General features: G+C 49.7%; 48 protein-coding genes. 4 read left to right on the top strand and 44 right to left on the bottom strand.

The genetic code is table 11. The features are described from left to right. Positions 1–857: 857 nt before the first annotated feature. The 35 genes from lysS to metG all read right to left on the bottom strand — a co-directional run bounded on the left by lysS (position 858) and on the right by metG (position 37,284). A complete protein-coding gene (gene lysS, locus EDD67_RS13560; protein WP_186805948.1) occupies positions 858–2,363 on the bottom strand; it encodes a lysine--tRNA ligase in 1,506 nt (501 codons plus the stop codon). Positions 2,364–2,522: 159 nt separating this feature from the next. Further along, a complete protein-coding gene (dusB, locus tag EDD67_RS13555; RefSeq protein ID WP_121438659.1) occupies positions 2,523–3,515 on the bottom strand; it encodes a tRNA dihydrouridine synthase DusB in 993 nt (330 codons plus the stop codon). A gap of 34 nt (positions 3,516–3,549) precedes the next feature. Further along, positions 3,550–4,080, bottom strand: coding sequence for a 2-amino-4-hydroxy-6-hydroxymethyldihydropteridine diphosphokinase (gene folK, locus EDD67_RS13550; protein ID WP_121438660.1), 531 nt, complete (start codon positions 4,078–4,080; stop codon positions 3,550–3,552). Next, positions 4,077–4,445 (bottom strand): dihydroneopterin aldolase, encoded by a 369-nt coding sequence (gene folB / locus EDD67_RS13545; RefSeq protein ID WP_121438661.1) that lies wholly within the window; start codon positions 4,443–4,445, stop codon positions 4,077–4,079. Before folB ends, folK begins: the two co-directional genes overlap by 4 nt. Before the next feature lie 46 nt (positions 4,446–4,491). Beyond that, positions 4,492–5,349, bottom strand: a complete 858-nt coding sequence (folP, locus tag EDD67_RS13540; RefSeq protein WP_121438662.1) for a dihydropteroate synthase — start codon at positions 5,347–5,349, stop codon at positions 4,492–4,494. A gap of 34 nt (positions 5,350–5,383) precedes the next feature. Beyond that, entirely contained in the window at positions 5,384–6,253 is an 870-nt protein-coding gene (gene pabC / locus EDD67_RS13535; RefSeq protein WP_121438663.1) for an aminodeoxychorismate lyase, read from the bottom strand. Next, entirely contained in the window at positions 6,238–6,834 is a 597-nt protein-coding gene (gene pabA, locus EDD67_RS13530; RefSeq protein WP_121438664.1) for an aminodeoxychorismate/anthranilate synthase component II, read from the bottom strand. The genes pabC and pabA overlap by 16 nt, the downstream gene beginning before the upstream one ends. After that, positions 6,831–8,285 carry an anthranilate synthase component I family protein gene (locus EDD67_RS13525; RefSeq protein WP_242005908.1) on the bottom strand — a complete coding sequence of 485 codons (1,455 nt, stop codon included), beginning with the start codon at positions 8,283–8,285 and terminating at the stop codon, positions 6,831–6,833. The genes pabA and EDD67_RS13525 overlap by 4 nt, the downstream gene beginning before the upstream one ends. Before the next feature lie 150 nt (positions 8,286–8,435). Then, complete coding sequence (gene cysK / locus EDD67_RS13520; protein ID WP_093074060.1) at positions 8,436–9,365, bottom strand: cysteine synthase A; 930 nt, start codon at positions 9,363–9,365, stop codon at positions 8,436–8,438. A gap of 87 nt (positions 9,366–9,452) precedes the next feature. Then, positions 9,453–10,349, bottom strand: a complete 897-nt coding sequence (gene hslO / locus EDD67_RS13515) for an Hsp33 family molecular chaperone HslO (RefSeq protein ID WP_093074058.1) — start codon at positions 10,347–10,349, stop codon at positions 9,453–9,455. After that, positions 10,342–11,130 carry a type III pantothenate kinase gene (locus tag EDD67_RS13510; RefSeq protein ID WP_121438666.1) on the bottom strand — a complete coding sequence of 263 codons (789 nt, stop codon included), beginning with the start codon at positions 11,128–11,130 and terminating at the stop codon, positions 10,342–10,344. The genes hslO and EDD67_RS13510 overlap by 8 nt, the downstream gene beginning before the upstream one ends. A gap of 67 nt (positions 11,131–11,197) precedes the next feature. After that, on the bottom strand, positions 11,198–13,252 hold the full coding sequence (gene ftsH / locus EDD67_RS13505; protein ID WP_093074054.1) for an ATP-dependent zinc metalloprotease FtsH: 2,055 nt from the start codon (positions 13,250–13,252) through the stop codon (positions 11,198–11,200). A 66-nt stretch (positions 13,253–13,318) separates the two neighbouring features. After that, complete coding sequence (gene hpt / locus EDD67_RS13500; protein WP_093074052.1) at positions 13,319–13,861, bottom strand: hypoxanthine phosphoribosyltransferase; 543 nt, start codon at positions 13,859–13,861, stop codon at positions 13,319–13,321. Between the two features lie 50 nt (positions 13,862–13,911). Beyond that, positions 13,912–15,312: a tRNA lysidine(34) synthetase TilS gene (gene tilS / locus EDD67_RS13495; protein ID WP_121438667.1), complete on the bottom strand. Its 1,401-nt coding sequence runs from the start codon at positions 15,310–15,312 to the stop codon at positions 13,912–13,914. Then, the gene (locus tag EDD67_RS13490; RefSeq protein ID WP_277872099.1) at positions 15,296–15,802 is read right to left on the bottom strand and encodes a threonine/serine exporter family protein; all 507 of its coding nucleotides are present in this window, start codon (positions 15,800–15,802) and stop codon (positions 15,296–15,298) included. Before EDD67_RS13490 ends, tilS begins: the two co-directional genes overlap by 17 nt. Continuing rightward, the gene (locus tag EDD67_RS13485) at positions 15,762–16,523 is read right to left on the bottom strand and encodes a threonine/serine exporter family protein (RefSeq protein ID WP_121438668.1); all 762 of its coding nucleotides are present in this window, start codon (positions 16,521–16,523) and stop codon (positions 15,762–15,764) included. Before EDD67_RS13485 ends, EDD67_RS13490 begins: the two co-directional genes overlap by 41 nt. Before the next feature lie 139 nt (positions 16,524–16,662). Next, entirely contained in the window at positions 16,663–17,073 is a 411-nt protein-coding gene (locus EDD67_RS13480; RefSeq protein WP_093074044.1) for a S1 domain-containing RNA-binding protein, read from the bottom strand. A 68-nt stretch (positions 17,074–17,141) separates the two neighbouring features. Next, positions 17,142–17,528 carry an FtsB family cell division protein gene (locus tag EDD67_RS13475; RefSeq protein ID WP_121438669.1) on the bottom strand — a complete coding sequence of 129 codons (387 nt, stop codon included), beginning with the start codon at positions 17,526–17,528 and terminating at the stop codon, positions 17,142–17,144. Between the two features lie 109 nt (positions 17,529–17,637). Next, positions 17,638–17,901: an RNA-binding S4 domain-containing protein gene (locus tag EDD67_RS13470; RefSeq protein WP_093074040.1), complete on the bottom strand. Its 264-nt coding sequence runs from the start codon at positions 17,899–17,901 to the stop codon at positions 17,638–17,640. Further along, positions 17,888–19,381 carry a bifunctional methyltransferase/pyrophosphohydrolase YabN gene (gene yabN / locus EDD67_RS13465; RefSeq protein ID WP_121438670.1) on the bottom strand — a complete coding sequence of 498 codons (1,494 nt, stop codon included), beginning with the start codon at positions 19,379–19,381 and terminating at the stop codon, positions 17,888–17,890. The genes EDD67_RS13470 and yabN overlap by 14 nt, the downstream gene beginning before the upstream one ends. A 21-nt stretch (positions 19,382–19,402) precedes the next feature. Beyond that, positions 19,403–21,016, bottom strand: coding sequence for a polysaccharide biosynthesis protein (locus EDD67_RS13460; RefSeq protein ID WP_121438671.1), 1,614 nt, complete (start codon positions 21,014–21,016; stop codon positions 19,403–19,405). A 30-nt stretch (positions 21,017–21,046) separates the two neighbouring features. Beyond that, positions 21,047–24,607, bottom strand: coding sequence for a transcription-repair coupling factor (gene mfd, locus EDD67_RS13455; protein ID WP_121438672.1), 3,561 nt, complete (start codon positions 24,605–24,607; stop codon positions 21,047–21,049). Between the two features lie 162 nt (positions 24,608–24,769). Beyond that, the gene (gene pth, locus EDD67_RS13450) at positions 24,770–25,330 is read right to left on the bottom strand and encodes an aminoacyl-tRNA hydrolase (RefSeq protein ID WP_093074080.1); all 561 of its coding nucleotides are present in this window, start codon (positions 25,328–25,330) and stop codon (positions 24,770–24,772) included. Positions 25,331–25,483: 153 nt separating this feature from the next. Further along, positions 25,484–26,131 (bottom strand): 50S ribosomal protein L25/general stress protein Ctc, encoded by a 648-nt coding sequence (locus EDD67_RS13445; protein WP_121438673.1) that lies wholly within the window; start codon positions 26,129–26,131, stop codon positions 25,484–25,486. Positions 26,132–26,206: 75 nt separating this feature from the next. After that, a complete protein-coding gene (locus EDD67_RS13440) occupies positions 26,207–27,157 on the bottom strand; it encodes a ribose-phosphate diphosphokinase (RefSeq protein WP_121438674.1) in 951 nt (316 codons plus the stop codon). A 21-nt stretch (positions 27,158–27,178) separates the two neighbouring features. Next, positions 27,179–28,552, bottom strand: a complete 1,374-nt coding sequence (glmU, locus tag EDD67_RS13435; protein ID WP_121438675.1) for a bifunctional UDP-N-acetylglucosamine diphosphorylase/glucosamine-1-phosphate N-acetyltransferase GlmU — start codon at positions 28,550–28,552, stop codon at positions 27,179–27,181. 141 nt (positions 28,553–28,693) lie between these two features. Continuing rightward, positions 28,694–28,996 carry a septation regulator SpoVG gene (gene spoVG, locus EDD67_RS13430; protein WP_121438676.1) on the bottom strand — a complete coding sequence of 101 codons (303 nt, stop codon included), beginning with the start codon at positions 28,994–28,996 and terminating at the stop codon, positions 28,694–28,696. Between the two features lie 145 nt (positions 28,997–29,141). Further along, positions 29,142–29,960 carry a pur operon repressor gene (gene purR / locus EDD67_RS13425; protein WP_121438677.1) on the bottom strand — a complete coding sequence of 273 codons (819 nt, stop codon included), beginning with the start codon at positions 29,958–29,960 and terminating at the stop codon, positions 29,142–29,144. Between the two features lie 104 nt (positions 29,961–30,064). Continuing rightward, positions 30,065–30,916 carry a 4-(cytidine 5'-diphospho)-2-C-methyl-D-erythritol kinase gene (ispE, locus tag EDD67_RS13420; protein ID WP_093074022.1) on the bottom strand — a complete coding sequence of 284 codons (852 nt, stop codon included), beginning with the start codon at positions 30,914–30,916 and terminating at the stop codon, positions 30,065–30,067. A 193-nt stretch (positions 30,917–31,109) separates the two neighbouring features. Further along, positions 31,110–31,352 (bottom strand): Veg family protein, encoded by a 243-nt coding sequence (locus EDD67_RS13415; protein WP_093074020.1) that lies wholly within the window; start codon positions 31,350–31,352, stop codon positions 31,110–31,112. Between the two features lie 132 nt (positions 31,353–31,484). After that, positions 31,485–32,360, bottom strand: coding sequence for a 16S rRNA (adenine(1518)-N(6)/adenine(1519)-N(6))-dimethyltransferase RsmA (gene rsmA, locus EDD67_RS13410; RefSeq protein WP_186805950.1), 876 nt, complete (start codon positions 32,358–32,360; stop codon positions 31,485–31,487). Continuing rightward, positions 32,353–32,934 (bottom strand): ribonuclease M5, encoded by a 582-nt coding sequence (gene rnmV, locus EDD67_RS13405; protein WP_121438679.1) that lies wholly within the window; start codon positions 32,932–32,934, stop codon positions 32,353–32,355. The genes rsmA and rnmV overlap by 8 nt, the downstream gene beginning before the upstream one ends. A gap of 103 nt (positions 32,935–33,037) precedes the next feature. Beyond that, entirely contained in the window at positions 33,038–34,279 is a 1,242-nt protein-coding gene (locus EDD67_RS13400) for a resuscitation-promoting factor (RefSeq protein ID WP_093074014.1), read from the bottom strand. A gap of 194 nt (positions 34,280–34,473) precedes the next feature. Further along, the gene (locus EDD67_RS13395) at positions 34,474–35,244 is read right to left on the bottom strand and encodes a TatD family hydrolase (RefSeq protein ID WP_121438680.1); all 771 of its coding nucleotides are present in this window, start codon (positions 35,242–35,244) and stop codon (positions 34,474–34,476) included. Between the two features lie 27 nt (positions 35,245–35,271). Next, positions 35,272–37,284 carry a methionine--tRNA ligase gene (gene metG, locus EDD67_RS13390; protein ID WP_121438681.1) on the bottom strand — a complete coding sequence of 671 codons (2,013 nt, stop codon included), beginning with the start codon at positions 37,282–37,284 and terminating at the stop codon, positions 35,272–35,274. Positions 37,285–38,009: 725 nt separating this feature from the next. Here metG and EDD67_RS13385 point away from each other — a divergent pair. Further along, positions 38,010–38,297, top strand: coding sequence for a transition state genes transcriptional regulator AbrB (locus tag EDD67_RS13385; RefSeq protein ID WP_093074008.1), 288 nt, complete (start codon positions 38,010–38,012; stop codon positions 38,295–38,297). 63 nt (positions 38,298–38,360) lie between these two features. Here the strand turns inward: EDD67_RS13385 and rsmI are convergent, their stop codons facing one another. The 9 genes from rsmI to EDD67_RS13340 form a co-directional block, all read right to left on the bottom strand. Then, a complete protein-coding gene (rsmI, locus tag EDD67_RS13380) occupies positions 38,361–39,248 on the bottom strand; it encodes a 16S rRNA (cytidine(1402)-2'-O)-methyltransferase (protein WP_121438682.1) in 888 nt (295 codons plus the stop codon). Further along, complete coding sequence (locus EDD67_RS13375) at positions 39,245–39,520, bottom strand: GIY-YIG nuclease family protein (protein WP_121438683.1); 276 nt, start codon at positions 39,518–39,520, stop codon at positions 39,245–39,247. Before EDD67_RS13375 ends, rsmI begins: the two co-directional genes overlap by 4 nt. Beyond that, on the bottom strand, positions 39,510–40,238 hold the full coding sequence (locus EDD67_RS13370; protein WP_121438684.1) for a tRNA1(Val) (adenine(37)-N6)-methyltransferase: 729 nt from the start codon (positions 40,236–40,238) through the stop codon (positions 39,510–39,512). The genes EDD67_RS13375 and EDD67_RS13370 overlap by 11 nt, the downstream gene beginning before the upstream one ends. 62 nt (positions 40,239–40,300) lie before the next feature. Next, complete coding sequence (gene yabA / locus EDD67_RS13365; protein ID WP_371859233.1) at positions 40,301–40,636, bottom strand: DNA replication initiation control protein YabA; 336 nt, start codon at positions 40,634–40,636, stop codon at positions 40,301–40,303. Positions 40,637–40,687: 51 nt separating this feature from the next. Next, on the bottom strand, positions 40,688–41,515 hold the full coding sequence (locus tag EDD67_RS13360) for a PSP1 domain-containing protein (RefSeq protein WP_093073998.1): 828 nt from the start codon (positions 41,513–41,515) through the stop codon (positions 40,688–40,690). 5 nt (positions 41,516–41,520) lie between these two features. Beyond that, positions 41,521–42,510, bottom strand: coding sequence for a DNA polymerase III subunit delta' (gene holB, locus EDD67_RS13355; protein WP_093074078.1), 990 nt, complete (start codon positions 42,508–42,510; stop codon positions 41,521–41,523). 21 nt (positions 42,511–42,531) lie between these two features. Beyond that, complete coding sequence (locus EDD67_RS13350) at positions 42,532–42,861, bottom strand: cyclic-di-AMP receptor (protein ID WP_093073996.1); 330 nt, start codon at positions 42,859–42,861, stop codon at positions 42,532–42,534. A gap of 70 nt (positions 42,862–42,931) precedes the next feature. Beyond that, on the bottom strand, positions 42,932–43,579 hold the full coding sequence (tmk, locus tag EDD67_RS13345) for a dTMP kinase (RefSeq protein WP_121438686.1): 648 nt from the start codon (positions 43,577–43,579) through the stop codon (positions 42,932–42,934). A 2-nt stretch (positions 43,580–43,581) separates the two neighbouring features. Beyond that, positions 43,582–45,015, bottom strand: coding sequence for an aminotransferase class I/II-fold pyridoxal phosphate-dependent enzyme (locus tag EDD67_RS13340; RefSeq protein WP_121438687.1), 1,434 nt, complete (start codon positions 45,013–45,015; stop codon positions 43,582–43,584). Positions 45,016–45,129: 114 nt separating this feature from the next. Between EDD67_RS13340 and EDD67_RS13335 the strand changes: the two genes are divergently transcribed. From EDD67_RS13335 to EDD67_RS13325, 3 genes are all read left to right on the top strand, one after another. Then, the gene (locus EDD67_RS13335; RefSeq protein ID WP_093073990.1) at positions 45,130–45,759 is read left to right on the top strand and encodes a hypothetical protein; all 630 of its coding nucleotides are present in this window, start codon (positions 45,130–45,132) and stop codon (positions 45,757–45,759) included. Positions 45,760–45,841: 82 nt separating this feature from the next. After that, on the top strand, positions 45,842–47,053 hold the full coding sequence (locus tag EDD67_RS13330) for an MFS transporter (RefSeq protein ID WP_093073988.1): 1,212 nt from the start codon (positions 45,842–45,844) through the stop codon (positions 47,051–47,053). 509 nt (positions 47,054–47,562) lie between these two features. Further along, a complete protein-coding gene (locus EDD67_RS13325; RefSeq protein ID WP_121438688.1) occupies positions 47,563–48,285 on the top strand; it encodes a PhnD/SsuA/transferrin family substrate-binding protein in 723 nt (240 codons plus the stop codon). The last annotated feature ends 153 nt before the right edge of the window (positions 48,286–48,438 follow it).

The raw sequence follows: 48,438 nt of genomic DNA, 5'->3' as shown, positions 1-48,438 counted from the left end.
TTGCCGGAATGTCTTCCGGACTTGTCTTGCTAAATTGACGGGATATCTTCTTACTATATCCCACTTTACGCTTGGCTTTTGTTTAGTTTTCAAAGATCAATACGGCCGCTTTTTCCTTACGGCGACTTTATTAATATACCATGCCGTCAAAGTTACGTCAATTCTTTTTTTAAAAAGAATTTTTGCGGCTTTCGCTTTCGAAATATCATCAAAGCGACAAGAAAAAATATACCATGAGAAATGAAATGAATGCAATAGGTTTTTTAAAAAGTTTTTATAAAAAATACGCACTTGGGACAAAACGTTTCATTCAGCGAAGCCGGCAGTATTTATGATTAAAGATTAAAAAACAGCCCTCATGGATGTGAGAGCCGCAGAGTCTAGACAAAGTCATGATATCGATCGATGTCCTATTAAAAGGAACGGCTGACTGCGCATCATCCGGCTTCTTTCACCTGAAGGTATCACTGCGACATCGGCTCAAAAGACTTCGCCGTCTCTTACTAGTCCGCGGGCGAGCGCCTAGCCGCTTCGAGCTGATGCCCTGCAGAGTCTCGCCTGTCTCGCTATTCCGCAGGAGAATGCCGGGATGCCGGGTCATCCTCTTTTTTGAATCGAGTGTATTCATAATAAAGAAAGCCACGCATCCACTTCTCCGACGCCTCTGGGAAAGCAAGCGACGAAGATCCGGATTCGGCGATCCAAGGCCTCCGAATACTAGCTGAGTCCTTGCCCGGGGCAAGCGGAGGTTAGCGGCTGCATGGCTTAGTTTGTATACAATCTGACGGCCCCCACGGATGTGAGAGCCGTCTTTATCCACCGGTTTTGTCCTGGTTTCGTACGATTTAACGCTGTGTTTATTCCGACTTCTCTTCTGTCCGCGCACGCATTTGCGGGAAAAGGAGCACATCCCGAATCGATTTGGAGTTGGTCAAAAGCATCACTAACCTGTCAATGCCGATGCCCAGCCCGCCGGTCGGCGGCAAACCATATTCGAGCGATTCAATGAAATCTTCATCCATCATATGCGCTTCGTCGTCCCCTTGCTCGCGTTCGACTATCTGCGCTTCAAACCTTGCACGCTGATCAATCGGATCGTTTAATTCGCTGAACGCATTTGCGTGTTCGCGCCCGACAATGAACAATTCAAAGCGATCGGTAAACCGAGGATCTTCGCTGCTCTTTTTCGCTAACGGCGAGATTTCAATCGGGTGACCGTAAACAAATGTCGGCTGAATCAGTTTTTCTTCAACGAAGTACTCGAAGAACTCATTGACGATATGGCCGAATTTCATCGTTTCTTTATATGGGACCCCGTGTTTTTTCGCGAGATTCTGCGCTTCTTCATCAGACATCTCTTGCCAAAAGTCCACTCCGGTATATTCTTTAATAATATCGGCAATGTGTACTTTTTTCCATTCCGGTGTCAAATCGAGTTTGTATTCGTCATATTCAACAACGGTCGTGCCGAGCACATCTTCGGCAACATGAGCAATGACATTTTCCGTCAGTGTCATGATATCTTTGTAGTCGGCATAAGCTTCATATAATTCAATCATAGTAAACTCCGGGTTGTGGCGGGTGGAGATCCCTTCGTTGCGAAAGACGCGGCCGATTTCATAAACCTTTTCCATTCCGCCGACAATCAGCCTTTTTAAATGGAGTTCGATAGCGATACGCATAAACAGCGTCATATCCAATGCATTGTGATGTGTCTCAAACGGCCGGGCTGAAGCCCCGCCGGCGATCGAATGCATCATTGGCGTTTCCACTTCAAGAAATCCTTGCTCGTCCAAGTAACGGCGCATTGATTGCAAAATTTTACTGCGGAGAACGAATGTATCGCGAACTTCCGGATTCATAATCAAATCCAAATAACGCTGACGATAGCGCTGTTCAACATCTTTTAAGCCGTGATATTTATCCGGCAGCGGCCGGAGCGATTTTGTCAGAATTTGAAATTCATCCGCCTTAACGGACAGTTCGCCTACTTTCGTTTTAAAAACTGTGCCGGTCACGCCGATGATATCGCCAATATCAGCACGGCCGAACAAATCGTAAGCTTCTTCACCGACTTCATCTTTCCGGACATAAATTTGAATTTGTGCGGAAATATCCTGTAAATGAGCAAAACCGGCTTTTCCTTTGCCGCGCTTCGTCATCATTCTTCCGGCAATCACGACGCGGTCATTTTTTTCTTCGAGTTCTTCTTTAGCAAATTGGTCATAATCCTGGATGATCGTCTGAGCATAATGAGTGCGCTCAAATTTGCTGCCGAACGGATCAATGCCAAGGTCGATCATGTTGTTTAACTTTTCGCGGCGGACTTGCAGCTGATCAGTGGTATTGTATTCCTCGGTCACGTTCACCATCTCCTGTACGTGTAAAATCTTAATGTCAGTCATCGCAGTAATGAACAGTATACGCAGAAACTGCCGGGATTAACCGGCAGTCTCTTAATCTCAACGTATTATAGAAAAGTTCACGATGCTTGTCAACTCATTGAAAAGCGCGTTCATTCGTTACGTTGACACCGCTTGCCGCTCTTGCATTTCCTCGCCCAACTGATCGAAAGCGGCGGCCATCTCGTCACGCGTCGCCATTTGATTGATCTTATCGCGCATTTTTGCCGCGCCGCGGATACCTTTAATATACCACGATGCGTGCTTGCGCATTTCACGGACAGCGACTTCTTCGCCTTTTAGATCGATCAGTCTGTCCATATGAAGCTTGCAGACATCCATCTTCTCTTGCGGAGACGGTTCCGAAATATTCTCACCGGTTTCCAAGTAATGAATGGTGCGGTAAAGCATCCACGGATTCCCGAGAGCGGCGCGTCCGACCATCACGCCGTCAACACCTGTTTCATCAAGCATGCGCCGGGCATCCTCCGGCGTTTTTACATCCCCGTTGCCGATAATCGGAATATTTACCGCATTTTTTACTTCGCGCAAGATATTCCAATCGGCTTCTCCTTCGTACATTTGCACGCGGGTACGGCCGTGAAGCGATATCGCCTGACCGCCTGCGCGTTCAACGGCTTTTGCATTCTCGACGGCATAAATCGAGTCGTCGTCCCAGCCTTTGCGCATTTTTACAGTAACAGGTTTGTCGACGGCGTCGACCGTCGCGGCAACCATTTCATAAATTTTATCCGGATTCAAAAGCCAGCGGGCCCCCGCATCGCAGGATGTAATTTTCGGTACGGGACAGCCCATATTAATGTCGATAATATCAGCATTCGTCTGTTTGTCGACAACTTTGGCTGCTTCTGTCAATGTTTCCCGCGTGCCGCCGAAAATTTGCAAACTCAGCGGCTTTTCCCGTTCATCCACATAAAGCATGTCGAGCGAACGTTCGTTTTTATGCAGGATCGCTTTGTCACTGACCATTTCTGCACATACAAGTCCCGTGCCGAATTCTTTGGCAATCAGGCGGAACGCCGGGTTGCATACGCCGGCCATCGGGGCAAGAACGACGCGGTTTTTCATCGTGATGTCACTTATTTTCAACATGTTGTTTCACCTCTGGAAATAATGTAGTTCGTGTTCAGTTCCCCCTGAGTTCTTCTCCCCATGCCAACACGCTCTTTTTGACAACACTATCTTTATCAGCAGAGCGCTCAATCAGTTCAGAAATCGATCCTAAACTGTCAATCGTCAAATCCGGTTCGACTTCCGCCAGCGGGATCAGCACAAAAGCCCGCTCGCTTAAGCGCGGATGAGGAATGCTCAGCCTGTTTGTTGCTTTTCTTTCCGTGCCGAAAAGTAAAATATCAAGGTCAATCGTCCGCGGCCCCCAAAGTTCCTCGCGCATCCGTCCGCCTTCACTCTCAATCCGCTGTGTTTCATCCAGGAGCTCTTCAGGGCTTAATGCCGTACAACCTTTAACGGCCATATTTAAAAACACAGGTTGATCGGTTTTGCCGACCGGAGCTGTTTCATAAACAGACGAAACTTTCACCAGCCGTACCCCCGGCGCTGCATGCAATTGCTTTAACGCTCGTTCTAAGTGGCTTTCCCGATCACCCTGATTAGAACCGAGCGCAAGATAAAACACCGTTTCTGTTACATCCGTCATATATCGCTTCGATCCCGCGAAACCTGAACAGCGACATGGTCATAGTGTCCCGGAATCGGCGGATCGGGTTTAATGATTTTCACAGTGCAGCCGGTCACCTCGGGAAATTGCCGGAGAAGCACATCCGCCAGTTTGTTTGACAATGTCTCGACTAAGCTGACCGGCTCGCCTTCGATGACATGCTTCGCCATTTCATAAACTTTCGCGTAATTCACCGTATCGTCGAGATGATCGCTGGCTGCTGCCTTGCGCGTATCCATCTCTAAAACAACGTCCGCCGTAAAGCGCTGGCCGAGTTTATTTTCTTCCGGAAAAGCTCCGTGATAGCCGTAAAACTGCATTCCTTCGACGAACACCTTGTCCATCGTCTCACCCTTTCACATTTGAACATTTAAAGCTGGCGCCAGTGAATTACGAACCGCTCGGAGCCAGCGGTTCATTGCCTTTTCCCAGCATAACATCCATCATTTTCGCCATTCTGCTCATTTCTAACACGTCATGAACGCGGATGATATCGCTCCCTTTTTCAATCCCGAGGCAAACCGTTGCGCCGGTTCCTTCCACACGCTGGTCGACCGGCAGATCAAGCGTTTTTGAAATCAGCGATTTTCGCGATGTACCAAGGAGCAGCGGGTAGCCTAATGCTTTAAATTCTTCGAGCCGGCGCATAATATGAATATTGTCCTCATACGTCTTCGCAAAACCGATCCCGGGATCGAGAATAATCCGCTCCTTCTTCACGCCGTGCGCTAAACAAATCTCGATGCTCTCATTTAAATCGTTTTTTACATCTTCAACTAAATTAACATAATCCATATTATTGCGGTTGTGCATTAACACAATCGGCACATCATAGGCTGCTGCTACAGCCGCCATATCAACGTCTTTTTTCGCTCCCCAAACATCGTTAATCATATCCGCCCCGGCATCGAGAGCCTGCTTCGCCACTTCTGCTTTGTACGTATCGACAGACAGCGGCACATCAACAGCTTGGCGCACAGCTTGAACTGCCGGAATAACGCGGCGCAGTTCCTCTGCCGCTGTGATCGGCACCGCTCCCGGACGGGTCGATTCACCGCCGATATCTAAAATATCAGCTCCCTGCCTGACGAGAAGTTTAGCGCGTTCGGCAACCTCTTCGGGAGTGTTGTATGATCCGCCGTCCGAAAACGAATCGGGCGTTATATTCAAAATCCCCATGACCGCAGTAGACAAGGAAAAATCCAATTCATAGCGGCCCCATGCGATGACTTGCCGTTTCTCATTCATCTACATCACCTTTTTCTGCGTGGTTAACTGCTTTTCAGCTTTCATATTGCCAGTCTGCCAGCGAAAATAATTGCCTGCAGTGCTGATGATACACAGAACGAAGCTTTCGGTAAACTTCCCCGCTCTGACCGCTGAAAATGGCTTCATCCCATACGGAGACCGGTACGATTTCCTGAATTGCATTCGTCAACCAGACTTCATCCGCCGCTTGAGCATGGGCCAGGCTGAACCGGCCGGATTCAACTTGCAACCCCGCTTTGCGGGCAGCCGTGATTATATAGGAACGCGCCGTCCCGGGCAGGCAGCCGCATGACAAATCCGGGGTAAAGACAGTTTGGCCTTTGCGCCAAAAAATATTCGAGACAATCCCTTCGCTGACAAAGCCGTCTTCGGTCAAAAAAATGCCTTCAACACCGGCAGCATTGCCTAATTCCTGCCTTCCGGCAATATTATTAAAATAATGGTGCGATTTCATCCTGACCGCTGTTTCAGGAGTGTTGCGCCGTTGGTTTAAAGTGACGGCCTGCTTTTCTGCCGGAAACGATGCCGGAAGTTGTTTGACAAAAACGAACTCATTCGGTGCATCGTAAGGTGCGGAGGGCAGACCGATGCCGCGTTCTCCGGCCGTAATGTTCCAGCGGAAATAAGCGTCGGCCGTGTTATTTTTTTTGAGCAAATCATAAATAACAGCGAGCGTCCGCTCCCGGTCATAAGCGGGCAGTTTGATTTGCATCTGCTCGGCACTCGCATGCAAACGGTGAAAATGATCATCGAGCAAAAACGGATGCCCGCTGTACGTGCGGAACGTTTCAAATAAACCCATGCCGTACAAAAAACCGTGATCAAACGGCGACACCTGCAATGATGCTTCGTCTGTCAATTCACCGTTTACACAGTGGAACATCGGCGCTCATACTCCCGGTAAGCTGCCAGAAAGTTGCGCAACAGCTGTTTGCCCGTGTCGGTCATAATCGATTCAGGGTGAAATTGCACGCCTTCTACCGGGAATTCGCGGTGACGAAGCCCCATAATTTCACCGCGGCTCGTCTCGGCCGAAATTTCCAATACATCCGGAAGCGTCTCCCGTTTTACAATCAACGAATGATAACGCGTCGCGGTAAACGGGTGAGACAAGCCGGCAAACACCGTGCGACCGTCGTGGTCAATCGCGGACGTTTTGCCGTGCATAAGCCGCTCAGCCCGGACAACCTCGGCGCCGAAAACTTGAGCAAGCGACTGATGACCGAGGCAAACCCCCAAAATGGGAATCTTCCCGGAAAAATGATCGATAATTGCCATGCTCATGCCCGCTTCATTCGGCGAGCACGGTCCGGGGGAAATCATCACATAATCCGGCGCGAGCTCTTCGATATCTTTTAGCGTCACTTCATCGTTGCGGCGGACGGCTAAGTCTTCCCCCATTTCCCCTAAATACTGCACTAAGTTGTACGTAAATGAATCATAATTATCAATCATTAAAATCATTTAACTTCCTCCTCTGCTCGTCTTTTCATCATTAACAGCTCCTCTTCGCTCTTCTCTTTTGCATACCAAAGCGCCTTCGCCTTTTTTAACGATTCTTTATATTCCGCTTCTGGGTTCGAATCAACGACAATGCCTGCTCCGGCCTGAACATGCACTTCTTCGTCTTTAATAACCATCGTGCGGATCGTGATGTTCAGTTCCATATCACCGTTAAAACCGAGCCAGCCGAACGCACCGGTATAAGCGCCCCGTCGGACCGGCTCCAGCTCCTCGATGATTTCCATCGTGCGGATTTTCGGCGCACCCGTAATCGTTCCGCCGGGAAACGCCGCTTTCAGCACGTCGATGGCATCTTTATCCGCCGCCTTAACTCCGCGGATGTTGGAGACGATGTGCATGACGTGCGAGTACTTTTCAATCACCATCAGCTCATCGACATGCACGCTCCCGTATCGGCTGACACGGCCGAGATCATTGCGTTCGAGATCGACAAGCATAATGTGTTCCGCCCGCTCTTTTTCGTTGTTGATTAATGTCTCTGCCAAGCGAACGTCGTCTTGTTCATCTTTCCCCCGCGAGCGCGTGCCCGCAATCGGCCGGGTACTGATCTCATCGCCTTTCACTTTGACGAGAAGTTCCGGGGAAGCACTGATATAAAACGTTTCCGGCGTCGCAAAATAACCCATATACGGCGAAGGGTTGACCGCCCGGAGCCATTTATAGATGTGCATCGGCGCAACCGTTAACGGCTCAGATTCCCGAACGGATAAATTGACTTGAAAAACATCGCCGTCGCGGATATACTGCTGCACTTGACGCACCGCTTCTGTGAATGTTTTTTTATCAAACGACCGGCGCCGGGAAGAAGCTTTCGGCGGTGCGCCGCCCGCGAATGAAAAATCCGCGGTTTGATCGTTCACTCTCGCCTCCGCTTTCCCCCACGCGTCTTCCATGTTCAAAAGGATCGGCTCAGGATCTGACTCATCAGTTATGACGATCAACCAGAGCGTTTCCATTTTATGATCAATCACGTACAGCTCATCAAAAGCCAAGAGGTGAAGGTCATCCGTTTGAAGATCATCTGCCGTTTCATCGGGAAGCGTTTCGATTTGCCGGATCAAGTCGTAACTCCACTGGCCGATCAGCCCGCCTTGAACATCCGGAAGCTCGGGATCGATGTTTGTTTTATACGCGTCCATCCATCTGCGCAATGATTCAAGAAGCGGTCCGTCAAACCGTTTGACCGTTTCTCGTGTCGTTACAGTCAGCACTTGATCTTTCCCTTTTAACGAAGCCCACGGCGATAAACCGATCACAGAATAGCGCCCGCCCCTTCCGCTTTCGAGCAAGACGTGGCAGTCGTTCCCGCGGGATAGCTCACAATAGGTCAAATACCAGTTATCCGTTTTCTCATCCAGCGGAAACATCTTCCCGGCAGGCTGTCTTGTCATGATTTCAACCTCTTTCAAAAGCTGTATTTCAACCATATATAGGAAAACCCTACACTTACCTTCATTACATTATAAGGGGAGGAGCGATCTGACGCAATCACCTCGTAACCGACGATAACAAAGCCCGGCACACGCCGGGCTTTGTTGTGATTATTCTGTTTCGAAATCGTACAGCGGGGTGCTTAAATAACGTTCGCCGTTACTCGGAATGACGGCGACAACTTTTTTCCCTTTTCCTAATTGTTTAGCGACGTCAAGCGCAGCGGAAATAGCTGCTCCGGAAGAAATGCCGCCGAGAATGCCTTCTTCTCTCGCCGCCCGCCGGGCATACTCATACGATTTTTCTGTCGACACCGTCATCACTTGGTCGTACATAGATGTATCAAGAATTTCCGGGACGAAGCCGGCGCCAATGCCTTGAATTTTATGCGGTCCTTTATTTCCGCCTGACAGAACAGGAGAATCCTCCGGTTCAAGCGCAATGAGTTGAACATCAGGAAAATGCTTTTTCAATACTTCACCGGCTCCTGTGATCGTCCCGCCGGTCCCGATCCCCGAGACAAACGCATCGATCTGGCCGTCCATTTGATCGACAAGTTCTATTCCGGTCGTTTCGCGGTGAACGGCCGGGTTCGCCTCATTTTCAAATTGCTGGGGCATAAAGTAGCCGTGCTCACGCTGAAGTTCCTTGGCTCGCGCGATCGCACCGCCCATGCCGTCCGGCCCCGGGGTCAGTTCCAGCTCTGCTCCGTAAGCTTTCAGCAAATTCCGCCGTTCTAAACTCATCGTATCCGGCATCACTAATAGAGAGCGGTACCCTTTGGCCGCCGCCACCATGGCTAAACCGATACCGGTATTGCCGCTTGTCGGTTCGACGATCGTGTCGCCCGGCTTAATATTCCCTGAATTTTCAGCGCTTTCGACCATTGAAAGAGCAATTCGGTCTTTTACACTGCTTCCAGGGTTCATAAATTCGAGTTTCACATACACGTCAGCATGATCGTCCTCTGTCAGCCGCTGCAGCTTCACCAGCGGTGTTTCACCGATCAACTCCGTTATCGACTCAACAACTTTTCCCATTGTAACAGCTCCTCCGCCAAAACCTAGTAAATAGGTAAGATTTATTGGTTTTAATCTTAGCAAACTTGTTACACGCCGTCAAGCCGCTTACTGCCGCCCGGTGTTTTCTCGCTCGCTTTCGATTTCTTCAAGTTCTGCTTTCGAAAAATTGTAAATTTCGTTGCAAAATTGGCAGATCGTTTCCGCACCCTCGTCTTCTTCGATCATCGCTTTTAATTCAGCTCCGTCAATTCCGTACAGAGCGTTTGTAATCCGTTCTTTGGAACAATGACATTGAAACTTTGTTTCCATTGTTTCAATCACCCGGAAATTATTTTCGCCGGCAATTTGCTCGACAATTTCCTCCGGCGTTTTCCCCCACTTAATCATTGTTGATACAGGCGGAAGTTCGCTCAGCCGCTGTTCGACGATGTCGATCATATCATCTGAAGCACCCGGCATTAACTGAACGATGAAGCCTCCGGAGGCCTGGACATCATCGTCTTCGCCGATTAAGACACCGAGTGCGACAGATGACGGCGTTTGTTCTGACGATGCGAAATAGTACGTGAAATCGTCGCCGATCTCACCGCTGACTAATGGAACACTGCCGGTAAAGTGCTCACGCATGCCGAGATCTTTGACGACAGATAACGATCCTTCATTGCCGACAACGGAGGAAACGTTTAATTTTCCGTCTTCGCGCCTCGCCGGATCAATATCAGCTTTATTTAAGTAGCCTCGCGCCGTTCCGCCGGCGGTGGCATCGACAACGATCGGTGATGACGGGCCGTTTCCTTCGATTTTGATTGTCAGCTTTTCATCGCCCTTTAACATCGCGCCCATCATCGTGCCTGCTGACATCGCTCGTCCGAGTGCAGCGGTTACCGTCCGCCATGTTTCCTGGCGCCGGGCGGCTTCTTTCACCATTTCCGTTGAACGGATCGCATAAATTCGCACGTTATCATCAAAGGCAAGCGCCTTTACTAAATAATCATTATTCATCATTCATTCTCCTTTTTTCGTTCTTCTCATAAATGTAACAAAGACCGTCGAGCGTCAAGTAAGGTTCGACTTTATCAATCGAGGCGGTATTTTCAGCAATCATTTCCGCCTGATCACCGGTGGCAATCACAAGCGGGGACGCATCGTCCGCTTCTGCTTTGATCTTGCCGATGATGCCTTCCGCCTGCGAAATGACCCCGAAAAGATAACCGGAGCGCATCGCATCAACGGTGTTTGTACCGATGACTTTGTCCGTTTTGACTGTGTCGACTGTCGGCAGTTTCGACGCTTTATTGTAGAGCGCCTGCATCGAAATCTCCATCCCTGGAGCAATGACACCGCCCATATACTGACTCTTTTTGTTAATGTAACAATACGTCGAGGCTGTTCCGAAATCGACAATGATTAACGGCGCTTGATACTTTTGCAGCGCTGAAACGGCATTAACGATGCGATCGCTGCCGACTTCTTTCGGATTGTCGCTCATAATATTCAACCCTGTTTTAATTCCAGGACCGACCGTTTTCGGCGGCAAATCAAAATAACGGGTGCACATATCCCGAAGCGTTTCATCAAATGCCGGCACGACAGACGAAACCATCACGCCGCGGACGTTTTCCAGCTTCAGACCGTGGTGTTGGAATAATTGCCGAATCAGCATCGCAAATGCATCCGCCGTTTGATTGACATCCGTCTGTACAGTCCAATCATAAACCCGTTTTCCCTTTTCGTACAAACCTAACGCTGTCTTTGTATTCCCGACATCAAATACCGCAATCATCCAATCATCCCTTTCGCTGTCATAAACGGGAAAGAGGGTGCCGCAGCGACACCCTCCCTATCAACGTTTATTCTTTTTTCCCGCTGCTGTCATCATCCGATTCTTCCGTATCCGCGCCGTCTTGATCATCTTCTTCCGGCGTTTCCGAAGTCGAATCGCTGTCAGCGCCGGCATCGTCCGAATCAGGTTCGTCTGTTCCCTCTTCCGCCGACGGCTCCGCTTCTTCTGCGTCACCCGTATAAATATCTTCCGGTTCTTCACCGTTGATCTTCTTTGTAAAGTGGTGATCTTCCGGCAGTTTGCCATCTTCTACGAGCGAGCGAATCTGCTCTGCATCGAGCGTTTCGTGTTCAATTAACATTTCAGCTACCAGCTCAAGACTCGCTTTATGCTCCGTTAAAATTTGACGGCAGCTTTCGTAAGCGTCTTTAAGGATCTGCTGCACTTCCATATCGATCTCGTGCGCAATCGCGTCACTGTAATTCTGTTCGTTTTGCATATCGCGGCCGAGGAACGGCTCTCCTTGCGTATTGCCAAATTGAACAGGTCCGAGCTTGTCGCTCATCCCGTATTCCATCACCATTTTACGTGCGATCCCGGTTGCACGCTGAAAGTCATTATGAGCGCCGGTAGACACTTCGTTAAACATGACTTCTTCTGCAACACGTCCGCCGAGAAGACCGATAATTTTATCAATCAGCTCCGGCTTTGTCATAAAGTAGCGATCTTCTTTCGGAAGCATCATCGCGTAACCGCCCGCTTGACCGCGCGGCACGATCGTCACTTTATGAACCATGTCCGCGTTTTCAAGCTTCATGCCGACAACTGTATGACCGGCCTCATGATGGGCAACGATATTCTTTTCTTTTTCCGAAATGACACGGCTCTTTTTCGACGGACCAGCAATCGTCCGGTCAATCGCTTCTTCGACCGATTCCATATCGATTTTCTTCTTATCCGAGCGCGCGGCAACGAGCGCCGCCTCGTTAAGCAGGTTCTCTAAGTCCGCACCAGAAAATCCAGGCGTTCGCTGCGCAATGACTTTTAATTCGACATCGTCAGCGAGCGGCTTTTCTTTCGCATGAACGCCGAGCACCGCTTCGCGGCCTTTTACATCCGGACGTCCGATCATGATTTGACGGTCAAACCGTCCAGGCCGCAGCAATGCCGGGTCAAGTATATCAGCACGGTTTGTTGCTGCAATTAAAATGATCCCCTCATTCACGCCGAAACCGTCCATTTCAACGAGAAGCTGGTTGAGTGTCTGCTCCCGTTCGTCGTGGCCTCCGCCGACACCTGCGCCGCGGCGGCGTCCGACAGCATCGATTTCATCGATGAAAATGATACACGGCGAATTTTTCTTCGCGTTCTCGAAAAGATCGCGCACCCGTGACGCCCCGACACCGACAAACATTTCAACAAAGTCCGAACCGCTGATGGAGAAAAACGGTACGCCGGCTTCACCGGCTACTGCGCGGGCAATTAATGTTTTACCGGTTCCCGGCGGTCCGACAAGAAGCACACCTTTTGGAATCCGCGCCCCGATATCAGCAAATTTCCGCGGATCTTTCAGGAAGTCAACCACTTCTGTCAATTCCTGCTTCTCCTCATCCGCTCCTGCTACATCACGAAAACGGGCTGTTTTCTTGTCTTCGGTAACAAGTTTCGCCTTGCTCTTGCCGAAGTTCATCATCTTGTTTCCGCCGCCTTGAGACTGACTCAAGAGGAAGAAAAAGAGGATGAAAATGATCACGAACGGAATGATCGCAGTGAAAAATGTCACCCAGCCGCCCGGCTCATCTGCCGGTTCAACGGTCAATTCGGAGAGACCTTCTTCACCTGTGTAATAAACAACTTCCTCAAGGAACATCTCCAAATCCGGAACGTGAACGGTGAAAAATTCATCTTCCTCCGCACCTTGCAGCTGTCCCCTCGCGGTGTACACATCTAAGTTCGGTTGAATCTCCAATGATTCAACGTTGTCGGCTTCCAATTCCTGTTGAAATTCTGTAAATGTAATCTCTTCGGTTTCGCCCGGTTCTTGCTGAAAAACGCTGACAATACCGACGATTACAAGGAAAATCAACAAATAAAATATCGTATTACGAAATATCCGATTCATCCTGAACCTCCTCCCACATCAAATGCACTTTCATTATAGTACCATACTCAAAGTTGTCCTCTCAATTTATTCGGACTGATAAATTTCCGGCTTCAATACACCGATGTAAGGGAGATTGCGGTACTTTTCGATATAATCAAGCCCGTACCCTACAACAAATTTATCCGGAATGATAAATCCGGCTTTATCAGCTGCAATGTCGACAGAACGTCCTTCCGGTTTATCAAGCAATGTCACGATCCGAACTGAGTTAGCCTTGCGGTATTCCAGCAGGTTCACAAGATATTTGAGCGTCAAACCGCTGTCGATAATATCTTCCACGATCAGCACATCGCGGCCCTCTACCGACGTATTCAAATCTTTTTCGATTTTCACTTCGCCGCTTGAGACAAAAGCGTGTCCGTAGCTGGAAACGTCCATCATATCAAATTCCAGATGGGTATCCATTTTTTGAATCAAATCGCCCATAAACGGGAGACAGCCTTTCAAAACCCCGATTACAAGGGGAAAACGGCCTTCATATTCTTCCGTCAGCTCCGCCCCGAGTTCAGCCACTTTATTTTGTACTTCCTCTTCTGAAACCAGCACTTCCTGAATATCATCTCTCATAACGTTAACTTGTCCCTCCTAAGAATAATCAAATCGATTGGCTATTTGCTTCAGCACTGTTGATGGTGTGAAGCTTCATTATAAGTCAGCACGGCCGAATTTTTTTCGTCCGGACGCTGGTTTTGCAATTCATAAGACCGAATTAACAGCGGAACCCACAATATTGTACCATGATCATCGGTAAGAATGGGCCATTGATCACGGATAGATTTAGGAATTTTTAAATCGATCATGACGTCTTTAATTTTTTTTGAGCCGCGCCCGTCAGGCAGACGGATCCTGTCTCCCGGTTTTCTTGTCCTGAGACGGAGCGGGAGCGCTGCCTTTTGTACGTTGATTGAAACGGAGTCTGAGCGCCCGTTATCATTCGGCGCCTCAGCTCCGGGCGGGTAAACGCGCAACAGCCCGCGATCCGTTCGATATACCTCTGTAAACTCAAGCGAGACTTCGGTTTCCTTAGCCGCTGACCGCCCGCTGTCGCGCACCCGTAAAAAATGCAGTTCGCCGTAACGGCGTTCCGCCTTCCAAGAGTGCGTTAAGTTGCGGGAAGCTGAAGGTACGGAATGCTTTGTCAACTCAAGAACAGAGTCGATATCATGGCGGCTCCAAACAGACGTGTTTTCATCGTCAAGATAGTTTAATAGTAGATGAATGACCCTTCTTTGTAAAGCGTGCGGAATATTGAGCAAATCATCACAGAAAACGGCTTGTTTATCAACCCGCAATGTTTGAAAACAGCTGTATGCCTGCTCTGCCAAATAAGCATCTTCCAGCTGCGCTTGCTCCGCCTGACGCTGCGCCGTTTGATGCAAGCGCGGGTTCTCCGCATACAGATAAGGCATTACGTTTTTACGCAGACGATTCCGCGTGTAGTTCCGGCTGTCATTCGAGGCGTCATGACGATAGGGGATCCCTTTTTCACGGCCGATGCTTTCGATCTCTCTTTTTGAGACAGATAAAAACGGCCGAATCAGTTCACCTTCGGCAAAAGCCCGGATTGCAGGCATCCCGCTCCCGCTTGATGCAGCGCCGCGCACCCATTGCATCAGCATAGTCTCCGCTTGATCGTCGCCGTGATGCGCGACTGCTAGTTTATTCGCGCCAATTTCGCGCATCTTTTCGCCGAGAGCTTCATAACGCTTCTCGCGCGCTAAATCTTGCAGCGAGCGGCGGTTGTTTTTTTTATCGAGCCGCAAAAAGGTGCAATGATACGAAATGCCGTACGTCTCGCAATACTGCCGGACAAAGCGTTCATCCGCATCGGCATCTGCTCCGCGCAATCCGTGGTGAACGTGCATCGCATCAAGCGTGAATTGATACTTTTGACTGCTGGCCATAAGCCAATCAAGCAAAACCATGCTGTCCGTGCCGCCCGAAACAGCAACGAGCAGCCGATCCCCTTTTTTAAGCAAGTGGTGCCGGTGAATAAATGCGTCAATGAATGGATTCATACCGGTGGCCGACTCCTTTGCCGAACGTAGTAATGGACAAGGAAAAAACCAGTCCGCCGGCAATCGCGCCGGCAATCAGCATTGTTTCCACGCCGTGTTCGAGACCTTCAATGTAATTTCCTTCAACAAACGCCAGCATCGTAAAGTAGGCTCGGCTTCCGGGGACTAACGGTAAAATCCCCGGAATCGAAAGGGTTGTCACCGGCAGCCGCATTCGTTTGGCAAACACGTGCGCGACAATCGCTGCCGACAATGATGCAAGTCCGGTCGCGGCAATCGGAGCGGCGCCGAAATGCATCGATGTTTGTAAAACCGTCCACGTCACCATGCCAATGCTTCCGCCGACGGCGAGAGCATGTTTCGGGACATTAAAAAGAATCCCGAAAGCTACAGTTGCAGCAAATGTGATGATCAGTTCCAACGCGAAACCCATATTCCGCTTCCTCCTTTTATATAAACAAAGAAATCGCCAACGCGACTCCGCTGGCAATCGCCAGTGATGTTAACAGCGCCTCGACGCCCCGGCTCATTCCCGCCAGCAAATCGCCGCTCAATAAATCCCGGACAGCATTCGTCAGCGGAACGCCGGGAACAAGCGGCATCAATGATCCGATAATAATTTGATCGAGATTGTTGCCGAGACCGATCATAACAAGCAATATCGCAACCGTCCCGCCGGTAAAAGCCGCGGCGAACTCGGATGCAAACCGGACTTTCATATATCCTTCCAGTTCGACAAGCGATACACTTGCCGCTACCGCGGCAATATATGCAGGGATAAGGTCAAACAAACCGCCGCCGAACAAATAGGAAAAGCCTGATCCTGCGACACCGGCAAACAGATGAATCACCCAAACCGGGTAATTCACCGGCGAATGGTATATGTCTTTTAACCTGCCATGCGCTTCGCTGATCGTTAAGTATCCGCCCGTGAATTCTCTTGAAACTTGATTCACTTCTTTAATTTTATTTAAATCTTGCCGGCGGTCGTCCACGCGGACCATCTGCATTAAATCTCCGTCGCCTTTTTTCTCTTCAAACGACAAAAAAATGCCCGTTGTTGTTGAAAAACAGTGGACATTTGCAAAACCTGCCGCTACAGCCATCCGTTCGAGCGTCTCTTCAATCCTGTACGTCTCCGCTCCGTACGTCAGCATGATCTCACCGGCAAGCAGACAGGTATCCATCATTTCGTCTGCTAAGTCGGCCATTTCGTCACACCCTTTCTTCAATCCGCGCGTATTTCCCGGGAAATACGTGCTCTTTTCCGTCATGAAAAAACCGTTTTAATAAGTGATCACTTATTAAAACGGCAGCATAGCAGCAATTTGTACATGATCAGCAGTAAGTTCAGCGTTTCGTGCTTCGCCCTCCGCGTTTTGACTCCGTTTGTTTTTTCAGCGTTGACAGCCGGTCTTCACTGTCCTTTAAGAAACGGCTCATTTTATCTTCAAACGTCGATTGGGACTGTTCGTCGGATTGCCGGCTTGTTTCAGGCCGTTCTCTCCCTTTTTCGCCGGGCGGTTTATCGGCCGCTTTTTTGATCGAGAGCGCGATTTTCCCGTCATCCTGAATTTTGACTACCTTCACCGTGACGGTATCTCCGACACTGAGATGGTCTTTAATGTCTTTAACGTAACTGTCTGCAACTTCACTGATATGAACGAGCCCCGTTTTACCTCCGGGGAGTTCGACAAACGCCCCGAAATGTGTAATCCCGGTCACCTTTCCATCGTACTTGCTCCCAGTTTCAATGGACATGTATGCCATGCTCCTCCTTCATAAGGAAAAAATATTTGCTTAATTGTACCTGTAATTTAAAAACGGTGTCAATCCTGATCACTGTCATCTCGAGGGAGCTGAAAAAGCGTCTCATCCGAATTGGACAAAAAGTAATCCCGCCGGGCAATTTCTGCGATATATTCCGGCTCTTGCAGACGTTTAATTTCCAATGCCAGTTCTTCTTCTTTTTCTTCCAGTTCGGCAAGCTGGGCACGGTGTTCGTTATATTGCCGTTCCTGCTCGTTTAATGTCTGCTTTTGATCATAGTATGTGTAACCGGACGCGGCGGTGAACAGCAGCATGATCACACCGAAAACTGACAGACGCCGGACAAGGCCGCGCCGACGCTTAAGGCGCTGTTCTTCTTCTCGGGCCCGCTTACGCTCTAACTCTTCTGTCCATTCGCGAATACGGTTTTTTCCGGGCTGATCCATGCTGGCTCCCTCCTGTACCGTTTAATAACTGTGCAATTGTATAAAAAGATGCAATCTTCTTCCATCATATCCGAACTGTCAATCTTTTTCAATAAACTATTTCATCTATTTAGTCTTTATTTCGCGGTTCTTCTTGCAAAATCGTATACATCGTTTCAGCCTCGTCTTTTTTTGTCGCCGCTTCCAGCCTTTCGACACGCAGCGTGACGACCTTTTGTCCGAATTCAATTTTCAGTTCATCGCCGGGCTTCACGTTCGCGCCTGCTTTTACCGTTTGGCCGTTCACTTGAACCCGCCCTTGGTCAGCCACTTCCTTAGCCATCGTCCGCCGTTTAATCAGACGGGACACTTTCAAAAATTTATCGATTCTCATCCGCTTCACCGCCGGTTTCAATTTTTTTTGCCTCTTCCCAAAGCTCATCCAGCTCTGCTAGCGACTTGTCTTCCCAACTGACACGTTTTTGCGCAAGTTTTGTTTCGATGTACTCGAAACGTTTCATAAATTTTGCGGTCGTTTTCTGGAGCGCTTCTTCCGGTTCGATCTGATGAAAACGGGCGAGATTGACAAAAGCGAACAATACATCGCCAAATTCAGCAGCCGCTTCAGTTTGATCGCCCGCCTTTGCAGCTGTCAGCCATTCAGCCAGTTCTTCTTGCAGCTTCATCCACATCGGCGCCTCATCGCCCCAGTCAAAACCGACTTTGGCAGCTTTTTTTTGCACATTATACGCCTTTAAAAGCGCAGGCAATGACGCAGGAATCCCGTCGAGCAAAGACGAAGCCGCCCCTTCAGCTGACTGCGGCTCTTTCTCTTGCTGTTTGATCGCCTCCCAGTTTCGGACGACATCCTCATCTGTTTCAGCCGACGTCTCACCAAAAACATGCGGGTGGCGGCGGATCATCTTATCGGTTAATCCGGCAATCACATCTTCCATGTTATAAAAACCTTCATCTTCACCGATTTGCGCATGCAAGAGCACCTGCAGCAAAACGTCGCCGAGTTCTTCGACCATATGATCGTCGTCTTCAGCATCGATCGCATCGATCAGTTCATAAACTTCCTCAATCGCATAACGTTTCAGCGACGCGTGCGTCTGTTTTTTATCCCACGGGCAGCCGTTCGGTCCGCGCAATTCCCGGATAACATCCCGCAGTTTTGAAAACTCCCCGTACAGAAGGCTCTCATCTGTGACGGGCGGAACATAGACGGCTGTCAGGTTCGACAGTCCCCGCGCACGGTCGAGTTCGTATAACGGGATTGTCGAAATCGTCTCATTCTCTGTGCCTGCTGCCGTGACAACCTTGACGATCATGTCGTCCGGAAGCCGCTCCATAAGCTTCAGTTTCACGTGCGATGCGCTTAAGTCATCAAATACTTGCGCAATGACGGTATGAGCGGTCAGCGAAACATCCTCCGCTGACATCGCCAAACCGTCGAGCAGCTGAAATCCTTCGATCGGATCAATCTTTAACGCGCTAAACAACGGGTCCAAAAAGCTTTGACCCCCGCGAATATGGACATCAGCCCATTCGCTTTCGAGGAGCTTTTTCACCGTCAATTCTGCGACGAGCGGATGCCCGGGGACCGCATACACGAGCGTGCCTTGTTGCGCGGCTTTTTCCAGCACCGACGCTGCAATCTGCGCGTACACTTGCTCGAAATCATCATGCGCTTCGTACACCTTGTCGTAACCGGTAAAACGGATTCCTTCCGCTTCTAAATCTGTTACAAGCGGATGATCTTTCGTCCGCACATGCACTTCATCTGCACGTTGCAATTGTTTATAAACCCCTAACGGCAGCTGATCGATATCCCCTGCGCCGAGGCCGATAATCTCTATTTGCGGTTTCATCTATGTCCTCCTTTGCCCTTTTCAGTCGTGTTTTTCCGGATAAGGCAGCCAGCGCCCGAGTTTAGGCAGCTGTTCCCACTCGTCGGCTGAAAACACTTTGAAGCGCCAAATCAACAATATAAACAGCAGCGCTCCGCCGGCTGATGCCGTTAAAGCACCCGCCGCCGAAGCCGCCCTCTCAGCGGCTAAAAGTCCATCTGCACTTGTTCTGATCGCAGCAGCCGCTGCTGCCATCAAACCGAGCGCAGCCGCGAGCCGGCCTGACGTTTTCCAACCGGGAAGCGGCAGCCAGCCATGTTTTATCAATACGCTCAATACAGCCGCCGCCAAACATAAAAAGACGAGCGCGGAAGCGAAAGCCGCGCCGGCAATTCCCCAAAAAGAGACCGCTATAAAGGTGAAAACCGTTTTAACGATCAACGCCGCCCCTAACCATAATGCCGCTTCGCGCGCGCGGTCGAGCGCATGCAACAGCGCAGCGGCGGTCATAAAGATCGAGCCGCTCAAAACGACCGATGACATAACCATTAACAGTTCTGTGCCGTTTCGATCGGTAAACATCATCGGATTCAGCGCCGGCATGACCGCCGCCATACCGACGGCTGCCGCGCTGCCGAACACAGCCGCAATTTTTACTGCGCGCGCGGTTTCTTCGCGAACCGCTTTGTTATCCCCGTTTGCAAAGGATCGCACCACAGAGGGCACCGCACCGTACGAAAATACAGTTGTCACGACCGCACCGAACTGAACAAGCGGCCACGACCGGTCGTACACCCCTTTCACTTCTCCGGCAGCTTCCGGGGCCATGCCGTCAGCTGTCAACGCCGGAATAACTGTCAGCGCGTCCGCAGCTTGAAATAAGATCAACGCCATCGCACTGGCGGAAACGTAAAATCCGGAAACGAGGAATATTTTCGTATCTTTAAACCATCCCTCGGGAAACAAAGGTCCCGATCCGGCCGCGAACGGGTTGAGCGTAACCGCAGCAGGATCGCGGCGGTAACGGCGGAACAAAAAGATGCTCCCCGCCGCCCCGCCGGCAAGCGCGCCCGCTCCTGCCGAAATCCCTGCATAGTAAGGGTTGCCGCTTAAATACATCGCAAATGACGCCACGAGTAAAATCATCACTACCCGCACGGACTGTTCGGCCACTTGCGATAAAGCGGACGGCAGCGCATCCCCCCGCCCCTGAAACCAGCCGCGCCCGAAAGCAAGAAAAGGAATAAGCATAAACGGCAAGCCCATAAAACGAAGAGCCGGACTCAATGACGGGTCGCCGATGAGAGAAGCAATAGCCGGAGCAAAAACGGTCACAGCTGCGGCGACCACCGTATGCAGCACAACGAGCGCCCAAAAGAAAAAACGCAGCCGCCCCGCATCCGGCGCCGCGGCCTCTTGCTTTCCCGCCGTCCATTTCGCGAGCATAAGCGGGAAACCGAACGTGCCGATCACAAACGCCGCTCCGTATAGCGGGTATATTTGCTGGTACACATAAAAACCGAGGTCCCCGGTAATATTTTGATAAGGTATTTTATAAAGCGCGCTTAAACCTTTAACAAACACGGCGGCAGCGGTTAACAAAAGCGCCCCTTTCATCCATGCCGGACCGTCGCGGCTCACTTTTCTGCCTGGCATCTGTATAGACTCCTTTTCGAAAAACTTTCGCTACGCTTTTGCGGTATCTTTTTGCACATCCGGCAACTTCCCGAGCACACTCTCAAGTATCGACAAATACTCACGGTCAGAGAGCGATTTTGTCTTTAAATGGACAGCAATCCGGCTCCCTTCCATCGATAAATGCAATTTGTTCGAAAGCTTATTAACGAGCGTAAAAAGTTTCGATCCGTCGATCCGGTTCGTCGCTTCCTCAGTCAAAACAGCCTTGCATTCATTTTTCTTCTCGGAAATCGTCTCCACACCTTCTTCGCGGGCGTAGAGCTTAACTTTCGTCACCGCGAAAAGGTGTTCTACTTCCGGCGGATATTCACCGAAACGGTCGATCAGTTCGCTTTGCAAATCGCTGATATCTTCAAACGATTGAATCGCCTTAAAGCGTTTGTACATATCGATTTTTTGTTTCGAATCGGCGATATACGATTGCGGGATATAGGCATCGACTTGAATATCCAGTTCTATATCCGGTTTCTCTTCCTGTTTCGGCGAGCTGTCTTCATCCCCTTCGATGCCGGCTTTATCCTTTCGCTCTTCAATCGCTTCTTTCAGCATTTGTGAATAAAGATCGAAACCGACAGAAGCGATAAAGCCGTGCTGTTCGGCACCGAGCAAATTACCGGCCCCGCGAATCGATAAATCGCGCATCGCGATTTTGAACCCGGAGCCGAGTTCGGTAAACTCTTTAATCGATTGCAGGCGGCGCTCAGCGACTTCGGTCAGCACTTTATCCCGCTGGTGGGTGAAATAGGCGTAGGCCACCCTGTTCGAGCGTCCGACCCGGCCGCGAAGCTGATAAAGCTGTGAGAGTCCCATCTTATCGGCGTCATTAATAATGAGTGTATTGACGTTCGGTATATCAACACCCGTTTCAATGATCGTGGTGGTTACGAGCACATCCGTTGTCCCTTCGAGAAAATCAAGCATGACGGGCTCTAATTCATTTTCACTCATTCTTCCGTGCGCATAGGCGACATTTGCCTCCGGAACAAGCATGTTCATCCGCTCGGCCACCGATTCAATATCATCAACCCGGTTATAGAGGAAAAAGACTTGCCCCCCTCGTGCCATTTCCCGTTCAATCGCTTCGCGGATAAACGCATCGTTATATTCAATAACGTACGTCTGCACCGGAAACCGGTTTTCCGGAGGCGTTTCAATCACGGACAGATCGCGGACGCCGAGCATCGACATATGCAATGTCCGGGGAATCGGTGTCGCCGTCAAAGTTAAAACATCAACGTTTGCTTTCAGCTGTTTGATTTTTTCTTTATGCGTGACACCAAACCGCTGCTCTTCATCGACGACGAGCAGCCCCAAATCTTTAAAGGAAATATCTTTAGACAGCATCCGGTGCGTTCCGACAACGATATCAACCGTTCCTTTTGCGAGTCCGTCCGCCGTCTGTTTTTGTTCTTTGCGCGAGCGAAAGCGGCTCATCATCCCGGTGTTTACCGGAAATTCTTGAAAGCGTTCGCGGATTGTTTCATAGTGCTGCTGGGCAAGAATCGTCGTCGGCACGAGGATCGCTACTTGCTTGCCGTCCATAATCGCTTTAAAGGCTGCGCGAAGCGCCACTTCCGTTTTACCGTAACCGACATCCCCGCATAAAAGCCGATCCATCGGGAAATCCCGCTGCATATCCTTTTTGATCTCGTCAATCGCCTGCAACTGATCCTCCGTTTCTTGATACGGAAACGACGCTTCGAATTCGCGCTGTTCGGCGTCGTCTTCTGAAAAAGCATAGCCGGGCGTTTGCTGCCGTTCTGCATACAGTTTGATCAAGTCATCAGCAATATCCTGGACAGAATTTTCCACTTTGTTTTTTACTTTTTTCCAATCGCTTCCCCCGAGCGCGTAAAGTTTCGGGTCTTTATCATCGGAGGCGACGTATTTTTGTACTTGGTCGATTTGATCGACCGGGACGTACAGTTTGTCATTTCCTTTATACGAGATATGCAAATAATCTTGATGGGTATCGCCGACTTGCAGTGTTTCGATTCCGAGATATTTGCCGATCCCGTGGTTTACATGAACGACCCAGTCCCCGACTTTCAGCTCGGAATAATTTTTGATCCGCTCGGCATTGGACAATTTCTGCCGCCGTTTCGGTTTGCGCGTCTGTTTTGTGAAGACGTCCTCTTCTGTCACGACGACCGTCCGCTGCAGCGACAGCTCGAAGCCGTTGACTAGATGTCCTTCCATAATCAGCGCTTCTCCCCGTTTAGGGGCATCCTCCTGCGAAGCAAATGCGGCTTCAATGCCGTAATCCTCCAGTACGCGCTTTAAGCGTTGTGCGCGTTCACTGCCGTTGCACGTAAAAACGATGCCGTACTCTGCTTCTTTCCAGCGTTCAACTTCGCTTTTTAAGAGGTTGATTTGTCCGTGAAACTGCTGCATCGATTTCGTCTGAATGTTGACGATGTTTTTCGGGTCGATCGCTTGATGCGAGCGGAGGAAAAGGCTGTAATAGACGAGCGGCGCTTTCGTTTCAGCGATCACATCCTCAAACGGGCGCGACACGTTGATTTGCGGGACAGCCGCTCCCTGAGAAGCCATGCCGGACAGCCATTCGGCTTCCTCATTTTCCAGACTTGCAGCCGTCTCTTGCACGCGGCTGACTTCATCGATAAACACCGTTCCGCCGGCAGGCAAATAATCGAGCAGCGTGTATAAACGGTCATAATAAAGCGACATATATTTATACATCGCATCAAACGGTGTGCGGTTTTTCAGCCACTCCACTTCCTCGCCGATTTTTTCGGCGGTCTGCTCTTTAACGCTCTCATCAGTAAGATTGCGCAATGTTTCCGCCAGACATTTCTCAAGCGCGCCGGCGCCATTCGTGAAGTGTTCAGCTTCGAGCATCAGTTCTTTCGCCGGTCCGACGGTTACCGACGGCACCGTTTCCAGAGAGCGCTGCGTATCGACATCAAAATAACGGATGGAATCGACCTCAGTATCAAACAGTTCAATTCTGAGCGGGTGCGTTTCTGTCAGCGGATAAATGTCGACAATCCCGCCGCGGACACTGAACTCCCCGGGGGTAGATACCATGTCCGCGCGGTGATAGCCCATCGCGACAAATTTTTCAAGCATCGTATTGTAAGGCTCATCTTCGCCGACAGTTAATGTTGTTTGCTGGCGCTCCCATACAGCCGGCGGAGGGAGCAAACGCCTGACACCGGCAACCGGAGCAATGACAATGCCTTCTTTTCCGGCGGCCCAATGATTCAACACTTCCAAACGCTGGCCGCGCATCTCCGGACTTGCCACCGCAATTTCAGCTGAAATGAGTTCGTTCGCCGGATAAAGCCAGACGTTCGCATCTCCGAGCAGCGACACGAGGTCATCGTACAGTTTTTGCGCCTGAAACAAATTATGTGTCACAATCAGCTGCGAACGCCCCGAGCGCTTATAGAGCGCGGCCATGATTAACGACCTAGCCGAACCGCTGACACCTGCAACCATCTGCTCGCTCAAGCCGGACTCAATGCCGCCGGCAAGCTGATTGATATCTTCTGTTTGCATAACAGTTTGTATTAATCCTTGCACACTCGTTCCCACCTTTATGGTTATGTCGCTGTTTTATTGCGGCGCTTCAATACGAAAAGGCTTTGACAGTCTTTTGTCAAAGCGTTCAGTTCGATTATTTTGTCTCTCGCGGATCTTTTCGGCTTGAGCGATCCATGCTGTCACTTCCTTTGCCGGGGATCATCAGCTGTTATAATCGTTCATAACTTGTTTGAAACTTTGGCCGCCCCAGGCTTGAACAGCGTCTGCCGCTTGTTGAACGGCTTCGTTTACGGCCGTTCGTTCATCAGGGGAAAAGGAACCGAGCACGTGATTGGTTACCGATTCGCCCGGAGCCGGACGCCCGATCCCGATTCGGATCCGGTTAAACGATTCCGTGCCCAGGTGCTGTATCGTGGAACGTATCCCGTTATGACCGCCGTGGCCGCCCTTTTGCCGAAGTCTGATTTTTCCCGGCGGCAAGTCCAGATCATCATAAATGACGAGCACGTCATCCGGGGCGAGCTGATAATAGCGGGTGATTTCACCGATCGCTTCACCGGAGAGATTCATATACGTCATCGGCTTTAAAAACATCACTTTCTCTGAGCCGATGCGCGCTTCTGTTATCAAGCCTTTAAATTTGGACTGATCAATCGAGATATTTAATTCGTCAGCGCACCGGTCCACAACATCAAACCCGACATTATGCCGGGTGCGGTCATATTTTTTTCCCGGATTGCCGAGTCCGACGACAAGTTTCACCGGTTCATACGCTCCTTCGTCTCGCAATTTGCTCTTTCGTTTAAATAATGATCGCAGCTGCATCGTTTGCCGACACTCCTTTACCGATATAGCCGTTCAAGGGAAAAAAAGGCTGTCTCACATATGGAGAGACAGCCTCTTGCGCAGCATCGATCAGCCTTCGTTTTCGTCGGAATCGTCTTTTGCTTCCGCTTCTTCATCGACCAATTCCGGTTCTTCTTCCTCTTCTACATCAACCGTTTCTTCCGGCTCTTCGGTCGGAGGTACAACCGTGACGACCGCTTCGTCTTCTTCCGCGTTGAATTCGAACTTCGCTCCGCTCTTCAAGTCGCCGACAGCGACTGTGTCGCCGATTTCGAGTTCGGTTACGTCAACGTTGATCGCATCCGGAATCTCTTTTGGAAGCGCACGGACAGAAAGCTCATAAACCGCTTGCTGAAGAACACCGCCGTCTTTGACGCCTTGTGCTTCTCCTTGAATGTGAACAGGGACGTCCGCATCCATTTCTACCGTCATGTCGGCTGCGTAAAAGTCGACGTGAACTACTTCGTTTTTCATCGTATCGTACTGCATATCGTAGATCATGACGTCTGTTTGCGTGCCGTCGACATCAAGTTTAAAAACGCCGGTCTTTCCTTCGTTGCGGTATGTTTTAATGAATTCAACCGTTTCTACAGCTACCGGCGTATTGCCGTATTTTTTTCCGTAAATAACTGCTGGAATATATCCTTTTTCCCGCGTCTCTCTTCGTGCGGAATCTTTAAAATTTTCTCTGACATTCGCTTTTAATACACTAACCATTGTAAAAAATCACCTCATCATTGTTTTCAATATTATAACCTTTTCCCGCCCAGTTCTCAAATTAAACTTTTGAATTTAATCAAAAAGCGTGCTGACTGAACGGTCTTCATAGACATTAACGATCGCTTTGGCAAGCAAGTTTCCGACCGAGAGCTGCTTCACTTTATCAATTTTCTTCTCCGGCGGAAGCGGAATCGTATTGGTCACGACAAGCTCTTTCAACGCCGAATTTTCGATCCGCTCAATCGCGGGCCCGGACAATACCGGGTGGGTGCTGCACGCATAAACTTCCTTCGCGCCGCTCTCAATCATCGCATTGGCGGCGAGCGTCATCGTACCGGCTGTATCGATAATATCGTCGATGATAATCGCCGTTTTCCCTTCAATTTTTCCGACGATATTCATCACTTCCGACATGTTCGGCTTCGGCCGGCGCTTGTCGATGATCGCAATCGGCGCTTTTAAACGGTCTGCCATTTTACGGGCGCGCACAACGCCGCCGTGATCAGGCGAAACGATAACGATGTCTTCGAGCTGTTTTTCTTCAAAGTAGTTTGCCAAAATCGGCACACCGATCAGCTGATCGACCGGGATATCAAAGAATCCTTGAATTTGTGAGGCATGCAGATCCAATGTGATCACACGGTCCGCACCCGCAGTTTCGAGGAGGTTGGCCACTAGTTTCGCTGTAATCGGTTCGCGGGATCGCGCTTTTCGGTCTTGCCGCGCGTAACCGTAATAAGGCATGACGACATTAATCGTCCGGGCCGACGCGCGTTTGAGTGCATCAATCATGATCAGAAGCTCCATTAAATGCTCATTCGCCGGCGAACTGGTCGATTGAATCACGAAAATGTCGCAGCCGCGAATACTTTCTTCAATATTGATTTGAACTTCGCCGTCACTGAAACGCTGTACAGAGCTCTTCCCCATTTCTGCGCCCATCGCCTCAGTGATTTCATGAGCCAGCTCAGGGTTGGAATTGAGCGTAAATACTTTTAAATGTCCGTCTTTGTAATGAGCCATCGCACCTTTACCCCCATTAATTCAATTCTTCGCGGCGTCGTTTTTCAAATAACCTTCTTTGGTCGTCTGACGGCTTCTCGCAATGGCCAACGACTCACCCGGCACATCATCGGTAATCGTCGAACCGGCCGCAATGTAAGCTCCTGTGCCGATTGAAACCGGCGCAATCAAATTCGAGTTGCACCCGACAAACGCCCCGTCTTCAATCTTTGTTAAATACTTGTTTTTTCCGTCGTAATTCACTGTAATCGAACCGCAGCCGACATTGACAGCATCGCCGATCTCAGCATCGCCAAGATAACTGAGATGCGAAGCTTTGCTGTTTTTCCCCATCGACACTTTCTTCAGTTCAACAAAATTACCGACACGCACGCCGTCGTCAAGCGCCGTTTCCGGACGCAAATGGGCGAACGGGCCGATCTTCACATCGCTGCCGATGTCGCTCATCGATGCGACGGACTGCTTTACCAGTGTACGGTCGCCGACTCTGCTCTCGGTCAATTCCGTGTGCGGACCTATCCGGCACGCGCTTCCGATGATCGTCCCCCCGCGCAGAACCGTTCCCGGCTCCAGTACAGTGTCGGGACCGATCACAGCATCGCGTGAAATATAGGTCTGTTCCGGGTCGGTCATCGTTACTCCTTGCCGCATCCAATATTCATTAATCCGGCGCTTCATCCATTTTTCCGCTTCGCTTAATGCCACGCGGTCGTTTACACCCATCGTTTCATGAAAATCCGCCGCTGTAAAGGCGCTGACTGTCTCGCCTTCACGCTGCAAAATTTCAATCACATCCGGCAAGTAATACTCACCTTGAACATTGTCATTGCCGACATTTTTTAACGACGTAAACAACGCTTCATTATCGAACACATACGTCGCGGAATTTATCTCTTTGACGCGCCGCTCTTTTTCACTGGCATCTTTATGCTCGACGATTTTCTCAACCTGCCCGTCCGCATCGCGCAGCACCCGGCCGTAACCGTCCGGCTCTTCTGTCACAGCTGTCAAAACCGTTGCTTTTGCGCCGGTTTGTTCGTGGTGAGCCATTAAATCCGCAAACGTTTCTGCGGTTAACAGCGGCGTATCCCCGCAAACGACAAGCGTTGTTCCGCTTTTCCCTTCGAGCACTTTGCCTGCTTGCATCACCGCATGGCCGGTGCCAAGCTGCTCTTCCTGCACGGCGTAGCTGACACGGTCGCCGAGAAGATCTTGGACCTTTTCTGCACCATGACCGACAATCGTTACCGTATCATCGACTGAACAGCTTTCAAGCTGGTCGACGACATGTTCGACCATCGGTTTTCCCGCAATCGGGTGAAGAACTTTATACAGTTCGGATTTCATCCGTGTTCCTTTTCCTGCCGCTAGCACAACCGCATATCGCTGACTCATGACAAAACCTCCAACGGTCTGATTTCCATAATGAATATATCTTAAATCAAGCGCTATTTCAAGGTGCAAGTCGAATTCAGCTCGTTGATCCATAAAAGAACCCAACATCACTTAAGAGCGATGCTGGGCAGTCCCTGTCCGTTAATTTGACAAACCGGCCTGTTCGTAAATTTCTTGATTTTCCTCTTTTGCGGCTGCCTGATCGTATTCAGCCAACACCGCCGCTTGAATTTTTTCACGGGATGACGAACAAATCGGATGAGCAATATCGCGAAATTCTCCGTCGGGCGTCCGCTTACTCGGCATAGCCACAAACCGGCCGTTATTTCCTTCAATGACACGAATATCGTGTACGACAAATTCCTCATCAATGGTAATCGATGCGATTGCCAGCATTCGGCCTTCCGTTTCAACTCGGCGAAGCCTCACATTTGTAACGTCCATACCTGTCACCACCTTTATCCGTTAAGTGCCCCTCTACGCTAATTAGTTCGGCACAAACATCGCAAATCCTGCCGGATATAAGGAAAAATATTGCACTGGCGGAAAGTTGTAACAAAATGTTCAAATTTGCTCTGCGCGCACACCGTTACTTCGTGAACATGTTCCCCGGTTCAACCGTAATTTTACGGCTTTGCACGTCTACGTGGGACAATTTCGTCAGCGATGTGTATGTATCAACGAGCTTCGTTTCCTCATGCACTGCTTCTGTCAACACGGCAACGCCGGCAACCGTCGAATCAAATTCTGCCGCCAAATCGATCATGCCTCTGATCGTTCCGCCCGCTTTCATAAAATCATCAACGATCAGTACATTTGATTGCGGCTTCAGGCTTCGGCGCGCTAGCGACATCGTTTGAATCCGCTTGGACGAACCGGACACGTAATTGATGCTTACAATCGACCCTTCGGTAATACGCTGATCGTGGCGGACAATACTGACAGGAACGTTCAGGTGCATCGCGACCGCGTAAGCGAGCGGAATCCCTTTTGTCGCCATCGTCATAATCGCCGTCACGTTTTGATCACGGTAATGCGAAGCAAACATTCTTCCCAGTTCTTGCATTTTCGCCGGATCGCCGACAATATCCATCATATATAGATAGCCGCCGGGCAAAATACGCCCCGGGTCTTCCAGTTCTAAACATAGATCGCGCACTTGCGTTAACGCATCACCGCTTCCGACCGTCGGCACAAAGATCACACCGCCGGCTGCACCGGCCGCCGTTTCAATGATGCCCAGCTCTTTTGTTTCAAACAGTTCTTTAATAATCGAGATATCCTCACTGATGGAAGATTTTGCTGCTTGATAGCGTTCAGAAAAAAACGTAAGCGGAATTTGCTGGTGAGGATGTTGGAGCAAATACTGCGTCATATCAACAAGCCGGCCGCTTCGGCGATATTTCATGAGGAACCTCCTTAGATAAAATCCGAATAATTAATTGAAATATATCATTTTTGTACGGATATAACAAGCTCCCCTCTGCAGAACTGTTCACTCGCACGGCAAACTTATCCGAGCATGCGCACAAGATACACTTGGTCGACAAAACCTTTCAGCGCGTTGTAAAGGCGCAACGCTTTTTTGTCATTGCGGCACAATGAAAAAACCGTCGGCCCGCTTCCGCTCATCACCGTTCCGTCCGCCCCGGATTCGATCATCCGGTCTTTGATTTTTTTTACATCCGCGTTTAATTCAAACGTCGCTGTTTCCATCACATTTTGCAACAGCCGGCAAACTTCCCGGTAATCGCTGTTTTCAATCGCGCGGATCATTCCGGCTGTATCCGGGTGCTCGATATCATTGAGGCGTAAACGCTTGTAAATGTCCTTTGTCGCCACACCCGCCGGCGGTTTCGCTAAGACAACCCAGCATGTCGGCGGAGATGGGAGAAATGTTAATTTTTCACCCCGCCCTTCGGCCAAAGCCGTTCCGCCGTAGACGCAAAACGGTACATCTGAACCGATCTGCAAACCGATCTCAGCCAATTGTTCCAAAGTCAAGCCGAGCTGCCACAGGTCATTCAACCCGCGGAGCACTGCAGCCGCGTCGGTGCTACCTCCTGCCAGTCCGGCAGAAACGGGAATATATTTGTCGATATCAATCACAACTCCGCCCTGAATGTGAAACTTCGACTTAAGCAGCGCCGCTGACTGGAAAGCTAAGTTGTTTTCGTCTGTCGGCAGCTGACCGTTATTTACCCGGACTTCAATATCTTGACGGTCTTGCAAACTCAGATGAATCCGGTCAGCCAAGTCGACTGTGGTCATAATCATTTTTACATCATGGTAGCCGTCTGTTCGTTTTCCGGTGACATCCAACGTTAAATTTATTTTCGCAGGCGCTTTTACGCTTGTTTTCATTATTATTCACCTTCTTCGTCTCTTCAGCCGATTCTTCCGTTATTTTACCATTCGCTCGATCTTACGACTATTAAAAATTCGCGCAACACGAAAAAAGCCGAAAGCGATCGCTTCCGGCCAAGGTCTGGTCATGCTGTTCATTCAGTTCGTCACTGCAAATTAAGTACAAACGCTCATCGTAAACCGCTTATCGTTATGCTTTTTCAAGCATCGTCAGCTGAACGGTTTCAGTCAATACATCTGTGTAGCTGTAAGACATTCGTTCGACCGGGTATTTATCCCGATCCAATTTGACGGTGAAAACACACGGATAAACGCTCTCAATCTGTCCGGAACGTTCAATCATTTTTTTGCGTCCGCCGTTTGCCTTAATCGTAACATCTTGCCCTAAGTGTTCTTTTAACGACTGTTTGATTTCGTCTAATGTTTTAGCCATCCACCACACCTCACTTAAACCGTATTATACAGGGTGAAAGGGGGTGAAGTCAATAGCCAAAACTTAGAATTATAGCAAGCTGATATCGCGATGTCAATTCTTAAAAAAGCACAAAATCATTATTTTCTATTTTCAGACTTTTTCTTCACCGAATTTTTTTGCAATCGAAGCAAATTCTGCCATTGTCAGCGATTCGGCGCGGCGTTTGGGATCGATTGCAATGTCCTCAAGCGCTGCCATGACCGCCTCCTTTTGCATACGCCCGCTGAAAAATGCCGCGAGATTGTTTAACAGTGTCTTTCGCCGCTGAACAAACGAAGCTTGAACAACCGCAAAAAAGAACGCTTCGTCTGCTACCTCCACAGGCGGTGTCTCCCGCGCGGTTAAACGAAGAATCGCCGAGTCGACGTTCGGCTGCGGAATAAACGCGGTTTTCGGCACGGTGAACAGCGTTTCTGTCTCTGCATAATACTGTGCGGCGACGGAAAGAGAACCGTACATTTTCGACCCCGGGCGGGCGCTGATCCGCTCAGCCACTTCTTTTTGCATCATCACGACGATCACCCGAAGCGGAAGCTTCTCTTCAAGGAGCTTCATCAAGATCGGCGTCGTAACATAGTACGGCAAATTGGCAATGACAGCTAAATCTTGCCCCGGCTGAAAATGCGTGCGTATTTCCGCTGTTAAATCGGCGGCCAGCACATCTTGATGAATCACTTCGACATGGCTGTACGGAGCGAGCGTATCAGCCAGAATCGGCAGCAGCCGCCCGTCGATTTCATAAGCGACAACTTTGCCGGCGATTTTTGCCGATTGTTCGGTCAGAGCGCCGATCCCCGGGCCGATCTCGATCACACCGCTGTCTTTTGTCACGCCGGAAGCTTCGACAATTTTTCGCAAAATATTCGAGTCGACCAAAAAATTTTGCCCAAGGCTTTTTTTAAACGAAAACCCGTGTTCGGTTAATATTTCTTTCGTGCGGTTCGGTGTGGCAATATCTTTACTCATTGTCATCACGGAGCTCCTTTTCCAGCTTGTTTACAGCGTCTGCCCATTCTTGCCTGCTGATTTGAAATTGACGCAGCCTTTTTTCTAACTGCTTTGCGTTGGCATAACCGATGCCGAGGATGATCCCGAGCCGTTCGCGCTTTCTTCTCGCACCTTCTCCGGCGGTGAGCCCGGCTTGCAGCAGATCATCCGACGTTACGAACGTTTTTGCTTCCTCCTCACTGTAGGAAACTTTCGCATGCTCCAGAGCATACTGCAAATCAGCTAAAGCAGCATGTTCAATGCCGATTTTCCCTTTTTGTTCATCCTTGGCCGCTTCTTTCGGTAAAAATGCGTGCTTCACCCCGGAAACCTCGTCATCGATCGTCTGCCTGATTTTTCCGCCGGGAAAATCAGGGTCGGTAAACACAATCACACCGCGGCGGGCGTTAGCTAAGCGAACCCTTTCAATCACCGCAAAGGAAACCGCCGAGCCGTTCGTTTCGATCGTATCGCAGTCAAAATAGCGGCGGAGCTTCAGCGTATCGTTCTTGCCTTCAACGACAATGATTTCTTTAATACTCTTACGTGTCATTTTCTACGCCCTTTCTTTTATCCTGATCCCATTATAGAGAAAGAGACGAAAAAAGCACAGCGGGAATTTTCCCGCTGTGCTGTCGGACGGTTTTTCAGCTGCTTCAGTCCAGCACCCGCACTTTTACCGATTGGCGTCCAAAGCTTTCAGCCGCTCCCTGGTCAGGCATAAAGATATCAATCTTTCGGCCGTTAATCGCTCCGCCGGTGTCTGCGGCTGTAAAGGTACCGCGCCCTTTTACTTCCACCGTCGATCCGAGCGGGATTACGCTTGGGTCGACGGCAATAACATCCGCACCGGGATTTGCTTGTAAATCGAGCCCGGTTCGCGTTGTTCCGGAACAGCCCGTACAGTTTGCTGTATAAGCTGTCGCTTCAAACGATCGCCATTCGCCGCCAGAAGATGATTGATCAGATGATGAGTCCGAATTGGACGATGACGATGTCGATGATGAACCACGCGATACGGTTTCGCTGTTTGATCCTGTCCCGACGGCCACGACGCGATCGCGGCTTTCTTCGACGGTTGTCTCTTCGACTAATTCACGCGAGACTTCCTCGCCGTTTTCTTTCACTACTTCATACTGTTTTTCAACCTCGCCTTTACGGCCTGATTTTTCGACTTCTTCTTCGCCTTCCGTTAACGACGAATCGTTTTCCGTTACCGTCGCGTAACCTTTCTTTTCGGTCACGACGTCAGTGACGGTCTCGACCCGGACGACATTGACCTCAGTTTCTTCATCCAATGTTACGTCTTTCGACGGCTCGACACGATCTTCGTCCCCGAGTTCTACATTCTTTTCGGCCAAAAATTCTTCGACGGTTGTTTCGGTTGTCCACGCTTTTTCTTCTTCTTCGCCGCCGTCAGATAATTTTACCGGAAACGCCTCGGCGTAAGACACGTTCATACCGTCTTCAAGTTCGGCATTTTTGCTCGGTTCTACCGCATCGCGTTCGCTCGCCTCAATCCCGAGTTCTTCGAGAAGCTCTGCAACATTGTCTGCAGTTGAGTGAACCGTTTCCTGCTCGCCTCCGCGTTCTACGAAAACTTGATTTGCTTGGGTATATGTGATCGTCATATTGTTTTGAACTGCTTCGTCTTTTTCTGGGTTGATTTGATCATGTTCCCCAATGTCAATGCGTTGTTCTTCTAATGCTTCTTCCACTGTTGACGCATGTGTGTAAGCGGTGACTTCTTCACCATTCTTTTCGACCGTGACTTCTGTTTTCGTCACCTCAAAAATGACGAAGGCGACAAGGCCTGCCAACATAAGGAATCCGGCACTAGAAACGGCCATACGGCGCAATACATGACGGTCCGTAAACCGTTCAGTCCATTGATTCATGGTAAAACCCTCCTTCAAGGACTGAATTATACGCCGCCCCCTACCCTCAGTCAATTACATTTTCATGAAAAATGTCGCGATCCTAAATTAGTCCTTGAGCCCCAAGGCTCCGCGGATATATTTCATTTTAATTGCAAAATGATGACATAAATTACTATCCCCCCGCGACCTTATGCACGGGGGGATCGGTTCATTTAATTATTAAGCTGAAAAACCCGCTTCGCGTTTTCCGTCGTCTGCTTCGCGACTTCTTCCAGTGTCATCTCCCGCAAGAGAGCAATTTCTTCTGCAACAAGACGGACGTATGCCGGCTCATTCCGCTTGCCGCGATACGGATGAGGGGCAAGAAACGGCGCGTCGGTTTCAATTAAAAGCCGGTCAAGCGGCACTTCTTTCGCCACTTCTTTCGGACGTTTCGCATTTTTAAACGTGACCGGACCGCCGAAGGAAATGTAAAAATTCATCTTTAAACATTCGCGCGCAATTTCAATGCTTCCGCCGAAACAGTGCATAATGCCGCCCGCTTCTTCGGCATGCTCCTCTTTCAGCAAATCAACGATGTCTTGATGAGCGTCGCGGTCATGAATGATCAGCGGCAGCTGGACTTTTTTCGCGAGGGCAATTTGCTTGCGAAACGCTTCTTTTTGCTCCTCTTTCGACGATTTATCCCAATAATAGTCAAGCCCGGTTTCGCCGATCGCGACGACTTTCGGGTGCTGCGACAGTTCTTCAATCCAAGCGAGACGTTCATCCGTCAAATCGACGGCATCAACCGGATGCCAGCCGATCGCGGCATAAATACCGGCGTACGTGTCAATTAACTCCATCGCAATACGAATCGTCTTTTCGTCAAAACCGACGACGAGCATTTTTTTCACCCCGGCCTCTTCAGCCCGGGCGATCGTCTCCTCGATTTCGCCTTCAAACTGATCTGCGTTCAAATGCATATGCGTATCAAACAGCATGTCGTCCCCTCCTGTCTGTTCTGTCTGTTACTTGACTTTCGATCCGTTTGCCAGCGCATCGGAAACGCTCGCAAGCGAAAGCTTCCCGTCCTCAGAACCGGCGAGAATCATCCCTTGGCTCCATTCACCGCGCAGTTTCACCGGCTTCAGATTGGCCACGCAAATCACTTTTTTCCCGACGATATCTTCCGGACTGTAGCTCGCTGCAATGCCGGCGATCACTTGGCGCTTCTCATAGCCGAGATCAATTTGAACTTTCAGCAGTTTATCCGCTTTTTTCACTTTTTCAGCCGCTGTCACTTCTGCGACCCGCAGATCAACCTTCATGAAATCATCGATCGTTATTTCGTCGTTTTCCGTCACAGACGCCTCAACCGTCTCTTCTTTTGCCGCTGATTCAGCATCGGCGGATGTTTTCGGCTCGCCGCCCATCATCCGCACGATCTCGGCAACCTCCTCATTGCTGTCCAGCCGCGGAAAGATCGGTTCGCCTTTTTCCGTCACCTTTATACCTGCCGGAAGCAGGCCCGGCTGCCGCAGCGAGTCCCATCCTTGCAGATCGGCCGGGATATTCAGCTGCTCCCACATTTTCGCCGGTGTTTCCGTCATAAACGGCTGAATCATAATCGACACCTGGCGCAGCGACTCGGTCAAATGATGAAGAATCGAGCCGAGCTGTTCCTGGGACTGCTCATTTTTCGCCAAAATCCACGGCTGCGTCTCATCAATATATTTATTTGTCCGGCTGATCAGCTGCCAAATCGCGGTTAACGCCACGGAAAACTGCATGTTTTCCATCGATTCTTCCACTTTATCCACCGTTGCATCGATCAGTTCAATCAACGATTCATCAAACGATGTGCCGTCTTTAATGTACGGCTGCAGAGCTCCGTCGAAATATTTATTTTGCATCGCTACCGTCCGGTTTAATAAGTTTCCGAGGTCATTCGCTAAATCAAAGTTGAGCCGTTCAACGAAGCCTTCCGGCGTAAATACGCCGTCTGAGCCAAACGGAACCTCGCGCAATAAATAATACCGCAAGGCATCGAGCCCGTAACGATCAACGAGCGGGATCGGGTCGACGACATTGCCTTTTGATTTCGACATTTTTCCGTCTTTCATTAACAGCCAGCCGTGGCCGAAGACTTTTTTCGGCAGCGGCAAATCAAGCGCCATCAGCATGATCGGCCAATAAATCGTATGAAAACGGACGATTTCTTTTCCGACAAGGTGAACATCCGCCGGCCAGAATTGCTGATAATCACGGTCATCCTCCGTGCCGTAGCCGAGCGCGGTAATGTAATTGGAGAGCGCGTCGATCCATACATAAACGACATGTTCCGGGTCGCTTTTAACATTGACGCCCCAATCAAACGACGTTCGCGACACGGCCAAATCTTCAAGTCCCGGTTTAATAAAGTTGTTGATCATTTCGTTTTTGCGTGATTCCGGCTGAATAAATTCCGGATTATCTTCGTAAAACTGCAGCAGCCGGTCAGCATACTTGCTCATCCGGAAAAAGTAGGACTGTTCCCGCACCTTTTCGACAGGGTGGCCGCTTTCCGGACTTTTGCCCGCAATCACATTGCCGGCGTCATCGTATTCCTTATCATCAAGCTGGCGCTCGGTATAAAACGTCTCATCAGAGATCGAATACCAGCCTTCGTATTCATCCAAATAAATATCGCCCTGTTCAAGCAGCTGTTCAAAAATCTTCTGCACGACTTTTTTATGGCGCGGTTCCGTCGTACGGATAAAATCATCGTAAGAGATATCAAGTTTTTCCCACAGCTCTTGAATATCTTTTACAACGCCGTCGACAAAATCTTGCGGCGACTGATTGTTTTCCGCCGCTTTTTGTTCAATTTTTTGTCCGTGCTCGTCGGTTCCGGTTAAATAGCGGACATCATAGCCGCGGAGCCGTTTATAACGCGCCATTGCATCTCCGGCTACCGTCGTGTAGGCATGTCCAATATGCAGTTTCGCACTCGGGTAATAAATCGGGGTCGTAATGTAAAAACTCGGTCGTTTCGCTGTCATGATGATTCCTCCTATCGCTTCGCTCATTTATTTTTTACCGACAAAAAAACTCCCGCCCAAGATTTTGGGGCGAGAGGTTCTCACGCGGTACCACCCAGATTTACCGGTCTGATACGACCGATCTCTGCGTTTGCAGGCACGTTTTATCCCGGCTGCAAACTGCTGGATAACGCACAGCAGGCGTGTCCAGCTCACCGAATACCCGGCTCGCTGCACAGTTTCTCCAAGACCATGTTCAAAAGCTTTCTTATCCCGGGTTTCAGCAGTTCCGGTTCTCTGTTATAAGAAAGGGCTCCCTACTCATCTTTTCACAGAAACAAACATTTTTCGACTGTACTCTGCATTATAATATACACGCTTCCCCCACCCTTGTGTCAAGTCATCGGCCGTTTTTTCAAACACGGGACTGTACTTTACACAAGTTATGGATTTCCTTTTTTTGGGTATAGGCAGATAACCCCGAAAAGTTACAGATCGTCTTTATCCTCATGCTTCGTCATTTCATGTCGAAAAAAGAGCAATTTACCTTAAATCGGCCTATTGCACACCTGCTGAAATCACGCAAGAGACTTGCAAAAATGGGAATTATAAAATAATTTATGAAATCGAGACCTCTTTATTGACTTCTTTTGGAATTGTTGGTATTCTTAGCTTAGTAGAAATTTGTCGAAAAATGACGCTGTGGCTGAAAGGCAAAATTTCAAAACAGTGAGAGGAGAATGAATATGAAATCAACAGGAATTGTAAGAAAAGTCGATGAGCTCGGACGGGTGGTTATTCCAATCGAACTGCGCCGCACTTTGGATATCGCTGAAAAAGACGCATTGGAGATTTATGTAGATGATGACCGAATCATCTTGAAAAAGTACAAGCCAAACATGACGTGTCAAGTTACCGGTGAAGTTTCCGATGACAACTTAGCGCTTGCTGACGGCAAAATCATTTTGAGCCCAATGGGTGCAAAAGAGATTGTTAAAGAATTGGAAGACTATATTTCCAAGCAAGAAAGCTGATAAAAGGGCCTTCCAGCCCTTATCAAAGCAGCCGCAAAATTTTGCGGCTGCTTTTTTTCGTCGTTAGTCGTTCTCCTCGATGTGATAAACATGGTAAACATCCCGCTTCGGCATTCCCCGGTCGCGGGCTGTTTTTTTGATCGCTTCTTTCGCCGCTTCGCCGTTTTGCACGTAGGCTTCGACATGGTCAAGAACGCTTAGATGCTCCCACCATTCAGGGTTGCGGCTCTCAAGCTGCTCTTGTTCCGAAGCGCCCTCAATTAAAAGAACACACTCGCCCTTCAGTGTTTCGTCCTTTGCGTACGTACACAATTCGGTCAGCGTTCCGCGCACAATTGTTTCAAATTGTTTCGTCAGTTCCCGCGCGATCACACCCCGGCGGTTTCCGAACGCTTCATAAGCGGCGGTTAAAAATTCGCTTACCCGATAGGGACTTTCGTAAAAGATCAGCGTAGCCGCATGGCCGCGCCACGAAGCGAGAATCTCCGCGCGGGTTTTTTTATGCCGGTCGACAAACCCGATAAACGTAAAAGCATCGGTCGGCAGCCCGCTCGAAACGAGCGCCGTCAAAGCCGCATTCGCTCCCGGAAGCGAAATAACCGGCAAGTTTTCTGCTGTCAGCCGCTCGACGAGATCGGCCCCGGGGTCTGAAATCGCCGGCGTGCCTGCGTCGCTGACGAGCGCAATCGTGTCCCCGGCGCGAATCCGTTCGACAAGCCACGCTTCTTTTTCCTGCTTATTATGTTCATGATAGCTGATCAGCCGTGCGTCAATCTCAAATGCGCGGCAAAGATTTTTCGTCCGCCGGGTATCTTCCGCGGCGATCATCGTCACGGATTTCAATGTATCGACCGCGCGATACGTCATATCCTGCAAGTTTCCGATCGGCGTCGGCACTAAATAAAGCGCTCCGGGAAGGGCTGTCTGATCAAAACTCCGCTGTTCGTTCATGATCGGCACCTCCTGTCATTTTGCGTTTGAATTAACTGCTCCTTTTTTGTTCTCGGCAGCTTTTTGATTTCGATTTCCCGCCGCAGAGCTTCAGTTTTGTCAGCAAACACTTCTTGATAGACGAGCTGAAAAGGCCCGCGTCCGCGCGTATATTTAGCCCCTTTTCCCTGTTCATGAACGAGGAGGCGTCTGTCCATATCGGTCGTATATCCGGTATAGAGACTGTTATCAGAACATTGCAGTATGTAGACATAATAACGTTTAACGTTCATAAATATCGCGAAACTCCTTTGTATACTCATTGTCAGCCGTATAAACGGTCAGCGGCGGATCCACTTCAAGGCCGGGATTCCCGGCGCGAACGGCTTCGATTAATACTGAGCCGGCGGAGCGGTCTGCTTTGGCATGAACGAAGCGCATCCGCTTTACTGCAAACCCGTAATTCGCCAAATCTTCCATCAGACCGGCCAAACGCTCGGGACGGTGAACAAAAACGAACCGTCCTTTCGATTTCAGCATCGCTGCGGCCGCTTGGGCCACATCGGCAAACGTACAGCGCGTCTCATGCTTTGCATCAGTCATTAAGTCTTTTCCCGCGGGCGGCGTCCCGGCGGAGAGCGGAAAGTACGGCGGGTTGCTGACAACCACATCGTATTCATTTCGGAGCAGCTCAGCCGGAAGCCCCTTCACATCGGCTTCGATTATGCGCCACTGCCAAAGAAGATCATTTTCCGCAGCGCTCGCCTTCATCATCTGACACAATTCTGCTTTCAGCTCAACGGCATCGATAACCGCGCGGGTGCGCTCAGAAAGCGCGAGTGATACGGCTCCTGTCCCGGCGCACAAGTCGGCAATCCGCTCGGTCTTCTTTGTGATCCTCGCAAATTTTCCCAGCAAGACCGCATCGACCGAGAACAGAAACGATCCGCTTTGTTGTACAATCACTTGTCTGCCGCCGGGCATGCGGTGTTTCTCCTCCCCTGTGCACATCTCAGTCTCCTCCTCCGTTATTGAGAAAAAGAGTCTTTCCGTGACGGAAAGACTCAGTGACGTTATTTTTTATTCAAAAACGATAGACAAAATAAACAATCGCCTTCTTGCCGAATCGTTCCATAGTGCAAGTTGCAAATATGAAAGCCTTCTTGATAGAGGCGTGCTAAATTATCGTAGCCTTCACCAAAACCGGGGCGAATCCGGTCGGCTGTCGTTTGACCGGGACCGTGGCGGCTCTCGGCATCTTGGCGGTGATTTTCCGGTTCATCAAGCTTTAACCGCGCGCGCAAATGTTCATTTTCCATTTGCAAATGCGTGTTTTCTTCCAGCAGCTGTGCAATCTGTCCCTTTAATTCGCCCAGTTCATGATGCAGTCCGCCGATTTTTTCTTCCATTTGACTGACCCTGGCAAATAATTCATTTTTGTTCACGGTCGCCACACCTCATCACTTCACTTTTTTCGCGGTTACGGCGCCTTCTTCAAGCAATTCATCAAGCGTGAATTCGACTACCTGACCAGACTCAAAAATCTCTACCTGTACAAGACGTTCGAGCATATTCAACCCTTTGACTTTTCCTTTTCCGTAACTCGTGTTTAATTTTTCGTTCATATCCGGGAGCTCGTGTTTTGCCTCTTCATACATATCGTTTTCGTACTTCAGACAGCACATCAGCCGCCCGCAAAGGCCCGAAATTTTTGTCGGATTCAAGGACAGATTTTGATCTTTCGCCATCTTAATCGATACCGGTTCAAAATCGCCAAGAAATGTGGAACAGCAAAGCATCCGGCCGCACGGACCAATGCCGCCGAGCATTTTCGCTTCGTCGCGCACCCCGATTTGCCGGAGTTCAATCCGTGTACGAAAAACAGAGGCCAAATCTTTTACAAGATTGCGAAAATCAATCCGGCCATCCGCAGTAAAGTAAAACAATACTTTATTGCGGTCAAACGTATACTCGACGTCGACGAGTTTCATATCGAGCTCGTGCTCGGTAATTTTTTTCGAACAAAGTTCAAAAGCTTTCGCAGCTTCTTCGTGGTTTTCAGTAATGACTTGTTTGTCTTTTTCCGTCGCAATCCGCTGCACTTGCTTAAGCGGCAGGACGACATCATTATCACCGACTTCTTTCATCCCGATGACGGCTTTGCCGAATTCTGTCCCGCGCGCGGTCTCCACAACAACGTAGTCATCTGTCTCTATATTTAAATCCCCGGGTGAAAAATAATAGATTTTCCCGGTTTTCTTAAAACGCACCCCTGTCACTCGATGCATATCGATTATCCCTCCTGTAACCGTATGAGCAGCTGCTCCATCACAAGCTGGGGAGAAGTATTTGCATCTATGCGGCGCTTGGCATCCATCGTTGCATTGAGATGTTTGCCGAGTTGCTCCAGATTCAGTTTTAGCGCATCAGCTTCCAACTGTTCTTCACAGCCGATATACACGATACGGTCTGTCTGATCGACTTGCATCCGGATAACATCGCGATACCAAAGCATAAGCAAATCGATTCCCAACTGCACATCAGTTTTCTCTTTAAAAAATGACAACCAGTCATCTTGTATTGTGATCAATGTGTATTTCGGACGTTCCGACAGGTCATTCATTAATTGTATCACTTTGCTTCGCGCTTCCGCAATGTAATCCCCCTCACAGAGCGTCAGCGCCTCATCCACATTCGAGGTAATTTTTGAAACGAGTGCAGCATCGTTTTGTTTGATACCGTGTTCCATCAGCGTCCGGATCAGCGCATCCGGCGGGAGCGGCTTAAAACTTAACACTTGCGCGCGCGACAAGACTGTTTTTAAAAGCTGCTGCACCTGCGTCGTCATCAGGACAGCAAGCGCCTCGGCTTCCGGTTCTTCTAAAAACTTCAACAAACTGTTGGCAGCCGGTGCGGTCATTTTTTCAGCCTCGTAAACGAGATACACTTTTCTTTCTGACTCCAGCCCGCGCATACTGAACTCTTTTTTCAACCCGCGGATTTGCTCGACTTTAATCGACGCTCCGTCTGCTTCGATCGTGTGAACGTCCGGGTGATTCCCCGAGTCAATCCGGCGGCACTCATTACAATGATGACACGGCTCCGCCCCGGTCCGTTCTTTGCAGTAAAAGGCCTTTGCCAACAGAGCGGCGATTTCTTTCTTCCCGGTTCCGCGTCCGCCCTCAAACACATACGCATGGGCGAGCCGGTCTTTTTCAATGCTTGAGCGCAGCACATTGACTGCGGTCGGCTGCGTTTCTTCCCAATCTTTCCACGCATTCATCGTTAACTCCGCCGCCTGCATCTAAAACTTCTCGAACTGCTCGACAGGAAGTATGAATACGGTTGCTCCGCCGATCTGCACTTCCACCGGGTAAGGGACGTACGAATCCGCATTGCCGCCCATCGGCGAAATAGGCGCAACGAGCTGTTCACGCGTCTCACAGTTCTCTTTAATAATTGTCAGCACGGCATCGACATCCTTATCTTCAATCCCGATCATAAATGTCGTATTTCCTGCTCTTAAAAAGCCGCCTGTACTTGCTAGTTTGGTCGCTTGAAATTTATTTTCTACCAGCGCATCCGACAACCGGTTGCTGTCTTTATCTTGAACGACTGCCATAATCAATTTCATCGTCATTGGCCTCCATTTGGGATGATTACATGTATTATAACAGGAACGTGTCTGTCATGACGACCCTGGATCACTCAGCTTGATAATTTTTCGCGCGAAGGTACTCGGAAAGGACGGTCCACGCTTCCGCAAAGACTTCATCCTCTTCCTTTCCGGCATCGATCCGCCGAATTCTTTCCGGTTCGGTTTCCAACAGGGAATGGTACGCAGCCCGAACCTGCTCATGAAATGCGAGCGACTCACGGTCGAGACGGTTGAATTCCCGCCCCTTATGACCGGTGATCCGTTCGATTCCCGTCTCAGGATCGATATCAAAGTAAAGCGTTGCATCGGGAAGAAGCCCTTCGGTTGCAAACATATTAATCGCTCTCACTTCGGCAATCCCGATCCCGCGCGCAGCCCCCTGATACACGAGGCTGCTGTCGACAAACCTGTCGCATAAAACCACGCCGCCCCGCTCAATATGGGGGATGACTTTTTCGACAAGATGCTGCCTGCGGGCTGCCGCGTACAAAAGCGCTTCTGTGCGCACATCCATTTCGGTATGTTCCGGGTTCAAGATTAATTCACGGATCCGTTCAGCCAGTGGACTGCCCCCCGGTTCCCGCGTAGCCAACACATCGAACCCGTCTGTTTCCAATTGTCGATGAAGACGGCGGATGATCGTCGACTTGCCTGCTCCTTCGCCGCCCTCAATCGTTATAAATAATCCTTTCATAATCATTCAGCTCCTTTTTCTGCGATTGTCAGCACACCGGAAGCATAACTGGCGAGTCCGCGCTGACAGCGGTTTTCCGGTTCATTTCCTTGACGAAATGCTTCGAGATGTTTCTCTGTAATGCGCTCGCCTTTAATTACGAGCGGAATTCCCGGAGGATAAGGAATAATCGTTTCTGCTGCTGTCTTGCCGGCTGCTTTCGTCCACGAAGTGCGTTCAGCCGGCTTATGCCTTAAAGCGGAAAAACGCTCTGCCGGCGCTGACACTGCCGGCGACTTTGTTGCCGGCCCGCGGCTTTTCGGCACTTGACCGCTTTTTACAACGGCAGCCAAAGCTTGTTCCTCTTCCGTAAAAGGCCCTTGTATCGGCAAGACCGCGAGCAGATGGTTCGCGGTCGCCATTTCCGGAAACCAGCCGGCAGCTTCCAATTGCCGGGCCCAAAAAGCCGGATCGTCCCCGGCACCGGCAATAAACGGCAATTTCACCGGGTCGCGCGTATAGACGCCGATCGTATCGGGGGCAAGCGGACAGCCTTGATCCCTCAGCCGCGCGTGCGTATGTTGACAGTCGCTTAACAATGAAGCCCAGTCGCCGGCTTCAAAAGACGCTGCAAACGCGCGGGCCAGATCGAGCGATGCCAACAGCGGGTAAGACGGGCTGCTCGATTGGAGCATTTTTAAAGAACGGCGGATACCTTCTTGCATCGCGCTGTCCCCGTTCACATGAAGCCACGCTCCCATCGTTAATGCCGGCAACGATTTATGCGCCGATTGAACGACGGCATCTGCGCCTGCGGCGACGGCGCTCTCCGGTCCAAACGACGCTCCCGGAATCAAATGAGCTCCGTGCGCCTCATCGACACAGACAACGGCTCCGGCTTCATGAGCGATACGAACGTGTTCCTCGAGCGGCTGACCATACCCTTCATACGTCGGATTCGTCAGAAACACCGCAGAAATGCCGTTCTCGGTTCGTAACGCGCTGCTCAGTTCCAGCGGATTGACACCGAGGCTCAACCCCGTGCCGGGATCGGACTCCGGTTCGATATAAACCGGATCAATATCAAAAAGCTCGAGTGCATGAAACACCGACTGATGGCTGTTCCGCTGGACGAGCACACGTCCTCCGTGCTGCGAGACGGTGTGCATCATCGCCAAGTTTCCCGAGGTCGAGCCGCCGACGAGAAAAAAAGACGCTTTCGCTCCGTATAATGCCGCGAGCATCGTTTCAGCTTCTTGAATGATCCCTTCCGGTTCATGCAAGTCATCCAGCCCGGTCAATTCCGTCTGATCGATAAGCGCGATTTTTCCAAAGTAATCTCTGCCGATTTCCGGCAAAATCCGGCCGTTTTTATGTCCGGGGACGTGCAGCGAGCGGGGAGAGTTATGGTCATGCAAGGTTAAACCGTCAAAAAACGGGGTATGTACAGGTATCATATTCTTACTCCTTTACAGATGCCTTTTTGTCTATTATAACGAAGTTTTTTTCCCGTTGGGCGGAAGATATTAATCTCTGAAAAAAAACGGCTGTAACATAAGGAGGGTCGCATTTTGAAAGCAGCGCTGTTTATCTTATTAATTGTATACGCCGTCTTCTTTGCACCGGGAGAAGGCGCGGGGAATGACCCGATTTTTTCCGCCCTCATCAGCGGGGACTTTGCTGCGGTAGATCCCGCTGTCACGGCTGTATTTTCATCGCTCGGCGTTTATCCGGCTCTGTTTCTCGCGATCCTTCTCACCGCCGACCGCTACCGGCTTCCGGCCTGGCCGTTTGCGATCGGCGCGTTTGGGCTCGGAGCCTTCGCTTTGCTGCCGTGGTTTATTTTCCGCGGAAAAGTTGTCCGGGAAATTCCCCGCGGGCCGCGGCTTATCCGGCAAATCGTCAGGCATCCGCTTTACAGCGGCACCCTGCTCTTCGTTTCATTCGCTTTGATTCTCGTACTCATTGCCGGATCGTGGCCGGCATACCGCGAAGCCTTTTTCTCATCACAGCTCGTCAGTGTCATGACCGTCGATTTGTTTGTCTTAATGTACTTATCATATGACGTATTTAAAAACGACCGGGAGCGCAGACATGCCTGGCTGAATGTTTTCCCGGCTGTCGGACCGGCCGCGCTCCTGTTACAGGATGCACTGCTGCGGCGAAAGAAACGAAACATCTCATTAAACACAAAAATTTGACAGCAAACCTTGCGGAATATAAAATTACTCCGTCAGACCGGCTTGCCGCGTCTGACTTTGTTTTGTAAAGGAGGGAAAGAAATTGGAACAGTCTTTATTAAAAAACCGCTCTTTCCTTCTCGTATGGCTGTCAGGCCTGGCGATCATGCTTGGGTTCTCGATGTTTTTTCTTTCTGTCTCCTGGTACGTCGTCGATGTGCTCCAAAGACCCGCCGTCCTTGGTGCCGTCCTCATGTCTGTTTCGATCCCGCGCGTGATCATGATGATCTACGGCGGCATTCTCGCCGATAAAATACGCAAATCATTCATTATGTTTACGACAAATTTTTTGCAAGTTCTCGTGATGGTTGCAATGATTATCCTCTTTCTCGGCGGCTGGCTTGATGTCGCCTCGCTGATTATCATCGCATTGATTTTCGGGTTTCTTGATGCGTTTTTCTTTCCGGCTGTCTCTTCGATGATCCCGATCATAGTCCGTGACGAACAGCTGCAGCGGGCAAACTCGCTTTTCCAAGGGTCAACCGAAATGATGTTTATTATCGGTCCGTTGATCGCCGGTTTTTTGTTAACAATCGGCGACTTTACGCTGACTTTTTCCGCCGCTGCCGGATTGATTGCGGTCTCGACCGTACTCATCTTTCCGCCGTTTATCAACGATCCCCGTCCAAAAAAGCGCGCCGGCGATCCATCTGCGCTCGATGATTTAAAAGAGGGTATTGCTTACGTTCGTCATTCGCATATTCATTTATCCGGAACATTATCGATTGTGCTGCTCAACCTTTTTATCATCGGACCGATCTTAATCAGCTTTCCAATTCTCGTCGGCGCCTTGGGCGGCACGCCTTTTGATTTAAGTTTATTGGAAGCAGGTCTCTCGCTCGGCACCTTTTCAGCCAGCGCTGCCGTCGTTATCTGGAACGTTAAACGCCGGCGGGGACAGCTCGTGTTTGCTTCTTTACTCGCCGCTTTCGGTTTTTTTCTCATTTTCAGCTTTCTGGAAACAATGCCGCTGCTCATCATCTTAGCTGCCCTGACCGGCCTCGTCGCGATGTTCGTTTATTTGCCGACGGTCACGATTGTGCAAGAAAATACCGATAAAGACAAACTCGGACGCGTGATGAGCATCATTACCTTGGCGGCCAGCGGATTTGAGCCGATTGCTTTTGGGCTTATTTCCTTTCTCGTCGCCTCGGGTCTTGCGATTCAAACCGTCTTGACGCTTTCCGGCGCAGCCGGGTTAATTCTATCGATATGCTTAATCGTCTTCAGTCCACGATTTCGCAAGCTCGATTAAAAAGCTGATTTCACAGGAGATAAGCCGGGATGCCGGATCATCCTCTTTCGTATATACCCGCCTGCACTGACAATTGAGCAGTGCGCGGGCAACGCCTCAGCTTCCTCCCCCCTTCTTTCTGGATCTTCAGCTGTTTTTTTGCAGCCTCGCCTTCATACAGGTGAGCGCGATTGATAACAACTAAACATATTTCCCCTCTCATTTATTACAGCATTTGAAACAATACCAAAAAATTAGTGATTGTAAATGCCGCTTCATAATTTCTTTACACTTCATTAAACATTTCTTCATATCAGCTCAACATTTCTGCTGTATAGTTAGCACCGTAGAAAAAATTCGTATAGGAAGGTGTTAATGAATGAATAAGTTAATGGCAGGAATGCTCGCCAGTAAGCGATGCGAACAATGACGCTGATCATGAAGATTGGCCGGATACTCTTCGATTTGCCGTCACAGGTATTGACGGCATGGAGGAACTGCAGCGCAGATATGATTTGTTTTAAGATACCTTGGAAGACCTGTTAGATATCGATGTAGAATTTTTTGCTTTATCCGACCGAACAGTGGCTTCCACTGCAATGGAATATGACGAAGTTGATGTCATCCTTTCCGGCCCGTCTGAATATGCCCAAACCAAATCTGCTGAACCCGAAGCAGAGCCGCTGGCTGCTATTGAAAGAGATGCTTATTACACAGTCATCATCGTTCACGAAGACAGCGAATTCGAAACCATTGAAGACTTGGAAGGCCATTCCGTTGCCATGAAAGAAGCCGGCTCTACATCAGGTCATATCGGGCCAAGTGCTTTATTTATTGAAAATGGAATGGATTTAGACAATGATGTCGATGTTGAGTTGCTCGGAGATGCGCGTGTTGAAGCGCTAAAGAATGGCGACGTTGACGCTCTCGGCGACGGCATCCGCTACTATGACATGATGGTAGAAGAAGATGGGGAAGATGCTTGGAGAATTCTTCATGAAGGCCCGCCGCTTCCGCAGGATCCCTTCGTAGCCAGTCCGAATCTTCCGGACAGCTTCAAAGAAGAGCTTCAAAATATCTTATTTGAACATGACGAAGAGATTCTTGGAGCGATTCTCGATCATGAAGATAATGAAAAATACCAGCAAGCAGACATGGTTGAAATTGATGACTCAGATTGTAGAAAAACTGTTATTTTGATGCTAGCCGCGCAGCCGCTAACCTCCGCTTGCTCCGGGCAAGGACTCAGCTAGGCTTTGGCGGTATCAGACCGCCGAAGCCGGACGATGCGTCGTCATCCGTTCCTTTTAATAGGACATCGATCGATGTCATGACTTTATCATCAAAAAAAGGCATCCTCATTACGAGAATGCCTTCGTTGAAATGCCCAGCGACGTCCTACTTTC

This window comes from Salisediminibacterium halotolerans (genome assembly GCF_003814815.1).
GTDB lineage: Bacteria > Bacillota > Bacilli > Bacillales > Salisediminibacteriaceae > Salisediminibacterium > Salisediminibacterium halotolerans.
Note: the sequence above shows the minus strand (reverse complement) of the source record. Positions and strands in the feature narration are given on the sequence as shown.

Bases quoted from the DNA above. Each gene is read 5' to 3' on its own strand.
- dusB (WP_121438659.1), bottom strand. From the start codon at position 3,515: ATGTTGAAAATAAGTGACATCACGATGAAAAACCGCGTCGTTCTTGCC.
- folK (WP_121438660.1), bottom strand. From the start codon at position 4,080: ATGACGGATGTAACAGAAACGGTGTTTTATCTTGCGCTCGGTTCTAAT.
- folB (WP_121438661.1), bottom strand. From the start codon at position 4,445: ATGGACAAGGTGTTCGTCGAAGGAATGCAGTTTTACGGCTATCACGGA.
- folP (WP_121438662.1), bottom strand. From the start codon at position 5,349: ATGAATGAGAAACGGCAAGTCATCGCATGGGGCCGCTATGAATTGGAT.
- pabC (WP_121438663.1), bottom strand. From the start codon at position 6,253: ATGTTCCACTGTGTAAACGGTGAATTGACAGACGAAGCATCATTGCAG.
- pabA (WP_121438664.1), bottom strand. From the start codon at position 6,834: ATGATTTTAATGATTGATAATTATGATTCATTTACGTACAACTTAGTG.
- EDD67_RS13525 (WP_242005908.1), bottom strand. From the start codon at position 8,285: ATGACAAGACAGCCTGCCGGGAAGATGTTTCCGCTGGATGAGAAAACG.
- cysK (WP_093074060.1), bottom strand. From the start codon at position 9,365: ATGGGAAAAGTTGTTGAGTCGATAACGGAGTTGATCGGTGAAACACCG.
- hslO (WP_093074058.1), bottom strand. From the start codon at position 10,349: ATGAATAATGATTATTTAGTAAAGGCGCTTGCCTTTGATGATAACGTG.
- EDD67_RS13510 (WP_121438666.1), bottom strand. From the start codon at position 11,130: ATGATTGCGGTATTTGATGTCGGGAATACAAAGACAGCGTTAGGTTTG.
- ftsH (WP_093074054.1), bottom strand. From the start codon at position 13,252: ATGAATCGGATATTTCGTAATACGATATTTTATTTGTTGATTTTCCTT.
- hpt (WP_093074052.1), bottom strand. From the start codon at position 13,861: ATGAGAGATGATATTCAGGAAGTGCTGGTTTCAGAAGAGGAAGTACAA.
- tilS (WP_121438667.1), bottom strand. From the start codon at position 15,312: ATGAATCCATTCATTGACGCATTTATTCACCGGCACCACTTGCTTAAA.
- EDD67_RS13485 (WP_121438668.1), bottom strand. From the start codon at position 16,523: ATGGCCGACTTAGCAGACGAAATGATGGATACCTGTCTGCTTGCCGGT.
- EDD67_RS13480 (WP_093074044.1), bottom strand. From the start codon at position 17,073: ATGTCCATTGAAACTGGGAGCAAGTACGATGGAAAGGTGACCGGGATT.
- EDD67_RS13475 (WP_121438669.1), bottom strand. From the start codon at position 17,528: ATGGATCAGCCCGGAAAAAACCGTATTCGCGAATGGACAGAAGAGTTA.
- EDD67_RS13470 (WP_093074040.1), bottom strand. From the start codon at position 17,901: ATGAGAATCGATAAATTTTTGAAAGTGTCCCGTCTGATTAAACGGCGG.
- yabN (WP_121438670.1), bottom strand. From the start codon at position 19,381: ATGAAACCGCAAATAGAGATTATCGGCCTCGGCGCAGGGGATATCGAT.
- EDD67_RS13460 (WP_121438671.1), bottom strand. From the start codon at position 21,016: ATGCCAGGCAGAAAAGTGAGCCGCGACGGTCCGGCATGGATGAAAGGG.
- EDD67_RS13445 (WP_121438673.1), bottom strand. From the start codon at position 26,131: ATGGTTAGTGTATTAAAAGCGAATGTCAGAGAAAATTTTAAAGATTCC.
- EDD67_RS13440 (WP_121438674.1), bottom strand. From the start codon at position 27,157: ATGGCTCATTACAAAGACGGACATTTAAAAGTATTTACGCTCAATTCC.
- glmU (WP_121438675.1), bottom strand. From the start codon at position 28,552: ATGAGTCAGCGATATGCGGTTGTGCTAGCGGCAGGAAAAGGAACACGG.
- spoVG (WP_121438676.1), bottom strand. From the start codon at position 28,996: ATGGACGTTACAAATGTGAGGCTTCGCCGAGTTGAAACGGAAGGCCGA.
- purR (WP_121438677.1), bottom strand. From the start codon at position 29,960: ATGAAATATCGCCGAAGCGGCCGGCTTGTTGATATGACGCAGTATTTG.
- ispE (WP_093074022.1), bottom strand. From the start codon at position 30,916: ATGAAAACAAGCGTAAAAGCGCCTGCGAAAATAAATTTAACGTTGGAT.
- EDD67_RS13415 (WP_093074020.1), bottom strand. From the start codon at position 31,352: ATGGCTAAAACATTAGACGAAATCAAACAGTCGTTAAAAGAACACTTA.
- rsmA (WP_186805950.1), bottom strand. From the start codon at position 32,360: ATGAGTAAAGATATTGCCACACCGAACCGCACGAAAGAAATATTAACC.
- rnmV (WP_121438679.1), bottom strand. From the start codon at position 32,934: ATGACACGTAAGAGTATTAAAGAAATCATTGTCGTTGAAGGCAAGAAC.
- EDD67_RS13400 (WP_093074014.1), bottom strand. From the start codon at position 34,279: ATGAATCAATGGACTGAACGGTTTACGGACCGTCATGTATTGCGCCGT.
- EDD67_RS13395 (WP_121438680.1), bottom strand. From the start codon at position 35,244: ATGCTGTTTGATACGCATATGCATTTGAACGCAGATCAGTTTGAAGGC.
- metG (WP_121438681.1), bottom strand. From the start codon at position 37,284: ATGACAGCGAAACGACCGAGTTTTTACATTACGACCCCGATTTATTAC.
- EDD67_RS13385 (WP_093074008.1), top strand. From the start codon at position 38,010: ATGAAATCAACAGGAATTGTAAGAAAAGTCGATGAGCTCGGACGGGTG.
- rsmI (WP_121438682.1), bottom strand. From the start codon at position 39,248: ATGAACGAACAGCGGAGTTTTGATCAGACAGCCCTTCCCGGAGCGCTT.
- EDD67_RS13375 (WP_121438683.1), bottom strand. From the start codon at position 39,520: ATGAACGTTAAACGTTATTATGTCTACATACTGCAATGTTCTGATAAC.
- EDD67_RS13370 (WP_121438684.1), bottom strand. From the start codon at position 40,238: ATGTGCACAGGGGAGGAGAAACACCGCATGCCCGGCGGCAGACAAGTG.
- yabA (WP_371859233.1), bottom strand. From the start codon at position 40,636: ATGGAAGAAAAAATCGGCGGACTGCATCATGAACTGGGCGAATTAAAG.
- EDD67_RS13360 (WP_093073998.1), bottom strand. From the start codon at position 41,515: ATGCATCGAGTGACAGGGGTGCGTTTTAAGAAAACCGGGAAAATCTAT.
- holB (WP_093074078.1), bottom strand. From the start codon at position 42,510: ATGAATGCGTGGAAAGATTGGGAAGAAACGCAGCCGACCGCAGTCAAT.
- EDD67_RS13350 (WP_093073996.1), bottom strand. From the start codon at position 42,861: ATGAAATTGATTATGGCAGTCGTTCAAGATAAAGACAGCAACCGGTTG.
- tmk (WP_121438686.1), bottom strand. From the start codon at position 43,579: ATGAAAGGATTATTTATAACGATTGAGGGCGGCGAAGGAGCAGGCAAG.
- EDD67_RS13340 (WP_121438687.1), bottom strand. From the start codon at position 45,015: ATGATACCTGTACATACCCCGTTTTTTGACGGTTTAACCTTGCATGAC.